This window comes from Paraburkholderia sp. MM5477-R1, from assembly GCF_050436385.1.
Taxonomy (GTDB): domain Bacteria; phylum Pseudomonadota; class Gammaproteobacteria; order Burkholderiales; family Burkholderiaceae; genus Paraburkholderia; species Paraburkholderia tuberum.
The window spans coordinates 225,113-282,783 of the sequence record NZ_JBNDMC010000003.1 but is presented as its reverse complement, the minus strand read 5'-3'; the positions used below and the strand labels follow the sequence as shown (position 1 = coordinate 282,783).

Sequence of the window (57,671 nt, the reverse complement as noted above, 5' to 3'; positions counted from 1 at the left end):
GCAATGCTGGCGGCACTCTTCGTCGCGGGCAGCTACGGGCTGACGATGCTGTTCGGCCTGATGCCGCTCTACCCTGGTGTATCGTGGCAAAGCCATCTCGGCGGTGCGCTGGGTGGCATCCTTGCCGCGCGCGCGACGGCGCCGAGCCGTGCACGACTCTTATGACGCAGCAATCTCGGTCGCATTCACACATTGAGCGCAGCCATCTTGCTTTTCGTGCATCTAGCTCAAAATATTGCCCGTGTACCGCGCTACCAGATAACTGAACGTGAACCGCAAAATTCGCTCTCGAAAACACAGCCGCCCGGCTATGTCACCTTTACTGCGCGCGCTGACTTACAGCCACGCTTCGCTTGAGCCTGTGACGCAGGCGATGCTTCTGCGGTGCTACATTGCACTGGATGCTTTCCGACGGGGCCACGGCTCACGCGACCTGTTTTCAGCGCTTGGTCGAACCCTCCTGATTGCGGAAGAACTCGGACGGCTCGTTCATCGGGCAAGCACGGCGGGCGACATTGAATCGGCACAAGCCGCGCTCATGCGTATCAACGCCGGAGAGCACGCAGGCGGCGGGTGGCGAGTCTGCGATGCAGATTACCTGGCTTTATCCACCGCTCTTGCTGTATTCAGTGAACAACTCAACGCAGCCTCCCTCAGCGACATCGCGAAAGCTGAGGCTCGGATGCTCGCGGGTCTCCTTGGTTCGGAGCGGGCGACGCGACAGGTTAAAGAGCTGGCCTGAAGGCTTTTCATCGCCAGGCTTGCCGCCGTCGAATGCCGTCGCACCGTAGTGAGGCTTTCGGCCCGGACGAGAAGTGTCGTGCGTCATGCTCACGCGCGAGCTGGTCTTTCAGAAGGAAATGGCGGGCGCTCAACCAGAACCGGTTCACTCACAAAACGGCGCGCTATCCAATTGCTACGCCGACGTCGTGCGTCGCAAATAAAAACCGCCCCTCGGATTTTGGTCGCGAGGGGCGCTATCACGTCAGAACACTTTCGCTTACAGTGCGGCGTCCTTCAGCTTCTTCAGCGGGCGCACCTTAAGCCGCACCGAAGCGGGCTTCGCCGCGAACCACTTGTCTTCACCCGTGAACGGGTCCTTGCCGAAGCGCTTTTTCTTGGCGGGTACGTCTTGCGCGACAACCTTCAGCAGGCCGGGGAGCGTGAACTCTTTCGCGCCCTTCTTGTGAATCGATGCGAGCACCGTTTCTTCAAGCGCAGCCATCAACGCCTTTGCCGCCTTGGGTTCGACGCCTGAGCGCTCTGCCAGATGAATCGTCAGCGATGCCTTCGTGAACGAGTCCTTGATAGGTTTCAGGGGAGCAGCCGCAGCAGACTTCTTCGCAACCGGTGCAGCAGCTTTCTTGCTGGCCGGTGCTGCCGCTTTCTTCGTAACCGGAGCGGCGGCTTTCTTGCTGACCGGAGCTGCCGCTTTCTTCGTGGCCGGAGCCGCAGTTTTCTTCGTGGTGGTGGTTGCCATGAGTTCCTCGCTTCTAGTCAAAGGTTGCCCAAGACCTTTGCCTTTGCACCGTCACCGACTAACGCAAAGGTACAAATCCTCGGGTTGGGCGCCAGCGTAACAACACCGGCATGAAGACGCAACGTCTGAGGCCTTAAACCAAGGGATTTTTGGCGTAGAAGTTAATAAAACGGTGACCTGTACTCTGCTTTAGGGACATTCGGCCAGTGAAATCCTACGGACCGTGGCTTCGAGTGGGACCTTAGTGATGGCCGAACCATCGAACTGACCTGCTCTCTGGCAGTCAGACGTCACCTGCGACGCGCTTTAGCTTGACGTTTCGACACGGCTTTTTATCCTTGAAATAGCGTGGCTCTGTTTGCCCGCCCGCCAACGCGGCAGACACGATGGAGACGGAAATGACGCCGACGGACGAAATCACGGTATAAACGTTCGGGCTGTCCGGCTTCCCATGCCCGTCCCACACGGTACTGCCAGCGCCGCCTTCGATTGCTCCGGCCGCTTCGCCACCGCAATAGACGCTGGTGCGCCGGACGACCTGATGCCCGACGTGATGAAGGTTGGTGGCGTAACCGGCTGGATGCGACTCGCTGCGATGGCGCAGGCGAACGGGCTAACCGAGCGCCGCTCGACCGTACCGATAGACTGGGTCCTATCGAGGGAGGATGAGCATGTGGCAGTTAATCGCGGGGGTGCTGCTGCTGGTGTTCGTGTCGTGCGACACCCTTGCAGCGCCGGTGGCCCCGGAAGAGGACGACACTAGCATCGGTCCGGCGAAGTGCGCGGAGTTCCAGCGCGACACCGTCGCCCAAAGCCTCCGCAGCGCCCAGTTCATCGACGAGCATGTCGAGATTGTCCCGCCGCAGGAGCAGAAGTACCTGGAGACGGGGAGCGCGGCGAGCACGCTTTCGGGCGCCAGTCGACACCGTTTTCTGTTCGTGATTCACCATCCTTTGTACAACGCGTGGCGCTTGCACAATTCGCTGCGGGAACTTATCCATTCGCTCCAGTCGATTGACGAACCTTCGCCGGGCGCGAACCGTGACACGCATCGGGTAAAGAAAGCAGCTTTTGCGCTCGTCTCAGTTGCGCGAACAGGTGTTCTGTTCGAGGCTTACTCGCGCGAGGACAGAGCGCGCCCGGCGCCGGTTATGGATGACGCGACTTTCCAGGTGGCCTCAGTCTCACTGGCTGAAATGGCGCCAGCCCTCGCTTGGTTCATCAGTTGCACCGCGGATGCCATGGAAAGCCGGAAGAAGTAACGAACCCAACGAGTCGGCCGTCCGACCCGTCGCGAGCCCGGGTCCCTATCTATAAGGAAAGCGAGTACACGGCGCTGGACGACGCAGTCGCCGAGCTGCGCAAACAGCCGCTCAGAGAGGAACTCCAGGTCTGTACGACGTACGACATTCAGACCGCCTGCAGCCGCCTGATAGGCGACGAAGTCGCAGCACTGAACTGGGCGCTGCGACTGTCGCAGACCAAGGCACTTCAGCACGCTGAAGACGGGTACCGCCAGCCCCGACATTTAAACGGCCCTACCTACAGCTTCTAAAAAAGAGTCTTCTGGTTATTAAACGAGCCCCTTTTCCTGCAAAGAATAAGGAAGCGAGCTCCTTGAGGAACAAGCGGAAGGCCTCCCCAACGCCGGAAGCCTCGCTCGTTCGCCAAGGCAGTGCCGCCGGCGTAGCGCTTCCGCAGCCGGTTGCGACGCAGGCCTCTTCGCCTACGGTCGCTTCTGCTGCTTCCAGTCCGAGCGACTCCCGCAGCACGACCGGCATGAGCGCGGTCTGATGACAGTGTTGCTTGTTGCGATTGGATGCGGCGCGCTCGTCAGACGCCGAAAAAAGAATGATGGCGCGCCGAGGAACCACTAAACAATGTTCGGTTATCTATTCGGCCATCCAGCTAGAAGTAGCGCAATGCATCTTGCGCATGGCATAGTGCCGGCATCTCAACGACGGAGGTGCGAATGACGCCCCTGGAATCCTTGCAAGCAAAAATCCAAAAACTGCAGAATCAAGCAGACGCACTCATCGCGAAGAAGTCGAGTGCTGTTATCGAGAAAATTCGCGAATTGATGTCAACGCACGGCCTGACAACTGCCGACATCGATGCGGATGCTGGTGGCAAGAAACGTGGACCGAAAGCCGCAGCTAAATCTGCGGTCGTCGCCAAGCCGTCCGCAGCGAAGTATCAGGACCCGAAGACAGGCGCTACATGGTCCGGACACGGACGCGCTCCGGGTTGGATTGCGAACGCGAAAGACCGCAGCAAATTCCTGATTGAGGGTAGTGCCGATGCAGTCGTCGCTGCAGGCGTGGCAAGTGCGAAGAAGGCCAAGACTGCGGGCAAGAAAGTCTCGTCGTCAGTCAGCGCCGCTGCTGGCACGGCTCAGCCGAAAGGTCCGCAGCCGGCTAAGTATCGCGACGCGAAGTCCGGTGCGACTTGGAGCGGGCGCGGTCCGGCTCCGGCGTGGCTAGCCGGTGCGAAAGACCGGGCAAAGTTTCTGATTGCTAGCGTTAGCGGAGTTGCAGATTCTGGCGCTGCGACCAAGCCGAAAGTCGTCGTCGCGAAGAAACCCGCGATAAAGGCGGCGGTAGCGAAGAAGGCACCGGCGAAGAAACTGGTTGGCGCCAAAAAGGTGGGCACGACGACGAATGTCGCGGCTGCGCCGGAAGCTGCGGCCGCTTAATCGACTGTGTAAGCGAGCACACAGAGCTCGCTTTTTTTGCGTCGGCACGCGCGATTGGCGTGGTTTACCTCGAACGGGTCCGCAATGCGTCCAGGCGGGCGGCGCATTTTGCGTTCGAACCACCACGCTTGTAGGCCTGTGCCGCCTTTGTGCTGTCGGGGACGACGTCGCCGGGAGCACTCGTACCCCAGCGTCCCTCCCAATACAAGCCCAAGTTATACGCGGCCGACCGGTGTCCAAGCTCCAAGGCCGTGGCATACAGGTCCTTGGCCATCTCAAGGTCGGCGTCCATGCCACGACCAAGCCTCGCGCTGTCCGCAAGAGCCGCTGCCGCCATGCCGCGAAGCGGGTCGGTCGCCATATCGTCCTTCAGGACATCGCCCAGAATGACGTGTCCGCCCTCGAAATCGGCAGGCCCACCTGTCTCCGTGACAAGAGACAGTGCAAGGGCGACCCGGAGCGACGGGTGCCGGTCAGGGCCAACCCGTTCAAGAAGGCGCCGGCCGAGATAGGGTGCGCCCGGCAACGGGCTTGTGAGCAGGCCATTCGCAATGGCCGCGATTGATTCAAGTGAAAGAAATCCAACCTTGTTCGCTGACACAACGTGCCGGAAGAACTTTTCTACATCGAGTGCCGGGTCGCTCTGGCGAAGTTGTGCCCACTCACGTTCAATTTGGCCCAACCAGCTGGAATCTACAGACATCAGATTTCGCGTCCTGTGGTGAGTGATGCGCACAATGATACCTCACCGCTACTGCTGTCCGATGCCCCAAGCCGGGCGGGGCTGTGTTCGCTATAGCTCAAGTCGGTGACTGCCGCTCTGCCGGAGCAAGGTTCTCATTGATTTTTCCGTCGCGGCTCTGCTGGCGTCCACTATGCTGAGGCGCCTAACGTTTCCGCAGGGACCTTTTTCGGAACTCACCCGCATCAACTCGATGCGCAATACTCGCACATGGTGGGTCCCCACCACTGGCGAAACCGTTTCACGCTACTGGGCAGAACGTCCAAGTAATTTTCGTCGACAGTCGTCGCAATCTATTTGGAGTGGAGAGGTGACCGATTCGCAAGACGAGAAGCTGGAGAAAGCCGTCGGCTGGCTGCGAGAGGCAGACGGTCTTCTAATCACTGCGGGCGCCGGTATGGGCGTCGACTCGGGCCTTCCTGATTTTCGCGGCCGGGAAGGTTTCTGGCGCGCCTATCCCGCGCTTCGGCATCGGGGCCTTTCTTTCGAAGACATGGCAAACCCAGGAGCTTTCGCGAGGCATCCGGAGCTCGCCTGGGGCTTCTACGGACACCGCCTGAAGCTGTACCGCGAGACCGTCCCGCACGAGGGCTTCGCGATTTTGCGCCGGTGGGCGGACCGCATGGTCCATGGCGCCTTCGTGTTCACGAGCAACGTGGACGGCCAGTTCCAGAAGGCCGGGTTCTCCGAAAGCCGGGTCCACGAATGCCATGGGTCGATTCACGCACTCCAATGCCTGGAGGTCTGCACGAGCGATACATGGTCGGCAGAGGAATTTCACCCGGTCGTAAATGAGAAGACGTCCCTTCTGGAAAGGCCAATGCCTCGTTGCCCGCACTGCGGCTCTCTCGCGCGTCCAAATATCTTGATGTTCGGAGACTGGTCGTGGGTTGATGTGCCGTATGAAAAGCAACGCGAGCGCCTGGCAGCCTGGATTTCATCGGTATCGAAGCTGGTGGTCGTTGAACTTGGTGCGGGAAAGGCACTGCCGACTGTACGACGGTTCAGCGAAAGAAACGCGCAGAACCGGCTCATCCGGATTAATCCTCGTGAGGCAAGCGCCGACCCGACGCACGGTGTTGGATTTGAGGGCGGAGCCGCCGAGACACTCAAGCTGCTCGACGCCCAGGTGTGAGTTGCGCACAAAGAGCATCCACCTGCGGCATGCATAGTGCGGCGTGAGGTATAGCTTACCGCCCGCGCCGACGTGTGGGTTTGTGGCGGCGCAAATCTTTGGTCTTGACCGAATCCTGTGCGATTTCGTGCGTGGCTGTCGTGACTTGTCCGAAAAGTGTGTAATTCACCCGCAAATCTGTCCGAAAACTGTGTGTTTCCGAGCCACGTCCGGCTGCCGCTATCCCGCCACAGCAGCGTCAATTTCAAGAAGGACGAGAATCCTTTTGTCCAGCCTCGGAGCGTGCCCGCAACGTCTCGTATAACTGCCCTGGTCCAAGCAGGATGTCCATTAACCCCTCACGCACCCGTTCAGAACCAAGTGCCTGCGTACTCATCGCGCTATGGGCGTCGAGCGCATCCAATGATGGCATCCATCACCGCGACCTTCAGGTCGGGCGAATTGGCAAACTGCGCCTTGCTGTTGCTCGCCGCATGCTGCAACATCCTCGGGTTCTAGAGCAGCTTGCCCTTGATGGCGCCGTTGACGTATACAAGCTGGTCGTCATCGGACAGTTCGCCCTCAAACAGGCCGTTGACCTTCTGGATAATTTCGTTCAGAAGCGCCTGCTGCCTTTCCTGCACCGAACCACTGCCTACCGCGTCCATCGGCGCGAGCTTATCGGCGTCGCCCTGATTCAGATTCAGTGCCTGCCGGCCTGTATTCTTCAGCGTGTGATGGGTCAGCACCACCTTCGACAAGTCGACCGTATCGCGCTCGAGGCCGAATTCCAGCAGCGGGAGGAGTCGCTTGTAGAAGATAAAGCGCTTCTCGATACCGGTATTGCCGTAGTTGAAAATCTGCGACAGGAAGGCGTAGAGGCGCACGAACGCGCCTATGTCATTCCTGAAAAGCACCAGCGCATCAAGCGTGTCTCTCGCGGCCTGCGCAGCCTTGTCGTCGTGCTGCGCTTCGGCTGCGGCCAATACCTGCTGGGCGGCCTTATAGCGGTTGAGCAGGCGGTCAGCCACGGGCGCGATGGCGGTGCTCAGCTGCGCCTGGGTCCCCTTCGGGTCCAGCTCGACCGATGCCACCCGGTCCACCTCGAAATCATCGTAGTGCCCGCTTGCGTCAAGCTTGGCACGCAGGTCGTAGACATGATGCGGGTCGGTGGTGGCCTCGAGCTCGGCGGTTTCATCATAGGTCTTGAACGCCTTGAGAATCTCGCCGGCGTCGTTGACGAAGTCGAGAATGTAGGTGGTGTCGTTCGCCAAAGCCCTCAAGACTGCCTAGTCTATAGGTTTTTGTTGCACGCATTTGGTGCGTGACTCGATTTCCGAAACGCAATTTTGTTCTCCAAGAGGTGCATGGTTACCGCTCGTGCTGACCTGAACCTTCAGAATTTTGATTGTGAGGCGCTTACAGAATAAGTGGCACGATTCCTGCTTTTCCTGTGCATAGGTCGGCCGCTATGGCTCGGCAGCACAGCAACTGCCGTGACTAGCCCGACCGCCGAGCGCTCGAATTTGAGTGCGAATAGAAAGAAGGTGCGCAGCGCGGGGCAGCGCATTGTAGTTCGCTTAGCAAAGGCAAGACATGAACGTGTTCGACGATTTGACAGACAACGAGTGGGCGCTGGTTGAGGCTTTGTTCGATGCTCAGCCCGCAACCACTGAACGACGCGGCCGGCCTCGCGCGGAAGCTCGCGCGGTTGCCAATGGCGTGTTGTGGGTTCTGGCGTCGGGAGAAGGTTGGACCAGGCTGCCGGGCCGCTATCCGTCGCCGCCGACCTGCCGCCGCCGCTTTGAAGAGTGGCAAGCCGACGGCACGCTTGCCGAAATAGTCAAACGGCTCGGTACGAGCGGTCGCAAAATTTCGCTGCGTGGCCGAATTGGCGCAACGGCTGCAAAGCCACCGGCACCGCCGCGCCCCGAGCGCATCCGCGGCGCGTTCTGGACCAATCCGGAATCCTGGCGTGTGCCGGCGGCAATGGCCTGACCGAGCTGTCGCCAACCCTATCGACGACCGCCCGGAAGGTGCTGCACCACGCACCATGGTCTATGCACTCCGTCGACCGGTTTGCAGATGTCCGATACGGCAGTCGAGAATGCGGGCCGCCTGCATTGGTGCTTCTGCACCAAGCGTCAAGTCTCGCCCGTCATCGCATCTACCGGGCGCACCACGGAAAATGTTTGACTGCCCTAAAGACGACAGCCCTTTCTCGCGCATCTGTTTGAGGACGTCGAAGGAGCCCGACAGTTTTCCCGCCTGGCGCTCAGCGCCGGCGTTGTCATCGTCATCAGCGTTAGCGTTAGCGTCGCAACGATGGGGCGCAGGCGGCAGAAGCGGCCTGGTCGGGGTTACAGACGGAGCGCTTTATGCCGGGCGACTCGGGCGGAAGCGAACCTCTTTAACCAGGGCCAATGACGAAACGCCTTCATCAGCGCATTCGATGAGGGAATGCACTTACGCGCAGCGCACGTGCATTACGCGCGCGAGGTTCTCGCGCGACTCTCTTCCGCATTGGCAAGCGACCGTGGCGCCGGCTCCCCTGTGTTTGGCATCACCCGTAGAGATTGCGCGCTTGAATAGCAGCTGGCGGCCAGACAGGGACTCCAGGACGGCAGCGTTTGGGGTGACCGCTTGACACCGAAAGGCCCTTGATTCGGGGCGTAGTAATCTGATGTGAAGTTGAGGATGAGATGCTTGCAATGAAAGGACGTCCCGGGTTTTTTGCCGAAGGACGGCTGCTGACCTTCACCCTGATGTCACAAGGTCGGGACATCGCGTGCGCGGTAACTCGCGATGCGCTGGAGCGACATCTCCTATTGCGGCGGGAGTCGGATGACACGACTTTGGTCGCAGCCTTCGAGCGCGGACTCAGACGAATACTGGAGGTAGCGGACAGAAAGAGTCGGGCATTGCGGGGCGCTCGCGTTCTGGTGACAGCCGCGGACCTGGGTGCAACCTAAAAAAGGTAAGCGGCCTGAGCGACGCTTCGTCGGGAGGCGTATCCACTTCAAACGTGACGTCCACCTTTTCGAACTTCGGCTCGAGCCCTTCAAGGCGCAACCGGAATCCTTCGATGTAGACGACCTCATTCAGCCCCTTGAGCGCTTGTGTCACCTTCACTTTGTCTCCGCCGTATTCCTCCGGCGATGCGAGCCGTTTCAGGATGGCTGCTAGCTCCTCTCTTGAACATTGCTTCAGGCAGTCCAGCACCCACCAAACTCGCGTACTACCGTCGTGGACAAACCGCGGCAAGCCAGCTCTGGCGAAGAACGCCGTAAGCTGCGACGACGTTCGATATTGAGGATAGTCGTCACCGTTGCCACAAATGAAATTCGCGACTTTCTCCAGGGTGTTTTCATCCATTTTTTTTTGCACCTACGTTTGGTCAATCCGCAGGCGTCTGGTCGATTTGTCGCTGAAAGCATACATCATCTACTGCTCCAGATTAACGAAGTCGGTAGTCACGTCCTCGCACAGAGAACGGCGCGACGGTGCTCGCGCCGCGCCTGTTGAGCAGATAGTCGATGAAGATTTTCCCCACCCGATTGCGGAGGCCGGAGACAGCCGAAAAACGCTCCGGTACGACCCGCGACATGTGCTGCACGACCGCCTGCGAAAATGCTTTGACCTCGTTGCAGCCCTGCCGGCGCGTCAGCGGCACGACAGAATGGAATCCCTCGCCGCCGCTGGTCTTCGGAAAGGAGCCAGATTGAATGCTGGGTCGGTACGTGTCGTTGGTGGGCCAGGGAAGCTGTCTCGCCGTGCATCGTCGTACATGACTGAGGCCTTGTATGGCGCGCCGCTGTATGCAACGCAAAGCACAAGCTGACGTTGCACGCGTTGCCGGGACCAAGCCTTGCTGCGCCTCCGATTCCTGCCCTGTGGCGTGTCGTTCGGGTTCCTTCAAGTGGCTCCACGGACCACTCGCCACGTTACCCACATGGAGGTTGCAATGAGCAGTCTTTCCGGCGAACAGGCGGTTGCTTCGCAGAGAGCCAGCTTCGAAACCCTGTCCGATGCCTGGACCCAGGCATTCGGCTGCATCGAAAAGCTGACCGAGCTGAACCTGCGGGCGGCTAAATCGACGCTCTCCGAAAATCAGGCAGTCATCAGCACGGCGTTGTCAACCAAAGACCCGCTGGAGCTGTTCGCATTGCAGGCAAAGCGGGCGCAAGCCGTCATGGAAGAAGCACAGTCGTACTGGCGGCATTTGTACAACATCATGTTCAACGCCCAGGCCGAACTGGCCAGGAGCGCTGAGGCGCAATTCAAGCGGCAACAGCGGAATACCCAAGCGCTTGTCGACACGGTCGCAAACAATGCACCGGCGGGAAGCGAAGCCGCTGTGAGTGCGTTGCAATCAGCTGTTACGGCGGCCAGTGAGGCGACGAGCGCAACGACTGAAACCAGCAAGAAGGCCGCCGAAGAAGGACGCGAAATTGCCGGAAACAACGGTGAGGCAGCAGCTTCCGCCTCAAACAGGGCGACCAGACAGGCCGTTGAACAAGCCAAAGCTGCCACAAAAAAATAGGTATTGGTTGACATGTAAATGCTGGAAACGGTTTGACTCTCGTGCCTTCAACCTCGCTATTACATCGGAATAGTCGCGACGAGCGGCGCAGGCACCTCGTTTGGGTGTGAGGGTCCCGAGCCCGTTGGCGGCTTCAGTCGAACGGTATGCGAGTGGATGCAAGCGCATCGTGAGCGCCCCTTGGCAAGGCAATGCGCAGGCGTCAGTTGACGGATGCCTGTCGCCCAGGCGTGTGGCTTTGGAATGCTTGAGCCGTATGCATGGAAACTTGCACGTGCGGTTCTGGGGAGGCCGTAGCGGCGACGCTGCGACCTTGCAGGCCGTGGTATCCACGTTGGACTGAGGTGACTTCGTGCGCCAGCTTTCGGAAGTCTTCAAGAAAGGTGGCGCTGCGCTCGCAGCGGGCGGCAAACCTGGGCTGTCTCCGCCCGGCGCCGACGGCATATGACGAACGAGGCGTTGGCGCCATTCCACCAACTAGACAGTGAACCTCCCGGACTTGCTGACCTTGATTTCAGGGCGTTTCTGTGGCTGGGTATCACCGGTTCCCGGCGCGCTACGCCGCCGGTACCGCGCGACGACATGCCTTCTCGCCGCCTTGGGTGCCATTGCTATTTATTCCGGCTCTCGTCCTCGTCAACTTCTTCGCCATCCTCCGACTCAATCTGCGTGGTTCGGCCCGTTTGTTCCGACCGAGCGATGTCACGATGGCATCCGGTATCTTCGGCATTGATAGTCTGAGCTTGTCAGACCGATTACTCATCGATGCGCCGTTGCATGAGGCTGGTGGAAGCTAACGAGAGGCGATTGAGGCACGCGTCGCTAGCCTTAACTTCCGCGCCGCGACCGGTGCTTGCCCGTGTGTTTCTTCCAGATGTTGTTCGAACAGAGCCTTTAACTCTGGACTCGTAGCGGCACGCGCCAGTTTAGGGAGCGCTTTCGTCGACTGCATTTCGGCGCTGTAGACGTAAGACAGCGAGTGGATGAGCAGGTCTTTCACAGTCCCTGCGGTCATGTGCGCTCACAAGAGGGTAGAAAAGGGAGTAGAAAGTGCGGGTGCGACAGACACCGCCCCCATAAACACCGCAATTGAAGCGGCCGAATAGTCGACGCTACTAACGCGCAACGCCTAGTCCCGACAGCCGTGCAGGCGCACAAGAATATTTCGAGCCCAAGCTTCTTCCGGGAACGCACCGTGCGGGAGAAGGAGGCAGTCTCGCTCCCATGCGCGGTGCCTTCGCCGCTCCTCGCCAGCGTTCTGAGACCTCAGTTGTGAGAGCGGTACGTGCTCCTTTCAAAGCCCGGCAAGAACGGAACATCGTCGATAACGCTCGGGCAACGGGATTCGGAAGTTGCGAGAGCGGCGGCATTGTCTACCCGTCGTCTTCCCTATATGGAGCAAAATGCGGTACTCCTCGATGGAGGCAGGAATGGCTTTCCATTGGCGGCATATCGAAGTGACCAGTCACGGCGATTGGGCCTTACTGTGACTGTGCAGTCGAAGCAGTTCGAGCAGGCGCGGGGCCGCGACTGGCTTTCTGAGAAATGCCGCCACCTGCAGGTGGGCCGGTGGTGTCGCCACCGCTGAGTTTAAAAGGACAGGAATAGTTGCGAAGTCCGGCTCGGCCGCGAGTGCACCTATGAGGGTGGGCCCGTCCATCACCGGCATCATGAAATCCGAAACCACGATGTCAGGGCGCCTTCGGCGTGCTGCCTGCAGTGCCTCATCCCCGTTCAACGCAGTCATTACCTCGTAACCTTCTCCGCAAATCAACGTTTCAAGCGCCTGAAGCAGGCTCATGTCGTCATCGACCAGTAACACCATCACCATGACCCGCCCCCGAAGCGGTGGTCTTTCACTTCGTCTGTTTGCCGGCAACAGCTATTCCGCTGCTCGCACGCGTTGAAAGCAGTCCGTTGGACGGGAGCGTTCTCGCGGCAGCTGACGCCGCCGACAGCACAGTCTGCGCTTCCGTCTTCATCAGGTGCGCATGCTTGCCCGGTGGGAGCAGCCTGACTCGCGCGCCTTACCGCGACAAGCGATGGCCGACATTCCGACGCTGACTTTCCGGCTGCGAGCATTTTTTGTTCAAACGCCCCTAGCAGAAACTCTGGGACCGCGTCGCTTAGCGCCTGCGACAGACGGTCGAGCGTCTGTTTTCTTCCGTCGTCGAGAGCGGCTGTCAACAGCGCCGCGAGTTCCTCCGTCAGTGCGATGGCAATGGGCGCGAGCTGTGTTTTGAGGTCTTCGCGTAGAGTCGGAATTCCCGATGGGGTGATGCTCCTCAATGCAGACTTGCGCTTTGCGGCCATTGGTGGCTCACCAAGGTCTTTCGGTAGCGTGCATCCGCGCGGTGCGTCAGTGCCGGAAGCCGTTGAAATGTCAACGACCTGCACAACAGAGTTTCACGGTACGTGGCTAGAGGTCGAATAATCCCTGACTTGCGGCTACTGGATGCATATTGCGGAGAGGTCGACGGTACGGCGATAGATGTTCCTGTCAAGCCACGGCACGAACGTGTACTCCGCATACGCGTTACTGCCGATATATATCCAGTTGTGCAAAACAGCTGACACGATGAATCCTTGAAGACGTTAAAAAAACGAACGGGTCGGGCCACCCCAAAAGGCGATGTTGTGGTCGGGCCGAACCGCGAGCTTTGCACTGTCATAACGGCAACGCTGTCTCGATGAGAGAAGAGTAGGTTTTGCCGAACGGAAAATCTACTATGCGGTCGGATATGTCGATACCGCGTTGGCGTTACCTGGTTATACGGGCGTATAACTTCGCTTAGGAGTTTTAACGAGCGGTGCCGAACCGTGCATAGTCCAGTCCCGCCTTGACCCTGAAGGCGATGTTGTCGCCGCGGTTAAGGACTCGGGGTCTGGTATTCGCGAGGAAAAGCTTCCGCGACCTTCGAACCGTTCTTCACGACTTGCATTTCCGGCAGGGTGATGGGTCTGTGATTTCCAGTTCAATTCATGCAGCCCATGGTGGGCAAATCTGGGCCCCCAGTTGTTCTTAAGGCGGCGCAACATTCTCATTCAGCCTTTCGCCCGCCCTGACACAGGAGGTGGATGCGAAGGCGGATGTAAGCGCTGCGCGCGGTTTGCGTCTAGAAGGATGCGAAGCGCCACAACGGCTCACATTGATACTGCGTATCTGTTGGGAGCTGTCCGTAGGAGCATCGCATGTGGCCAGCATGCTGTATCCGGTGTCGGCAGGCATGTATCGAGGAGCTCAAGGAAAATTTTCTGGCAAGACATGGAAGCACCGACCTAAAACGTTTTCTCCTGGCAATTAGCAGTAAAACTCGATGCACGTGCAAACAGTGAGGGCGCCGTTGCGGTTCGACATTACGCAAAGTATGGAGCAGCTCCAGAAGCTCCCGTCTGCTCTGCACTCGCGCTCGCGACAAGAGGACACTGCGTACAGCATCACGCTAATCGCGGCCGCCGCAATTTCATCTACCTGGACCCTGCTTCTGCGGCGAAAGGTCAGAAAGCTTTTCGCCCCGTGCCTGTGACGCCTCCCGGATGGATGCGGCAATTTCCGCACCGAATAAGAAAACGACGGCAGAGAAATATAGCCACATCATCAGCACGGCAAGAGAGCCTGCCGCACCGAACGAGTTTGCGGTGCCGGCATGGGCGAGATAAAACGCGAAGAGATGCCTCCCAGCCGTAAAAAGCACCGATGCAGTCACACCGCCGATAAGCGCATGACGAAAATGCACCTTTGCATCCGGCAGCCACTTGATAAGGGCAGCAAACCCAATCGCGAGTATCACCAGCCCGAAGACTGATTCACCTACCGCCGCGAGCACAACCAAACTGGAGTCACCAAAAATCGCATGGCCGGCAAACTGTATGGCCGCGTCCAAGACAAGGGACACGACCAGCAGGAAACCCAGTCCCATGACCATCCCGAAGGAAATCAGACGCGCGCGCAGCAGGAGCGCTAGTCCGGCGATACCTTTAGGCGACTCTGCGCCAAACACGACATCCAGAGCGGTGTTGAGCGACGAAAACGTCGCCGAAGCACCGACAGCCACAAGGACAATAGACAGTGCAGCGGCGATGCCACTTCCGCTTGCCCTATGTGCGTGTTCGACGAGAGATTGCATTGCGCTCGCAGCATCGTTGCCAAGAACGCCCTTGACCTGGTCAAAGAGCCGCCCTTTGGCTGCGTCCGGCCCGAAGAACCATCCGGCGACGGCAAGTACGATGAGGAGGGTTGGGGCAAGCGAAAAGGCGGAAAAGAAGCCGATGCTCGCGGCCATCATTGACGAACGGTCATCCAAGAATTTGCTGATGGCGGTCCGCGCGATGGCCATCACGGTTAGCTTGCGCTGGACGGCTTGATTTTTTACCTGACGCAACATACGGGAACCTCACGCGCTAAACTGCCGGGAAGCCTGAAAAAGAGAGCCTGGCTAACTGGCTGCTCCGGCTCGCGCAGCCAGTCAGCGGTTTGTGCATATCACTCTCTCTATCGCGCTAGCAGCATCCCGATAATGATGCCGCCGAGCGCTGCAAAGGCAATGGACATCCATGGACTCTCGTGCGCAAATTCGTCGGTCGAGGCGGAGACGGTCCGGTATCCGCTTGACACGGCTGCTTGCGCGCTGGTGAACGCACTCTTGGCCACCTCGAGCGCGGGTTTGGAGATGTCGGCCGCAGTTCCAGACTCTGTACCCCCGAAGCGCGCTGCCGGGGCTGAAGTACCGGCGACACGTGGTTGCGCGAGCGCGACTGGCCGGTCCAGCGGCTCAGCCTCCGTGCGCGCGGTTGGAGACGGCGCATTACCAATGCGCCGAGCTTGATGTGTCCGCTGCGACGTCTCGCGGCGGTGCGAATTCGTTCGGCGTGTTTGGGTTGCTTCCATTTGCGCTCATGACGGTCTCCCTTTGTTGCCTGTCAAAAGCCTCGGGCGAACGCTGCCCACTTCGGCCAGCGGTCCAGGTGTCGAACACGACTGGCGCGTCATGTGCCCCGTAGACCGCTGCGGCAGTTTCCGGGGCGTCGACACATGTTCTCGCCTGTATGCGATTACCGCGGATTAAGCTCGTCCTCGTCGGCTTCTTCGCCGTCCTCTGACTCAATCCGGGTTGTGCCACCCGTCGAGGGCGGGTCACTGGCGGGGAAGCTGTCTTCGACCGCCTTGTCAACATCCTCCTCGGACTTTTCACTTGCGGGGTTCTCCTGCTTCGGGCTGGTGGCCATATGAGTCTCCGGCTGGGTGGAATGATTTGATACAGCAAGGTGTATTCCGCGAATCAGGATGACCGCAATTTTCTCGACAGTTTTCGTCTGAGGTCTGCTTGTCTGGACGAGCACATGGTGCGAGCGTACATCGGCAAATCAGGAAGAAGAGGACGAGCGGTATGACCAGATGAAGCTGGTCATGGAGTAAGCCGCCACGGGCGGCTCACGGTTGTATGGGCGCCTTTGAGGCGCTCACAATCTCAAGCGACCGGCTTTGCCGGTGGTATTTGACTACCGCGCCCATCGCGGGCGGAGTGGCGACGATTTACGCCGCCACTGATGAGTACCCTCACTCTTTCGGCTCTGCCTCTTCGTATCCCGAACCCAGGTCGGCACCGGTGGTTGGGTCAGAACTTGTGTCCGAAGCTGTCCGTGCAGCCATCGCGCTCAGCACTTTCGCGTCCGCGCCGGAGATGTTGACGGAAGCCAACCCATCGCCCCCATCGACGGCAGGTTCGGGCGTCTCAACAAATTCCCAACCGGGGCCGTCGTTCCAGGGACCGCGTGGCGCATCATCGCCCTGCGACAGGTTGTAATAGACGTTCGTAAATTCGGGCACGCCAGGACGCTTGCCTTGCGGGAAGTTTGGTTGAATTGAATGCAGGGCTTTCTCGAAGGACTTCTGGTGAGCAATCTCCCGCGTCATCAGGAAGCCAAGCGCTTCGGAAATGCTCGGGTCGTCGGTCACGTTCATCAGTCGCTCGTAGACAATCTTTGCGCGCGCCTCCGCCGCTATATTTGAACGCAGGTCTGCCGTCGGCTCACCGATAGTGTCGATGTACGCCGCGCTCCACGGAACCCCGGCTGAATTCGTAAGCGCCGGGCCGCCTCCGTACAGCAGCGCTGTCGTGTGCGAATCATTTCCTCCGCCTGTGAGCGAACGGTAGAGTTCGGCCTCCGACTCCACAGCTTCTGCGAGTTGTCCCTTCGCGCCTTTATTGAGCATTGCCACGATAGAGCCGATGATTTCCAGGTGGCTCAGCTCCTCGGTTGCAATGTCAAACAGCAAATCCTTCCGACCGGGGTCATCCTCTCCGACCGCCTGTGTGAAGTATCTGCAGGCTGCCGCCAGCTCACCTTGGGGTCCGCCGAATTGTTCCAGCAGGAGGTTGGCGAGGCCGGAATTCGGCGCTGAGACGCGGACCGTATATTGAAGCCGCTTGTTGTGCACAAACATGTCATTTCTCCATAGGACGCTGGGTAACGGACTACCGGATGGCCGGACCTGCCGTCACAGCGATGCGCACGTTACTCCGGCTGGTTATGTGACTCCCGGACAGCGACATGCTGCAATCCTGAATGCCGCACCCTGCTGGGCGCCCGGGTCTCAGAACTGGGTTGCTCTGGCGAATGTGCAGCGAGGCTACACGGTGGAAAGAACATTGCGCTGAACACGGCGCATGCAGCGTTCCTGACCGGTGAAGTGCGGCAATCGCGCCGAGTCTTCGTCACACGGCGTTCGAATTCCCACGCGGTGCAACCCTCCTGGCCCTGGTAGGGACACGTCTCTACCGCCGCTCATCGCGAAGACATTCAGGCGCTCGTGCGGCGATTGTTGCAACGAGAAGTTTGCAAGACGGCGAGCGCCCGAGACGTCTGGGAATTGTCTCGCCGCACGCTAGGCGCGGGTGTTCCGTCGGGTCAGGCACGTTGCCGAGCGGGAATGGTGATTGCGCCGGTGCGCTCACACCGCGCTTTCTTGCAGAGGCGGTTCCCAACCGACAAAGGAGTAGACATGCCTACGAAGACGTTGAAGGATTTGTTCATTCATTCGCTGTCCGACATTTACAGTGCCGAAAAGCAGATGACAAAGTCGCTTCCCAGGATGGCACGTGCAGCGACGAACCCGGGACTTCGCTCGGCCTTCGAGACGCACCTGGAAGAAACGCAAGGCCAGATTGAAAGAATTGACCAGGTAGTGGAAGCCAGCGGAATCAAACTCAAGCGTATCAAGTGCGTCGCAATGGAAGGTCTGGTCGAAGAAGGCCAGGAGCAGATTGACGAAATCGAGAAAGGCCCGGTACTTGATACTGCTCTCATCGCAGCGGCGCAGAAAGTCGAGCACTACGAAATTGCAGCATACGGCTCGTTGATAGCACTGGCCAAACAGCTTGGGGAAAATGCTGCTGTCACACTTCTCGGCGAAACCCTGAAAGAGGAAAGGGCGACGGACGACAAGCTTTCTCTGCTTGCCGAAGAGAAGGTGGCGGCAGAGGCCCTGGGGAAGTAGGCCGCCCGACGCTTGCCAGCGGCGGGCGGGCGCCGCTGGCACTCCGGGTCGGGGACCAAGCTACTCAAAAAAACAAGTGACGCGGATGCATTCTGCCGACACCGCCGACGGTGTTAGCGATAACCGGAAATCAGCGATTTGCGACACGTGCCACTGCAACCGGCGCGTCGTTGCCGGTCCGCCAGTGTCGCGACACCGAAGGCCAATTTGACCGCCGCCTGTGACGATTATCGGGCGCGCTATTTTTTTTGGAAGACACACCACTTGCGCAGCCTTGAGCCACTTAACCAAGAGAATGGAGGTTCAAATGGACGAGTCTCATCAAACCACCAACCCCGGCTCCGCCGGTTTATCTCAACCGGGCAATAGCTCGACACCGAAGTCCGACGACAATGACCAAGAACAGCAAACGGTGCCCGGGCTCTGGCCGACCTGAAGGACAAGATTGCTGGTGCACCGCAGGTGGTCAAGACGAAGTACCGTGTCGTCTCTGAATCGACCGACGCTTACGTTCATGAAGCTCCGTGGAAAGCGGTCACGGTGGCACTCATCGGCGGACTCATCATCGGAATGCTTGCTCGCCGCTAACGCCGGATTTAACTCTATAGGAAAAGAAACATGGACCCGGTCTCGCATGGAATCATTTTCTGGCTGATTATCGGCGGCATCGCTGGCGCCTTGGCGGTCGCATCGTCGACGGCGGCGGCTTCGGCATCGTGGTCGACATCATCGTGGGGATTGTCGGAGCATTCATAGGAGGTTGGCTTGGTGGGGCGCTGGGTCTGCACTTGGGAAGCGGCATAAGCGGCTCACTGATTACGGCGCTGATTGGCGCGGTCATCCTGCTCGCTGTCCTGCGACTTGTCGGCCGAGGTCGGGCGCGGCAACTCTAAAGCTTTCAATATTTTATACGCTGAGCGTACCGCTACTGACGGCAAGTAGGTGGAACCCGGGTCAGTCGGGTAGCCGACCGAGCACTGACAAAGAGCGAAGAAGATGCGGCGGACCGCAGCTTCATCGCCGACTCAACCGAAGCGCGTTACGTTTCAGTTTCGGAACGCCCTGGTGTCGGTCCTGGCCCTTCCCGCCCCGCGCCCGGGATGTGCCGTCAGCCTACGGGAGAACTGGTGGTAACCATCGGCTGAGGCTACGCTCGACGAAAAGACTTTCCGACCTAAAGTAGTGCGCCGGATGGCCGAGCTCACCACACAATGCGCGCGCCTGGTCGCTGGAGCTAAGCACCTACGCCACCGCGGTAAGTCGCGGTGACGTAGGCTCTCGAGCGACAGACTGGCTGTCCGCATGGCGCGGCTTGCCCATTGGTGTTTTTCAGTGCTCACTCGGCCTGATGGTAGGGTCGCTTTCCACCACTTCTTGGGTCGCGGACCAGTACGGCTGCCGGTTGTAGTAGCTGTACGTTGACTCTCCCCATTTAGCGTCTGCCATGGCGGGCCAGTGGTCCTTGTCGAAGCCCGGGTCGTCCTTGAGGCGCTGGGCCGTGATGTCGACGAAGAAACACTTCTGGTCCGTATCGAGCGTCAGCGCACTCCATGGGATGGCATGCAGGTTAGACCCCATCCCAAGGAACCCGCCTTCAGACAGCACTGCATAGGCGATGCGTCCGTTGCGGACATCAAGCATGATGTCTGAAATCTTTCCCACGTGTTCGCCGTCTGAAGACATCACCTTGGTCCCGTCGAGCGTCGCGGCAGCCATGACGTCTGGTCCCGGCCCGTCGCCGATACCACCGCCGACGATGTCGGCTCCCCCTTGAGGGCCACGTTGCGGGTTAATTGAGCCCATCATTCACCTCCTTAACAAATGGTGCTCCTGGGACGCGCAAGCCGCGTGCCCACGCTGGCGGGACGAAAACATGACTTCGGCAGGCCAGACCAGGCGGGCGGAGGCGTGGCATGTGCGCCTTGAAATCAGGTATAAATTTACGCGGGTGGCACAGGCAAAGCGACAATCATCATTAGGTGGAAACGGAGGTTCTGATGTGCTATTCGGCTCAGATTCTGGCGGACTACCGGCGGTTCGTAAAAATGTTCGGCGCTGTCATCAGCGTTCGGGAGTTTGCTCAGCTCGCCGTCAGCATGAACATGTTGCGGATGCAACGAAATGCGACAGAAGTCTCCATGTGCCGATACCCCTGATTGTCGGCCGTCAATCCGCTGTGATAAAACCGAAATGGCTCGAGTCAGCCTTCCAGCTGACCGGCATCCAACACAACACGTCTTTTTGAAAGGTTCAGCAAAATGGCAACAGGTACAGTCAAGTGGTTCAACGACGCGAAGGGGTTCGGATTCATTACGCCAGATGATGGCGGAGAAGACCTGTTCGCACATTTCTCTGAAGTCCAGGGAAGCGGCTTCAAATCGCTGCAAGAGAACCAGAAGGTGAGCTTCGAAGTGAAACAAGGCCCGAAGGGCAAGCAAGCATCGAACATTCAGCCGCTGTAGGCGAGGGTAGTCGAATGGTTTGAACCGGATGGCCCGCTCATGCGGGCCATCTGGTTTTCAACAGCATCTGCCGCTTCCGGGCATCGATAACAGACATCGCAAGATGTCACCGCCTGGCGGCCAGGCGCTAACGTGCACGAACTTTCTGGAACGGTCGTTGCGCCGTCGTGTCTTATTCCTACAGCGGCGCACAGAGGAGGCAGCCATGCGGACCCACTCGCGTTGCCCGTATCGCGGATACGGCATTCTGGTGCAGATAGCGGAAGTCCTTCACGTGCTCGAGCCTTACGAGCGTGCTGTCGCCACAATGCGCCCTTACCTCTCGAGCACGGCGACCCGGGGGCGCCAACGCCTCTTCAGCGAGCTCCTTCTCCCACGTCGAACTTCTCGCCAACCACGCTTTCCTGAGCCCGCATGTTGCACGCCGGCGTTGGGCCGCACGTTGTTTTTCCGTCCAACGCATGAAAGGGCCGGCAATTTCCTGATGGCTTACAACACCGTGAAGTCGGTGGCCCGTTTTTTCATCCAGCCTGAAATATCTACCAGAATCCCCTTCCGGTTTGACTTGAAAGAGCTGTCCCCCCTTTGACCATCAATTTGTAGAAGTCGAAGAGTGTTCCGTCGTTAAGCCACATCGTTGCCTTATCGTCCATGTCGTAAAGGAGCTTCAGCGTGGTTCGCCACACTTTGAACGATACCGCGTCAGCAGTCGCTAGCGTTTCCAAAATCTTCAGGTGATTGAGTGAGGACTCGACGCAGAGTGTCTGTAACGGAGCGAGCACGGCCTTTGCAGCCTCGTCGGGCAGCTCCGGGACACTTTCAAGCGTTCTAAGGGCTGCTTGCCGAGAATCAAGGCGGCGAAGCCAACGTGCGTGTTCGGGCCACTTTATCGACAATGCCGTCCAATGGGCCAACTCTTCCGCGAAGACGGAAAGGGTTCTAGGCTCTGATTTATCGATGGAGCGTTCGTGCCATAAGTACCAGTGGAACCTTAGCAAATTCGTAAAGCGTTTGAGCTCTCGGGGGTTGCCCTGAAAGAGGTAGGAGAGACTCTCTGAGAGTTGGACGAATTCTCGGACATCCCTGATGTCACGCTGGCGAGGTTGCCCCTCCTGCTGCTCCTCCTCATTGGAAGAAATGCCTGTTTGGTCTTCGTCCGGCCTTCCCCACAGCCTATGCAGAAGTGACTTTTCCCTGCCACCTACGAGGGGCGGGACAATGAAAGGAAGTTGCACAAATTTATCCATGAAGCGCCAACCGATTGGAATCCGAGCGTCGTTCGGAGCGTTAGCAGTCAAGTCCTTATGCGCCACTTGAAGTGCGGCTGCGACCATCTCTGCATCCATTCCAACGACGAAATAGCAATCGGGAAAGTCACCGGCAATAATGAGATTGACGGCCTCGAGGACTGCGGCAACCTTAGTGGGTGAGCAGCGGTCCAGGTCATCAATGAAGATAACTAGGCCCTCGTTCTCCGGCAGTGCACGAAACACCCGCCGCAGGTCGCTTTCAGCTTGGTGCACAAAGCCTAGCTCAGTATCGTACGAGGGCGCGCGAACAATGCTCTTGAACATTTCCCCTGCTGCTTCTTTCTTGAATTCAAAGGTTGCAGCAATCCACTTTGAGATGACACCCAGTACGACCGCGAGCAGCGAGGATGCGCCAAGAGTTGTAGGGGGTGCGCTGCTCAACCCATAATGCAAGCCGGCTGCGGAACTCGTGAACACAACGGCAGCTGCCAGGATGGACCCGCCTAGGCCTGCGCTGGAGAGCAGGGCCCTGTTAATGAACAGCTCGTGGAGCGATTGGCGGATACGGGCGCTGTCGACCCTGCTCAGGTTCAGCCGCAACCAGAATAATTCTCGTTTCCAGCGAGGCAGCCGAGTTGGAACCTGCTGAAGTATGGCATCGACCAAACCTGCCCAGACCTGATTGGTGCTCTCATATTTCCACGCATTAAACCAGACAGTCGTCCTTCCGCGTGTTCCGTCACCCCGGGCGTCAATTTCCGGCAGCTCGGGCTCGCTCTTTCCGGTTAACTGGCCCTCCAGCTCGAACTCGAGGTCCTTCACAGAAAGTTTTCTGTTCAGGTGCTCGTCGGCCGGCTCTCGATTGCGTTTATCTTTCGGGTCCAGCTCGTCTTCAATCATGAGCATCATGGAGGTTTTTCCGCCTCCCCACGGGGCCTGGATACTAATTGTGAGCGGAGGTTTGGATTCGTCATCGAGAAGAAACTGTGCGATGGCCTTCGCATATACGCGAAAACCCAGAAGGTCGACGTCGGTTGGCCTGTCGGTCGAGAGACGCGGTGTCACCTGCGCCGGGTCCCGCGTGTCCAAGGCGGTGTCATCTTTCCCGGGACCGGTGGACTCGGCCGCCGAGTCTTCCGATTCTCCAGCAAGGCCCGTAGTCAGGCTCTCCCCGGAGCGTCTCTTTCTGGAGAGCGGTCTGTCGGACCGTGTCGCTGCGGACGCCCCCTCCTCGGCGCTGTCGCGTTTCACGTTCCCGTCGAACTGCCGGACTCGGAAACTCGTTGGCGCGTGTTCAAAAGGTGGGTTTGCAGGGGCAAAGGTTGAGGACGCACTGCTCAGCGCATTCGGGTCGTTCGAACCAGAAGGCTCCCCCTTTAGAGGCGGAACCGGCCCGGCCGTATTTTTGAACCCGTATTCGGTCTCAGGACCCGGGTCCGGTTTGTTCAGTTCCATGTGTGAGGCTCCCGCACGCAGTTGCGCGTGAAGCCAATATAGGCTACCGGCCTGATGGCGCAAAGGTTGCGGGCGGCGCAGCACGTGAGGTCCTAAACTGGAGCCATGCGCGCCATTCCAGACCGGACACGTTCGCCACTGTCCCACTACCGGGAGAAAACGTGACTTCCTAGTACGCCAGAGCCCGCGCCATCGGCTGGAGACCTATCAACAGACGACCAGCGGCTGATTTTTGTTGTACAAAAGCACTGGTCCCGGTCGGCTGCATTATGACTTTCGACTCGAGCTCGACGGCGTCTTGCTGTCTTGGGCCGTACCAAAGGGGCCCAGCTGCGACCCCAAGGAAAAAAGGATAGCGATTTACGTCGAAGAACACCCGGTTGAGTATGCGAGCTTTGAAGGCACTATCCCGCCGAATTAGTAGGTGCCGGCACCGTTCTGGTGCGGGACCGTGGGACCCAGGCCCGGTCGGCGACCCGCGCGAGGAATGAAAGCCGGCAAGCTTGTTTTCAGACTTCACGGCGAAAAACTCGCCGGAACGTGGGAGCTGGTCCGAATTGCAAAGCTGGAGGACAGACAGGACCAGTGGATGGGCCACTCGACAAGTACCGACTGTCAGTGGCGCTGGGTGTCGATTCCAGCCATCGTCAACGTAGCGTCAATCATCTTCAGCTCCTGGCCGGAATGGAGCGCCCACTCCTCGCAGTCACACCGCACGGTCATGCCGTTCTGCTTTCGCGCGTACGCAGACGCTTCCCTCTCTCGTGATGTTCCAAACGAGAATCGTACCTGGCTGTGCAGCGAGGGCATCTCTGACCGTGCGTGGCACTGAAGTCTGACCCTCCGCCTGTAGTTGGGACTCCGCCGTAAGCTCTTCCATGTCACCCGTCCGGGCTATTGTTCCGGGACCCATAGTTGAATGCAGACTTTTTTCGGCAACGTTGAGCCCGTCAGTATCGGAGATTCGGGTTGCCTTTCGCATCCAACTCGGTAGCAGGCGCCCCTCGTTAACATAACGAGCTTGTACACGTCGCAGCCAGACGCTGAGGAGAAGGCCGATTAGAGGCAACACTATGATTGGAGGGTTCCTCCAGACCAAAGAGAGCAGTGCCATGGAGCTAAAGTCGAATCTGGTGTACGGGGGAGTTGAGGCGGGAAGTTGAAGGCGGTGGAGGTTTCAGCTGAGAATCTGATTGTCGAAGTCGGAAACCAGCAAACAACAAACCATCCACCATGAGCAAGGATACGGAAAAAGCAGTTGTCGGTCTATTGGGCGCCGGCCTGGGGCTGGACGATTTGGTTCGTCAAGGGGCACGGCAAGTGATTCAACAAGCGATTGAAGCGGAGCTGGCAGAGCTGATGGAGCGGTTCGCGAACGTCAAGACCATGCATGGACAGCGCGCGGTGGTCCGCAACGGCTACTTGCCGGAACGCGATGTGTTGACGGCGGCCGGGCCGATTCAGGTGAAGGTACCGAAGGTGCGTGATCGATCAGGATTCGGCGTGAAGTTCAACTCGACGATCGTGCCGCCGTACGTGAGGAAGTCGCCCCGCGTAAGCGCAGCCCTGCCGTGGCTGTATCTGAAGGGTATTTCGACGGGCGACATGGGCGAAGCGTTAAAGGTGCTCGTGGGCGATGACGCCAAGGGCTTGTCGGCCAACGTGGTGAGTCGGCTGAAGGCGCAATGGGCTGAAGATCATGCGGCCTGGAGCAAGCGGGACTTGTCGGAATCACACTATGTGTACTGGTGGGTGGACGGCATTCACACCGGGCTGCGCAGCGAGAACTCGGACGGTCAATGCTTGCTCGTGATCATCGGCGTGAGGCCGGATGGGAGCAAAGAGCGCGTGGCGATCGGCGATGGGTATCGCGAGACGAAAGCATCGTGGCTGGAACTGTTGCTCGACCTGAAAAAGCGCGGTCTGAAGGCGGGTCCACGGCTGGCGGTCGGCGACGGCGCGATGGGCTTCTGGGCGGCGCTGGAGGAAGTGTTTCCGACAACGCGTGGTCAGCGCTGTTGGTTTCACAAGATGGGCAACGTGCTCAACGCGCTGCCCAAGTCGCAGCAGGCGCGCGCGAAGGCCGACATGCAATCGATCTGGATGGCCGCGACGCGTGCCGAAGCCCATGCCGCGTTCGATCGTTTCGTGTCGATCTATGCGGCCAAATATCCGAAGGCGGCGGAGACGCTGAAGAAGGACCGAGAGAGCTTGCTGGCCTTCTACGAGTTCCCCGCCGAACATTGGCAGCATCTGCGTACCACCAACGCGATTGAATCGACGTTCGCGACGGTGCGCCACCGTACGACACGTACGCGTAACTGCGTGTCGCGACCTACCTTCCTCGGCCTGGCATTCAAGCTGATTGAGGAAGCCGAGAAAACTTGGCGCCGTATCAACGGCCCGGAAAAGATCAAGCTGTTGCTCGAGGGTGTGGCCTTCAAGGACGGCGAACCGGTGCAAGACGATCGACCGGTTCAGCAGAAACTCGCCGCTTGAAATCGACCGCCATCAAAATGTTCATACACCACTCTTGACGTTAGCTCAGTGCCATGTCCGCCTCCCGTACCGTGTCAAGCGCCGCCAGGACGCCCAGAAAACCATGGTAAGGCAGAACCTCGAACCTCGCATGCGCCGACTCGGACGAAACATAAATAAAAACGAGCGCAGCATAGTGTCGCGCTTACTCGAGGTTTCAAGTTGCCAGCGCCTCGAATTGTCCCCCGTCAAAACTGCCTTTCCTCGTGTTCGAAACGACATCTGCTTAGCTTCACTTCACGTCACGGCGTGCCCCTGATGCTAACAGGATTGAAGCACACGCCGATGCGCATTGCGCATAAGACAATGGCAAGCCTGTTTCGCAGGAAGGCTGTCCGCCACCCAAAAAAAAGCCCGCCTAAATTGGCGGGCTAAACCATGCCTGGGGAAGACATGGAGGAGACTCGGATAAACATAAACCGTGCTGACGAGGCGCATCCCACGAACTAAATCTACAGGCAGTCTGTACTTCGTGCCATCGCACAAAGGTATAGCGGTCCTCACCCACGAGTTTTGGAAGTCATACAAAGGTTTAACGGAGCCGCGGCAAGACGTGGCAACCCAGCCCCGGGTGAAAGGAGCTTGGAGACATGCGAATGACCAAGTAACGCCGAATATATCTATTCGGCCATCCAGCTATAAGTAGCGCACTGCATCTCGCGCATGGCATAGTGCGGGCTTCTCAACCACGGAGGCGGGAATGACCACCCTGGAATCCTTGCAAGCAAAAATCCAGAAACTCCAGGCGCAAGCAGACGTGCTCGCTGCGAAAACGTCGAGCGCTGTTATCGAAAAGATTCGCGAGTTGATGTCAACGCACGGCCTGACGACTGCTGACCTTGACGCGCATGTTGGCGACAAGAAACGCGGACCGAAAGCCGCAGCTAAATCTGCGGTCATCGCCAAGCCGTCCGCAGCGAAATATCAGGACCCGAAGACAGGGGCTATATGGTCCGGACACGGACGCGCTCCGGGTTGGATTGCGAACGCGAAAGACCGCAGCAAATTCCTGATTGAGGGTAGTGCCGATGCAGTCGTCGCTGCGGGAGTGGCAAGTGCGAAGAAGGCCAAGACTGCGGGCAAGAAGGTCTCGTCGTCAGTCAGCGCCGCTGCTGGCACGGGTCGGCCGAAAGGTCCGCAGCCGGCTAAGTATCGCGACGCGAAGTCTGGTGCGACTTGGAGCGGGCGCGGTCGGGCTCCGACGTGGCTGTCTGGCGCTAAAGACAGGGCGAAGTTTCTGATTGATGGTGCGGGTGCCGACGCTGCGAAACCTGTGACGAGCAAGCCGAAGGCAGGTTTCAAGACGCCTGCCGCGAAGAAGGTTGTTGGCAAGAAAATTTCGGCAGAGAAGATGGTAGTCGTTCCCAAGAAGGCCGTCGCGACCAAGTCTCCTGCTGCCAGCAAAAAGGTTGCAGCGAAGAAGGCAGTTGCCTCGCCGACGAAGCGTCCGGGCGTGACGAAGGTGGCTGCCAAGAAGACTGTTGCGGTCAAAGCGGTTGCTGCGAATGGCGATTCTAGCGCCGTGCCGAAAGCTTCGGTTGAATTGAGCGCGTAACCGAGCGCTTGGCGCGTGATGCCAGAGGGACCTGCTTATCCAGCTGGTATCAGGTCGCCCCGTAGTTGAAGACTCGCGTGACCGAGACTTACGGCTTACCTTTCAGGGTGAATGGAGCCAGGAGCGACTGCACGTCAATCTGCTGTCCCTGCAGCAAGAGCAGCCTCGCGTGAAGCACCGTGTTTTCAAGAACCAGTTTCGCGGTGCTCAGCAGGTATAGCGCGTGGATGTCAGACACCGACATACCGGCTTCGACCTGGTGATGACGCTCAACGAGAGAGGTCATAACGAGGCGTCGGAGTTCCTGCTCTCCAACCGGAAGGTCCGCGTAGTCAATCGGGTCATCGGCTTCGACTTCTCGCAGCATGTCAACAAGCGTTTCTGTGCTCACTTCCATGTGTCGGCTCCACGTTGTCGGTTAGGACCAGCATAGGCAAACTGCGTCATTCAGCGCTCTCAGACTACCGGTTCTGACCGCGGTAGTCCAGCCTGAAAGGTTCCGAAAAATCTCCGTCGTCATTAGCCGCCTCCGGCTTGCTTGTCGAGGCTCCTGCATACCTGTGGAACACTCGCCTGTGGTCGTGACAATGGCGGTGATAGACATCGAGACTATGACCACCGCGCGTCAGCACCTGAAACACGTTTTTACCCCGCGAGCTCGCATAGTCGCTGACGCGATGTACGCCCCGATAGCTAGGTAGGACAACCGAGCTGCGTAGCCTGGTCGCTCAAGTCCCGTGGCTGCGAAGTCCCAGGCCTGTTCCGCATGCAGGTCGCTCTTTTGGGCTGGTCCGTGCTCGGTGGGTCTCGCGACGAACGCCGTCTTCAGTCCGCACCGACGTGCGGCTGCCAGGTCGCCCGTTGTGAGCTGCGACCATGCAAACTGCTCCGGCGTCAAGGCCAAGGATTTCGACCGTCTCGGCGTAGACTTGTGGCGAAGGTTTTGTAAGCTCGAACGACTTCTGCGCCGAGAATCGCGTCCCAAGGGAGCGTGGCCGGTCGAACAGTAGAACTTTGATTTCTGAGCTATTGGCCACGTCGTGAACCTCCTCACCCAGTGCGATTAGGGAGTCTAACCCGAGTCCGGAGGATTCGAACGAGCGCGAAGCATTCGTGAAATTACTTGCAGAGGAGTGGCCGGAGGACTATCCGGCCGGGGCGACGGAGTGGCTGCTGGTCGGAGAAACAATCGCTCTGATTGGACGCACGGACATCGAACCAACGGCGCAACCGAAGGTGCGCACTTAAACTCTGCAAAGGAATTACCCCGGAAATTCAACAAGGAGACGGAAGGAACCTATGGAACGCTCGACTTTCGTCACGGCCATTCGGCAATTGTCCGCGGCAGCCGAAATTGCAGCCAAAGCTGGACCACAGGATTTCAGGTTCGACGCGTTCCAGCTACTCGCGTTCTTTCGTCGATACGACGATTCAGGTCTCAGTCATAAGGCGGGCTCAACGTCCAATGACGAGCTATTCGTGCGTACCGCAGAGGCTGCGCTCACGATGGCGGGGCGAAACGAGTTTGCCGCATCTCTCGCACTTCTTGAGCAAGCCCGCTCGCTGCTGTCGTCGACATAGAATCTGCAGCGCTGCTCTCCGCTGACCCGTCACCGGAACAGGGATGGTGGGCGGATGCGCAGCTTCACGCCGCGCACAAATCGGCGTTGGCGCGATACTCGCTTGCGTCGCCGTTGGACTGTTGCTCCACACCTGCATCGGACGAAGTCCGGAGACCGGCGTCGAAAAAGCCGGACCGGTCCGACGAAGACTTGATACTCTTCCGATTTATCTATCACCGATGACAGGGTATTCACATGACATTGTTCGAGATTGCCGGCGACAGCCTGCAACCTATCCCACTGGACACATTTGGAAATCTGGGACTGCGTGAGCGCACTGACATTCAGCGTGCGGTGCGGGCGCACATTGAGGCAATCACGCCGGGCGTGAGGACGAAGGTTCTCGCTGAGGAATTTGGAGAGTGGGCAGGCGCCAATCGCAGAATCGACCTGCTCTGCGTGGATGAAGACGCGAATCTGGTGGTTGTCGAGTTGAAACGTGACGACGGTGCACACATGGACCTGCAGGCGCTGCGCTATGCCGCGATGATTTCGACAATGCGGTTTGACCAGGCGGTAACAGCACACCGAAAGTATTTGGCTGATAACGGCTCCAGCGAAGACCCGGAGCAGGCAATCCGTGAGTTCCTAGAAGTTGAGGATGGTCAAGTTGTATTCACGGACACCGTTCGAATTGTGCTGGCGTCCGCCAATTTTTCTCCCGAGCTGACGACAGCAGTACTCTGGCTGAACAAACAGGGGAAGATGGACATTCGGTGCGTTCAGATGCGTCCGCATGCCGTCGACTCGCGGGTCCTATTGGACGTCCAGCAGGTCATCCCACTTCCGGAAGCAGAGCAGTACCAGGTCGCAGTACGTGAGAAGTCGATTGAGCAGGAAAGGGTTCGTTCGACCACCCGCGACTCGACCCGATACGACATGTCCATAGGGGAAACCTTCTTCCCTAATCTGCCAAAGCGTCGGCTGATGCTCGCTCTTGTCGGGGAAGCAATCAGGCAAGGGTTGTCGCCAGAGCAAATTCGCGAAGCAATCCCTTGGAGAAGAAGAGACCTTTTCATTTCAGCACCGGGCAAGGCAGATGAGAGCGCATTCCAGACGCTTTACCCGGGAAAGAAGCTTCGGTACTTCTTCGCCCCAGACGAGATGTTTTTACTCGACGGGACGACCTTCGTCCTGTCGCGGGCCTGGGCCGACCGAACGCTCGAAGCGGCGGAGAAGGTCCGGCAACTTTTGAACAATACCGACGAAGTCACATGGGAACCGACAACAGAAGTAGCAGATGAAGAGACGTACCAAGGCTACACTATCAGGCGGCGCGAAAGCAACGCCATTGAAATTGAGCGCGACGGGCAACAGGTTTATCCCGTCATAGCGACGCTCCGAGAGCTCGCGTTGCAGTTGAGTGTCGCGACGGTGAATGACGCGGGAAATCCGCTGAATACCCGGCAGCTTGGTGCTCGGGTCATCACAGCAATCCAGTCGCTCTGACTGGTCACGTCTCGTCATCGTGAAACACCGTTGCAGCTACGGCCGCAGTACCTCAGACGACTGCCCGTCACGACCGCATCTTCGGCCATCGGCTTATTGACCAGCGCGAGCTTCTCACGTAACCGTCCAGTTGTGCCAAGGCCTCGTCCAACCGGTGGTGACTGGCCTTGCATTCGATGATGGCCATCGGCAGCCCGTTGACGAACAGCAGCAGGTCCGGGCGGAACACATCGTCGTCGGCGTTGCGGCCCACGTACTGGTCCACCACGTGAAAGTCATTGTGGGCCACCGTGCTGGCGTCAAAGAAGCGCACGCTGCGCGGGCTGCCCTCAGCATCCTTGACCTGGATGTCGCAGCGATGAACCACCTGCTCCCAGAATGCCTTGTTGGCCGGCAATAGCTCATCGTTGACTCGCTTGCACAGCTCGATGAGGGCAGCGTCTATACCGCCGGGCGCGTTTGCAAGCCATGGGTTCAGCGCCAGCAGACGAGGCCTGAGAATGTTCTCCAGCACTGGGGCTAGGTGACGGTGCTCGACCACTACTAGGTTACCCGGCAGGTGCGTGTAGCCCAGTTTGACCAACCACTCGATGGCAGGAACCTCGACGCCGGATTTTTCTGCGTTGCCCATGTCTGCTTCCTTATTGTTCTTATATGATGTTGTGCGCTCAGGCGGCCACTGGCTCGGCGTCTGCGAGCTTGACACGCCATTCGCCGGTCAAGAGTTTTTGCATCAGGCCGCGTTTCAGCGTTTGGTAGCGGGTTTGCCGGTTCAACAAGATGCCCACCTTCGATGCAATCGCAGACAAGATTTCGGCGATAGCTCCTCAACGTGAGCGGGTTTTGAACTGGCGCGAGTCAAATCTTCGTCGGTCATGACCGAACCCTGTGCGATTGTAGCCATCGACTGGGGGCGGTTTGTCCGAAAAGTGTATGAGTCGCACTCCAACCTGTCCGGAAACTGTGGGGTTCCCGCCCGCACACTGGCCGCCGCCGTCTTTGCTCCCTGGCTCCCCACTTCTCAAGACTTCTCGCGATGTTTGAGAATTCTCAGGTCTAGTGAGAATCCAGGATGCAAATAGTTGGCAATCTTTTTGTCCGCTTTCATCGGCGAATCACGGCGGCATTCTTGAGTCGGCGCCCGCTCTTTTGGGGAGCGCGTTACCACTGCTCGAGACACCTCGCGAGAGCGGGCCAGCAGCACGCCTGTCGACCAGCACGCCGCCACTGATTCGCGAGATTTTTTCGAAAATGCAGCGGTCGCTTCAAACCTCGCTGCGGCAATGGTGACAAGGCGTTCAGCGAACTGAACACTCCTCGCGTCATCCCGCAGTGGATTCAACCAAAAAGCGCACTCAAATGGTTTATTAAACTACCGACTCGTAGCTAGCATCCGGTTAATCACTGCATACATTGTTGTGTGCAGGCGACTTCAACTGTGATGCTCGGAGCGGATACCATGCGTGTCGTCGTATTGGGAAGTGGCGTTGTTGGTGTGACGAGCGCGTTTTACCTCGCACGCGCGGGGCATGCGGTCACCGTCATCGACCGCGAACAAGGGCCTGCGCTGGAAACGAGCTTCGCGAACGCAGGGCAGATTTCGCCTGGCTACGCAGCACCTTGGGCGGCTCCGGGTGTGCCGCTGAAAGCGGTGAAGTGGATGTTTCAGAAGCACGCCCCGCTCGCGATTCGTCCGGACGACGAGGACAAGCAATTCCAGCTTCAGTGGATGTGGCAGATGCTCCAGAACTGCAATGCGGAGCGCTATGCCATTAACAAGAATCGCATGGTCCGGCTCGCGGAATACAGCCGCGATTGCCTGAAGGCGCTGCGAGCAGAAACCGGCATCCAGTACGAAGGACGCACTGGCGGCACGTTGCAGGTTTTCCGTACGCAGCAGCAGTTCGAGGGTGCGGCGAAGGACATTGCCGTGCTTAAAGAAGCCAATGTCCCATACGAGTTGCTGACTCAGGGTGAGCTTGCTAGAGCCGAACCGGCTCTTGCCGCCACCTCACACAAGTTGACCGGCGGCTTGCGTTTACCGGGCGATGAGACCGGCGACTGCCAGTTGTTCACGACTCGGCTCGCGGCGTTAGCTGAGCAAGCTGGCGTCACGTTTCGGTACAACACGCAGGTCGAGGGCCTTGTCGTGGAGGGCGGTAAAGTTGTCGGCGTCCGCCATGGTGCCAAGCTCATTCACGCCGATGTGTTTGTCGTAGCGTTCGGCTCATATTCGACGAACTTCCTCTCAGACATCGTCAAGATTCCGGTTTATCCGCTCAAGGGCTACTCCATCACCGCCCCCATCATGGAAGAGCGATGCGCACCGGTCTCAACTGTCCTCGATGAAACGTACAAAATTGCTATCACCCGATTCGACAAGCGCATTCGTGTCGGTGGTATGGCAGAAATTGTGGGGTTCGACAAGCGTCTTCGCGAAGCTCGGCGCGAAACTTTGGAAATGTGTGTGAACGACCTTTTCCCGGGCGGCGGCGATACCTCGAAGGCTACATTCTGGACTGGGCTGCGACCCATGACGCCTGACGGCACACCGATTGTGGGCAGCACCGCGGTCCAGAACCTCTATCTGAATACGGGTCATGGCACGCTCGGCTGGACGATGTCGTGTGGTTCAGCGCAGCTGCTCGCGGATTTGGTTTCAGGGAAGCAGCCGGCAATTCGACACGATGACCTCAACGTTTCCCGCTACGCGAAGGACTCGCCCGCTCCGGCTGAATTCAACCTGAGCTGAGCGCGTCGCATGCGTCAGCAGTAGCAACCTGGCCGCACGTGCGTATAACGCGACGATTCGCCAGTTCGAGAATTAAGCGGCGGCGCTGGGAATGAGTAGCCGAACGGCCGCGACCAAGCGCTTGCAGTCGTTTTTCTTTTGACACTTCGAGGCACCGCTCGCTTGCGAGATGCCGAGCACGTTGTCCGCATCGCGCCGGGCCGGCGTTACTGGCTGTAGACTTTACTCACTCAGCAAAGATGTTGACGCACTGCGCCGTTCGGTTTCGACTACCCGTGGTTATCAATCCAGGCACGTGCCCAAGCCAGGCCGGCGTGTTGCGCTTCCTCTTCTGTGTCGAAGTAAGCGAGGATGCCTGAGGCTTCGACCAGTTTGCCGTTCACGGTTATTGTCCCACTTGCCGCATAACGCTCGGGCTGGAGCATTTCGTCTTGCTGCAGAATTGCGTGCCCCCAGATACTGTGGCCCTGATAGGACGGCGACTCCATCAGCGGGCGACGTCAGCCGATGCTGCGTGAGCCGTCACGCGAAGCACGTTGCCCTCGGGGGTTATCTGGCGCGGAATTTCCGACATGTCTGGTTCGCTCGCAGGAACGGCTTCTTGCAAGTTGCGCTGCTTTGCCATGAGATTGGGCGACGGTGTGAGGGCACGCCGCGCATGCACTTTCACCGAATGCGGAACCGCACGTCGATGAGATGCAACCTTCCGCGTAGCCCTGACGTATCTGGGCATGGTCGCACGTGCCTCTAACGGATTCCATAGCTCTGAGTATGTGCCAGTTGCGAACGCAGCGGGCGCGAGGGTGGCCATCAATAACGCCAGTCCAATTCTTTTCAAAATTTCTCCTTACCGGCTGTTCGTTTCAGCCAATCCTTGCAACCAACACCCTGTCCGACGCATTCGCCGTCACAACCGGGACAATATTGCCGGCCCGTATGTCAGCCTTGGCGCGCCAGACGTTTTCACTCACCGGACTTGCTGTCCCAACGGCGCGGCCATTTTCGCATGCGTAAAAGACAGGCTCACCAGCTTTTCCGCGCCTAATCACGCCAGCCAGAACGACGAAAAGCCCGCAGATGCGGGCTTCTTCTATCCTTCACTTCAAAAGTCCCTGTGTGTTTCTAGCCTCGACTCCCGATGAACGTGGGCCCCAACAAATCATCTCAACTCAGACTAGCCCAGTAAGCATTCGCATATCCTCGCCACTTTGTTGGTCGGCGGGCACCAAATCCCAAAGCCTCCCGACGATTTGTCGCAAGTCGTCCCAATCTTCTTGTGCAATTGCGCGCTTGCCGCTTTCTGCCAGTTGTGTCGCTTGAATCTGGTCGTTCATCGAGGGACGCTTCTCGTTTAGATGATTGAACATTCCTTTGAGAAAGTCGGGTGTACGCAGCAAAATCGCAAACCGAATGGCTCTGAGACTCGAAACCTCAGCCTGGATTTTCTCTGGATTGTTTGAGTTGATAAACGTCTGTTCGCGGCTAACAATGCCTTTGAATTGACTTCGCTCACGGTCATTCCCTGACTCATTGACCGATTGGGCACATTCCGTCTTGGCCTCATGATATTCTTTGCGCGCCAATTCAATGCGTTTACCCGACGTGAGTTCGTACAATTCGCGAGCAAGCCGTCGTTTTTGGTCCTCCAGCTGGTATTTCTTATCCGTGACATCATCGACAGTGAGGTCGGCGACTTCTCCCATGAGGTTTTGCACGCCGGTGAGAACTTTCTCCAGACGCGTCGCAACCTCGCGTTGGCCGTTATCGCTCGCATCCTCGATTTCCGCTTGCAGCTTGCTTTCCAGCTGCAGAGTTTCAGTTGCTAACATGGACGTCGAAACGTTTCTGTTTTCCGGGTTGAACACCTGCGAAAACTCTTGGTCAGTGCCGTTGAGGTAGGCGCTCACGGTGAGGTCGCGAGATTCCGTCATGGAAATCTTCAGGTCCACCTCGGTGCCTTTCAGCAGGTCGCGCGTGATTTGCTTACCGGTGATAAGCAACGTGCCAAGTGGCTTGTTTGTTGACGAATGCCGGTTTGAGGGACCTTCAACTACCGTGATGCGTAGCTCGTCCGCCGAACCCCTCACTATGGTGCGCCCCATCTCCTGCGTCCGCTTCGTCTGCGACGGAAGAACCACGTTCTTGTTGAAGAGCGACACGAGCCGGGTGTCCTTTGCCGATACATCGTCGATAACCAAGCAGATGTCCTCGGGGAGCATCTGTCCGGCAACGCTGTAGCGGCCCTGAGCAATCTGAATAGTGTCCACGTCAACGGGAACAGGGGCACCCTGCGCGTCGAAAATCTTGAAAGTGAATAGGTTGTAGGCCCCTTCTCGCAGCGGTAAGTCCTCAAGGACTCGGGCACCAAGCTGCTTCAATCCGCTGTCGAAAGAACCATCGTCAGACACGATGCGATAGTGCATACCAGCGGTGTCGCCTTCGACCTTGGCGGTGAAAGGCTCTTCAATTTCCTGTGACGTCTTATTGTAGGAAACTCGAATCTTCACCGGCGAGTTCGACGCCTTCGGCCGGTCCTCATGAGTCTTGGCTTTCTCCTTTGTGCCTGCGAAGTAAGCCGCGCCTACAGCAATCGCGTTGGTAGGGTCGATGTTCGTGTTAACGCCGATTCCGAGAACTTCCTGGACGCGCTTGCGCACATATGGGATATAGGTGGAACCGCCCACCATAAGGACGAATTTCAAATCACTCGGTTGCAACGAATTACGGGTCAGGATTCTTCGTACCATCTCGATGGTACCCTCGACCATGTCCTTGATGACGGATTCGAGGTCACTGCGCGTGACAGTGATAATTGTGTCAAGGGTGTTGCCATCGTCATCTTCGACGTGGATGGTGCCGAGGTCGATTTCTGTCGAAGTCTTCGCTGAAAGGTCTACCTTCGCTTCTTCCGCCTTCGTCAGCAAGATGTACCACAGTTGATTGTGACGGCCGCTTTGGCTTTTCAAATCCGCCAGCAGATTTGCAAACTTCCCCCGGCGATTGAGCTCGGGGACGACGAGCTTTTCGATGAGCAGGGCATCAAAGTCGGACCCGCCCAAATAATTATCGCCTTCGTGGTCCATCACTGTCAGTTCGCCTTCGACGATACGAACGAGCGCCGCGTCAAAGGTGCCTCCGCCTAGGTCGTATACGAGCCACTGACTGTTTTTAAGGTCAATATTTTTTTCCTTGTTAGCGTATGCGAGGCTCGCCGCGATTGGTTCTTGCAACAATACTACGTTCTTGAAACCCGCAAGTACTCCCGCCTCTTTCGTTGCATTGCTTTGCAGTGTGTCGAAGGAAGCTGGGATGGTGATGACAGCCGAGTCAAGCTCCTCGCCCGTCTGGACGAAGGTTTTCAGCTCTTTAAGAATGTATGCTGAAAGCTCGACGGGTGTCTTCGAGGTACCCAAGGACTTGATTTGGAAGCTTTCAGAGGTGCCCATTTTGCGCTTGAAGCGGCTGACGACGCTTTTTGGGTCGCGTTGCAAATAGGCCCTGGCCTGCTCGCCGATAAGAATGCGGTCATTGCGAAAGCCGGCGATGGAGGGCAATGTCTCCTTGAACCCGCTTGGGTTCTTGAATACTTCAACGTGCCCTTTTTCAAATTTTGTAATGAGGGAGTTGGACGTTCCTAGGTCGATGCCAAAATTGATGGTATTGCTCATTGCAATTCCCCCTGTACCTTGGACTTGACGACGACAATGCCCTTTTGGACGACACGTGAATAGTCCTTGTCGCCGATGCGGACGATGGGTTTAATCACCTCAGTCACCACCAGTTCGTCGGTGCCTTCACCCGAGATAGACGCTTCCAGGTCGACGCGTGTTTCGCTAAACGGCTGCCCCATGGGGTCTTCGTAAAACACGTTGGCGTCGGCGAACGTCTCCTTGATGCGCTCAACATTGCGTTGAATGCTTGCCGGGTCACCGTGCAACGCAAGCTTCCGCTCAATTTCGTATAGGTGATTGAGCGTGCTCAGGACGAACTTAGGCAATTCGGAATGTATAGGATGAGCCATGATTTAGAGGCCTTTGTTTTTGGCGAGCAGGTGAAGGACGATTGCGTTATCGGTTGAATCAAGCGGCAGGGTTGCCGTAGCTTTGCTATTTGTTGTGTCGCGTAGGACGACATCACCGTTATGAATTTGGGAGAGCAAGTTGGTCCATGGGCAAATTAATTTTTTCTGCGAGAACCACCCGTTGACTTCAAATACAACACCCGATTCCAGGACTTCAAGTTTCCCGACATGAATGGGCGTTCCGATTTTGAGGCGTCGCTTAAAGTTTGCTGCGACGCTGTCAATCAGGTAATGCAGGGTCGCGTCGACTAGCGAGCCCCAGAGCTTCTGTTGTTCTTCGATAGCTTGTGAAGACCACGAAACATCGATTTCGGTGCCGAATCCATCGTTGAAGGCGATGCGAAAGCGCACTGTCCGAGGCGCGTTGTTGGTAAGAACCATGCCCCATCGCAGGGCAACAATGTCGGCTGCAGCTATCATCTTGCCACCATAGGTCACGCCGGCTTTCGTGATGTCTAGCGCATTCTTGCCGAAGGTCAGGTGCGCCTCATTTTTCTTCTCTTCTGCAATTTTTTGGTCTAAGACTTTTTCGTCTTCACCCAACTGGTGTGCCAGCGTCGGTGATTTGGACGCAAACACTCGGCTCAGGCTGCTGATGGCCTTAGCCATCGCAGCATCACCTTCCCTGTTGTAGACGTTCACCGATAGGTCGCGTAGCAAGGCGCAAATGGTTGCATGATTTTCGTAGAACTCGGAAGGAAGATGCTTGGCAATCGAATGGAGGTTTCCCTTTGCGAGCGAGCTCTCAATTTCAGACAGAGAGACTTTGTGGCGTTCGGAACCATCGGCGAGTTTACGCAAAGGCTCACAAAGGCGGTCGACAGCGCGGCGGGCGCCTTCAAAGCAGCGCTCGTCGTCTTCCGGCAACACCCAGCGGCGTCCGTCGAACAGACATTCGACAACTCCCGCATCGCCGCGCTCAATGGCTTTGGTGAGAACGGCATCGTACTGACGAGCAAAGCTCGGACTGACGATTTCAAGCACCGGCCCCTCGACCATGTGCGGCAATACAACCTCGTCGAGAGGGTTCTCTACTGCGAGAAAATGGCTCAGGTGCCCCCGCATGAGAAATTCGCAAAGTGACTTATTTTCGAGCACCGTCTGATGCACGTCCCATTGAACTGCATCATTGAGTGGTTCGACGATGGCCATTGCGCTGGACTTGTCGATGTTGAGACCCGGCATCCATTCGACTTTGCCATCCTCCAAGTCAATCTCTCGAAATAGGGTTTGCTTGGCCTTTTGCAGGGCCTTGGGATTTTCATAAAGCTCAAGCGCATTGTCTACGTTCAATAATGCAAAGGGGTTGATGTAGTGCTTGTACCAATCGGTCTGCTTGAGGTATGGCTGCCCTTGCGCAAGCACCTGAGCGCGCAGAGCGAGCAAACTAGGCAACAAGGTCTCGATTCTGTTTTGTGTGGCCGCGTCTGCGCTGTCCATCTTTAATGCGATACGGTATGCGTCAATGGCATCAGCGTCTCTGCCGAGTATCTTGCATACCAGCCCGAGATTGTAGTAGGCAGCAGAGTTCGCATACTGTTTGGTGTAGCCTTCGTAGGCATTGGCGGCTTCCAGAAACTCCCGGTGCTCATTGAGGAGAAAGGCTAAAGCGAAATGCTCCTCGGCACGGAGCGTATCCAGGCGCTGCAGCGCGCGCAGCACGTCGAGCCGTTTTTGGCTGTCGGTTTTGCCTTCCCGTTCGGTGAGAGCGATATTCAGCAGCCTGAGGCTGCGGACATGCTCTGCGTCCGCGTTAAGGGCGGACTCAAAGTAACTGATTGCCTTGTCGAGACGGGCGACCTTCTTGTGCGCGAGGCCGAGCTCGCACCAGCCCTCTGCAAAGTGTGGCGCGAGTTCGGTGACCTTTTCAAATGCGCGGATGGCTTGGACAAGGTCGTTTTTCGCGCTCAAAGTTAAGGCAAGCTGCCACCACGCGTTGGCGTCGTCGGGGGCAAGGTCGATGGCTTTCTTTGCCGCGAGCAGCGCCTCATCCAAGTGTCCCTCTGCTCGGAGCGCCACCGCCTTCTGGGTATATTCTTTTACATCGTTTGTCGTCGACATTGCTGCACTCAGTCTTTGTTTGGACGCACGGCTATCGCGCCGTTATCGCAGGACGTTGAAATGTTTGACCCGAGGGAAAGTCAAATAATTGACCTCCAACTAAGGGGTCCGCGCCGTCTTGAGCATTGAGGACGAGCGGAGCTAAGGCGTGCGAGTACCGTGGCGCAGATGCGCCAGCGGATGTCTTTTGCATATGTTCCTCCCCGAAGCAACTAGTCTGTACATTTCGTCTCTGGCCGCAAGCCTCTTCGCGACCACACTTGGCATTTTATACATTCAACCTAGCCAAACTCGCCGTCATATTACGGGCATATCGGAGATTCGGTAAAGCTACCAAGGCGCTCTGCCAAATATCTCTTTGCACAATTGCCAACTGTAGACGCGGAATGGACGTCCCATTCGGTCGAAATGGACAACTCCTGGCACCCAATTCGGGGAATCGTGACGCCGAACCAGTAACTGGGAGTGTGGCCAGATAGCCTCGTCCCGAATGATGTCAACCTGCGCCGAAGCCCGCGCGAGCTCATGCAAGGCACATTCCCCTCCGAAGTTATCCGGCGGGGAATGGCCGACATCTTGGCCTCGTTCGCTGCAACGACTTCTTGCATGTGGTGTTGCTTTGCGATGAGCATGATTGCAGGTGCCGGCCCGCGGCGTGCCTGACGGACCGCACAAAACGCGATGTTGATGCTTTTGCATGCGACCGCAATCGTTTGCGGTTGCCTCAATTTCTTATTCCGGGGCTGCTTCGACGAAATTAACGCGTTTTAGACTGAGGTATCTGCGGATGAACTCTCGCAGTTTTTTCGATATACGCCATCGCTAGTTGCTGCGCCAATATGAGATTATGCGACGGGGCGCGACCTCCGCCGGAATGGTATGACTCGATTCCGTAAAAAGCGTATTCTGGGTGCCTGTTCGGCGTATAGACCACGGCGGGTCGGCGGCAGAATCAAACTGAGAGAAGACGTACAAGCGGAAGGCTTTGGGGGTCAGATGGACGAGACTATTGTTGAGCCGGCAGACACGCCGGAGGAGCGGCGTTGCGTTCAGATTAAGGCCACGCTCGCTGGCAAAATAAATCTGGCCGATTTCCAGAATGCCATTCCGGTTGTCCATGAGCTCACGCTTGCCAACGAGACGGCCGATGACGTCAAGGAGTTGAGGCTTACCGCATCCTCAGAGCCGTCATTTTTCAAGCCGAAGACATGGCATCTGGACCACGTCGCTGCTGGAAAAGATGTGCGTATCAGTGACCTCGACCTGTTGCTGGATGGGGCGCTTCTCGGCCGATTGACCGAGGCGGAAAAGGCGCTCATCACTTTCAAGCTTACGTCGGGGCTGGCAGAGCCTCTCGAGCTTGCGTCATTTGAATCAACCGTCGAGTTGTTACCACGCAACCAATGGGGCGGCCTATCGGCTCTCCCCGATATGGTTGCGGCATTCGTACAGCCGAACGAACAGGCCGTAGAACGGGTCTTGAAGAAGGCCGCGGACGTCCTGCACAAAGCTGGCAAGTCGGGTGCCATTAACGGGTATCAGGAAGGGGCACGGCGAGCCTGGGAATTGGCGTCCGCTATCTGGAATGCCATTGGCTCGATGGGCATCGACTATGCGGTGCCGCCGGCAAGCTTCGAACAGTCTGGGCAGAAGGTGCGTAGCCCTAGCCAGATTGCCGACTCGGGCCTTGGAACGTGTCTCGACCTCGCTTTGTTTGTGTGTGCCGCGCTCGAACAGGCCGGTCTCAACGCTGTGCTTATTTTCACGGATGGACACGCATTCCCAGGCGTCTGGCTGAAGGCCGAAGAATTCTCAACCTCAGTTATCGACGATGTCACGGCGCTTCGCAAACGCGTGAAGCTGAAGGAGATGGTGCTGTTTGAGTCGACAATGCTCACGCAACGCCCCCATCCGGCCTTCAGCTTTGCTATCGCGAATGGCGAGGAGCAGATTTCAGAAGAGGCGGGCCAAAAGTTTCGCCTGGCCATAGACATCCGGCGGGCGCGATTGCAGCGCATCAAGCCACTTGCCAGCGAACAGGCGATTGCGCGTGGAACGGTCGGAACGGAAGGAACGAACCTGGAGGGAGGGTTTGAGGACGCTCCGGAACTGCCTGAGGAACTGGAGGGTCCTGCGGACGACAAGGCTGTCGAACGCCCGGAAGACCGGCTTACCCGTTGGCAACGGAAGCTCCTTGACCTGTCACTCCGAAACAACCTACTGAGTTTCAAAGCAGGCAAGAAATCGCTGAAGCTTGATGCGCCAGACCCCGGACATCTCGAGGACGTTCTGGCGGAGGGCCACGCCGTCAAGTTGCTCATGCGCCCCGACCTGATGGATGGCAACGACCCTCGCAGCCAGGCTATCCACGAAGCGCGTGAGCGGGAAAACATCCGTCGTTCCCACGCGCTTGATGCGTTGAAGCGGAAAGAGGTTTTCGTCGGACTTTCGCAAGACGAGATGGACACTCGTCTGGTCGAGCTCTTCCGGACTTCACGTACAAACTTGCAGGAGGGTGGCTCCAACACCTTGTACTTGGCGCTGGGCTTCCTTTCATGGACGCGCGACGCGAAGGACGATAAGAAGTACCGCGCGCCGCTCATTCTTGTCCCTGTATCGCTTGAACGACGTAGCGCTCGCTCCGGATTCAGCCTCACTCTGCACGATGACGAACCGCGCTTCAATCCGACGCTTATCGAGATGCTGCGTCAGGATTTCGAACTGGAGTTGGGCATCCAGGATACGGAACTGCCGAAGGATGATTCGGGTCTGGATGTCGCGGGAATCTGGAAGACTGTCTCCAGCGCCGTCAAGGACATCAAGGGATGGGAGGTGGTTGAAGACGTCGTCCTTGCAACCTTCTCGTTCGCGAAGTATTTGATGTGGAAGGACTTGACTGAGCGAACCGAGCAACTCAAGCAGAATGCGGTGGTGCGCCACCTCATTGAAACGCCGCGCGATTCCTATGAGAGCACGATTGAGTTTCCGGACGCCAGAAAACTCGACGTAGAGCTTCCGGTGAAGAGCACCTTCTGTCCGTTGCCGGCCGACTCGTCGCAGCTTTCGGCAGTGATGGCAGGAAGCAAGGGTAAGGACTTCGTCCTGATTGGGCCTCCGGGAACCGGGAAGAGCCAGACCATCTCGAATCTCATTGCTCAGTGTCTGGCAGAGCGAAAGCGCGTGCTCTTCGTCTCAGAGAAGATGGCTGCGCTTGATGTCGTATATCGACGCCTCACTGACGTAGGCTTTGGCAACTTCTGCCTTGAATTGCATTCCAGCAAAGCGCGTAAGACGGAAGTGCTCGAACAGCTACGTACCTCGTGGGATTCAGCTGCGGCACTTGAACCCGACGAATGGCACGCGGAAGCCACTCGTCTGGAGGGATTGCGGAGCCAGCTGAATGCGTATGTCGAACGTCTGCATCTTCGATACCCAAATGGGCTAAGCGTATATGAGGCAATCGGACGCGTTGTCGCCGGGAATGACTTGCCGGTCCTGCAGCTCTCCTGGCCGTCTGCCAGGGTTCACGATTCGGTCGCGATGCGAACGCTGCGCGAGATGGCTGAGCTATTGGATGTCCACGCAAAAGTGATGGGAGAGGGACAGTTGACCTCCAGCCCGCTCGCTCACGTTGTTCAAACGGAATGGTCCCCGCTGTGGCAGGCTGCGCTCCTCGATTCGGCCCGGGCTATTGGCCCGACTGTCGCCCACTTTGATGCGGCAACGGAGCAGTTGCGTGCAGCCGTCGGTTTGCCGCCGCTTCTTCTCGACTCGCGTGTTAGGGAAGGGCTGCGTCTGCTGTCTGCGACGTTGCCGTCTGCGTCTGGGCACGACTGGCAATTTGTTCTGCGTCCGGATGCAAAAACAATCGCAGATAACCTGCGCGTCGCGAAAGCACTGGTCGAGCGCCATCGTGAACTGCATGCGTCGCTCTCGGCGCCCCTGGGCAACCAGGTGCTGGAGGACGCGCGGCAAGGTATCGTTCAGCTCACTCGCTATCACGAACTCCATTCGCAGCTTTCCCAGCCGTGGAATGAGTCATTGAGGTCACGCCTCTCCACTGGCATTGAACTCTTGCGAAAGCGACAGGACGTGGTCGACCAATTGTCGCTTAAATACAAAGAAGGTATTTCGACGGCAACGGTTCAGCAGCTTCAGTTCGATTGGCGGGAACTGCAGGATTCATCCTGGCCGATGAGCATGATGCGCCGCCGCTCGCTTACGAAAAAACTTGTGGAACTGTCGACAGGCGGAGGCGAGCCGGATATTGGCGGCGACATTGAACGCCTCAAGCAGATTGATGCACTTGAGGATGAAATCAAAGCGCTCGACGACCTATCGCTGCCGACGTCGAACGCATGGCTGGGACTAAAAACGGAGCTCGACGTCGCGCGAGCTTCGCTTGGTTTCCAGGCCGCCCTCGAACAGGCTCGCGTACGCGCGGCTTGGGAGGATGTTGGACTTGACCCGGTTAGCCGGGGTCAGTGTGGCGAGACGGCGCGTGAAGACCTCGCGCGCATCAGAGAACTTCGTCAGATTGACCAGATAATCAATCGGCTGTCCGGACTCGAACAAGAGACGGACGCCGTTTGGGTTGGATATAAAACAGACTTGGCTGTCGCGAGGACATACGTCGTCTTTCAGAGTGCGCTGGCAGCGGCAGTGGCCAGCAGCTATTGGCAGGACGAGGGTTTCGGCGTTATCGAGCGCGGCAGCGCGGGTGTTGTCGCGTCGGCTGACCTCAAGAAGATGCGCGAACTGGTTGCCCTCGGTGGTCGTCTCAAGGAGTTCGACGACCTCCCCGCTAAGACCGGCGGACTCTGGAACGGTTTGCAGACGAAACTGGAGGGCATCGAACCTGCGCTCGGTTTCTTCGAGGCGCTGTCGGGCGCGCTCGCATTGATGGCAAGTACGCCTGAAGCGCTGGCGGCAGTAAAGAGCCCGATTGCTTTGCTGCTGGGCGATAGCAATGTTCTGCTTGAGCCGACGGGCGCGATTGCGGGTGCTGGGCGTATGTATGCCGAGGCACTGCAGGCGTTTAATCAGGCAGTGATGCAGTTCACGGTCGCGAGCGGCTTGCCCGGCTCTGATGTCGCGACGCTGGGTGCACTTCTCCCCGCGGCACTGGCCGCACGTGCAAGCGACGTCCTGGCTAGCTCGAATCGGTTGAACGCCTGGTGTGCGTGGCGCAAGACACGCGCGGCAGCTCTTGCATTGGGGCTTGCTCCCGTCGTCGCTGGCGTCGAACAAGGCGCAATCCAGCTCGGACGCGTGAAAGAAGCGTTCGAGACCGATTACTGTCGGTGGTGGTTGAACGCGGTCGTCGATGTCGACGACGTGTTGCGCACTTTTGTTTCCGCAGAGCACGAGAAACGCATCCGGGATTTCCGGGAGCTTGACGAACGGTTCATCGGCCTGACGCAAGCCTGGGTGCGTGCGCAGCTTTCGGCGGGGCATCCCTCACCTGACCGTGTCTCACGAGGCTCTGAATGGGGCCTGCTGCGATACGAAATGCAAAAGAAGGCTCGTCATCTGCCTCTTCGCGAGTTGATGTCTCAGGCTTCGAGCGCGGTGATGCGCCTGACGCCGTGCCTTCTGATGAGCCCGCTGTCAATTGCACAATATCTGCCAGCCGAGACGGCGAACTTTGATGTCGTCATCTTCGACGAGGCATCACAGATTCCAGTGTGGGACGCCATTGGCGCAATGGCACGTGCGAAACAAGTCATCATGGTTGGCGACCCCAAACAGCTGCCGCCGACAAGTTTCTTTGACCGCGCGGAATCGGACATTGACGACACGGACGTCGAGACCGAGCTCGAAAGCATTCTCGAGGAGTGCATTGGTGCCAACCTGCCGACGATGAAGCTCTCGTGGCACTATCGTAGCCACCATGAAAGCCTCATTGCCTTTTCGAATCATCGTTACTATGACGGGGATTTGGTGACATTCCCGAGTCCGGTCACGAACGACCGTGCCGTCAGCTTCAATCATGTTGCGAATGGCCAATACGAGCGCGGCGGGGCGCGAACAAACAAGCCAGAAGCGAAAGCGCTCGTAGCTGACCTGGTCGGCAAAATGAAAGCGCCTGGCTTCCGTGACAGTGGGTTGACCATCGGCGTTGTGACGTTTAACTCTGAACAGCAATCGCTCATTGAAGACTTGCTCGACGATGAGCGTCGCAAAGACCCATCTATTGAGCATTTCTTCGTGGAAACGCAGCTTGAACCAGTGTTCGTCAAGAATCTGGAGAGCGTGCAGGGCGATGAGCGGGACATCATGTACTTCTCAACGACCTACGGCCCGGGAGTCGACGGCACCATGCCGATGAACTTCGGCCCCATGAACCAGCAGGGCGGCGAGCGCCGGTTGAACGTCGCGATTACCCGTGCGAGGCAGGAGCTGCGCGTCTTCGGTAGCTTCCGTCCGGAACAGATGGACCTGGCGAGAACTCAGGCCCTCGGCGTACGTGACTTGAAGCACTTCCTGGAGTTCGCGGACCGCGGTGCACGCGCTCTTGGTGAGGCTGTCGCTGGTAGCCTCGGGGACTTCGAGAGTCCGTTTGAGAAAGCAGTATCGAACGCGCTCACCGAGAGGGGCTGGACTTTGCATCCGCAGGTTGGCGTGTCGGCGTTCCGGATTGACCTCGGTGTAGTCGACCCAGACGCACCAGGGCGATACCTCGCCGGTGTTGAGTGTGATGGTGCGACCTATCATCGCTCGGCAACAGCCCGCGACCGCGACAAATTGCGTGAACAGGTCTTGCGCGGGCTCGGCTGGGACATCCTACGTATCTGGTCGACCGACTGGTGGATTGATATGCAGGGAACGGTCGAAAAGATTCATCGCCAGCTCGAGGCATTGCTCGTCGAACAGCGAGCAAAGCGAATTCAGCCGGAGCAAGAGGCGACTGTCCTTGCAGAGCAGGTCACTGCGGACATCATGGCAATGCCGGACGAACAGGTAGGTCATTCGGCGGAGGCCGTGACCCATCCCTCGACCGATGTCGATGCCGCAATGGATGCAACAGCACTTCCTGTCACCTACGCTCGTAACGCCGCCGTTGCAGATTCAAGCGACGCAATCGAGGGACGTTTCACTGAGGTCGATTTGACGCTGGAGGGTTACGCGGTCGATGCCAACGCCTTCTTCGACGTCGTCTACAACCCAACGCTTTTGCGATTGATTGAGCATGTCGTGCGAGTGGAAGGACCGGTTCGGGATGAAGTTTTAGCGCGTCGTATCGCGCGGGCTCATGGCTGGGTTCGGACGGGCGCAAAAATCCAGGACCGGGTGGTACGGCTGGCGTCGCAGCACTGCAGCGGTGACGCAGAGGATGTGGGTACGTTCTTCCGTGCTAAAGGTGACTCTGCTGATAAGCAGATTCGATTCCGACGACCTGTCGATGGCACAGCACGGTCGGTCGATGAAATTTCGCTTGCTGAACTTCGGGCGCTCGCGTTCGAGATGATGCGGGTAGGGCACAACGAGGAGTCTGGCGTAGCAGCAATGGCCCGTGAAGTTGGTCTTCGAAAACTCAACGCGGGTAGCAGAACGCGCCTGGAGATGGCCTGGCTAGATGCGACGAAGGCCAACTCTCCGAACGCTGACGCTTGAGACTGAAACGGCCCGACGGTCGGCACGACAAGTGTCCGGCCGTCGGGACAACCGGCAGTATTTTGCCTTGTCGGACAGGTGGAATTAGTTCGCTGGACGAGGTGTTCGGGGGATGACATGGGTTGGGGCTTCAGGAAAAGCATAAAAATTGCGCACGGTATTCGCATCAATCTCAGCAAGAGCGGAATCAGCACGTCTCTTGGTGGAAAGAACTCCACGTACAACACCCGTGGCCGTATCACTACAAGTATTCCGGGAACCGGAATCAGATATACGACAAGTTTGAAGGGCAGGAAATCGAGCCGTCGGAACAGTCACGGCACGTCTGCGAGCATCGGTACCGGATATATGAATACTGAGAACTTATCAAAAAGAGAGCAGGCCACACAGGAATTCGTCTACAAAGTGCAGTCACGCACAACGAATGCGCTGCGCCAGTATTTTATCTCGCACGGTGTTTATGTCGAAGATGATGACATCGGCGATGCGGTCACGCTTGAAGAGCATCAACCATTTCTCAATACGCTCGCGCACGACCTGGCGCTCACGACGAAGGCTATCAAGTTAGCCGTAGATATTGGTACGGTTTCGCTTGCAGAGAAAGAAAAGGCGATGCTCGCGGTCTACGAGATGGAGCACAAGTGTGCGGCGGCGCATGGACCTCGGGGTGAATTGCAGGCAGCTGCGAGCGCTTTGCTGGCCAGAGTGCAGGCTTGCCCAAGTGCTCCTGGATTTGTTGGTCCTCTGTTTGCGGCGCTGCTGGGTTGCTTCCTCATGGCCGTTCTTGGCGTGCCCTGGGGCTCGCATTAACAGGGTTGGCGCTTGCCTACGGTGGGTACAAGACATTCAGCTTCATGCGCAAGAAAGCGTTTTCCTCCGAAGCCATCAGGGAGGCGAACGAGTGGTTTGAGTCCAAACTGACAATGGAGGTGACGCCGCGGCCAGCCATCCATTCAGCAAATGACCATGTTGCCTTCAAGGCGGCGGCGTCCGCAGCAGTCACTGCGGTGGCGGTCGTCTACACCATCATCGTGTATCCGCACCACACCGCGTCTCATGACGAAGGCGAGCAGGTGGCGCTTCAATCCGATACAACCAACCCGGCCGCCGCAGGTTCGAATGGCGTGGTGCCGGCTGCTGCCACTGTCACGGCACCGAATGCGGCTCGTCCGGTCCAGGACTTCAGCTGGCTTGTTGGTAAGTATCCCTCTGATGTCGTGAATGACAAACGATTCCGTTCCGCATTCAATGGCATCTCGCGAGCAGATTGGAGAAAAATCGTGGAACGGCTCGCCGTAACTAACTCAACCGGCATCCAATCAAAAGATGGCTACCTCGTCGCGCAAGGTTGCAAGGAACATGAGTGCAGTAGCGAACAGGCCGCTTTCGCCATCAATGAAACGACCGGCAAAGGGATTGTGGTCGTCAAGCAAACCTTAAATGGCTCGGACACCGCATCGATAAAGGCCTACCAATGGTCTGAATTGCCTCTTCATGTAACACCCCTATCAAGTTGGGCGCAGGAGAATGGACCAAACCCTGTTGAGGGCAAGTCGGCAGCGACGAATACAGTGCAATCGACTCCGGCGGATTCGTTTCAGCAGACAAGCTTTGATTGCTCGAAGGCTCGTTCCGACGCGGAGCACATTATATGTAACGACGCCGAATTGGCCTCAGATGACGTTCAGTTGGCAGCCATCTATGCAAAGGCAAACGCCGCAGCAGACGACCCGACTGCATTCAAGGCGCGGACCCGGACCCAATGGAACTACCGCGAGCAGCAATGCCATGACCGCGAATGCCTCGTACGGTGGTATACCGACCAGATAATTGCGCTTGCGACAATTGCTGAAACCGGTAAGGTAGCTCAGTAGGGTAGCGCAGTTGTGTTTGTTGCTGTTGAGCACTAGCAAACCGTTAGCGGCTGCAAGATGTAATCCAACAGAAAAGACTCGACGAAGTAAGGTGTATTGTGACGATTACGCGAATTCAAAAGCTGCAAGGCTATCGAATATTTCGGGACTTCACGTGGGATGGCTTGCCGGACTTCGGGCGCTACAACCTAATTTACGGTTGGAACGGTGCCGGAAAGACGTCGCTGTCGTCCCTGCTTCGCTCCATGCAGCGGCGACAACCTCTGGAGACTGGGGCTGTGGAACTGGTGATAGACGGGAACGTCGTGACAGGCACTGACTTTGCGAACGGGAGTACGCCTGCGATACGGGTGTTCAACCGAGACTTTGTTGACCGCAACGTTTTCGAGACACCGGACTTGGCGCTCCCTCCCGTGTTCTACCTGGGCGAGGACAGTGCGGAAAAGCAAAAGGAAATAATCTCGCTTCGAGAGGAGCAGGACGCACTAAATAAGGTTCTGACGGAACTTGGCGCCGAAAAGGAAGCGAAGATTTCGTTGCAGAACACGCTCTGCACGAATCAGGCGCGGAGCATTCGAAATCTTTTGATGGGTGACGTCCGTTATAACAACTATGAGGCACCGCGGTTCAAAGAGCTGATGCGGACGTTTTTTTCCACTACTGTGCTGCATGAAGCATTGACGAGTGAACAGCGCGCTGAGGCGGAGAATTTAATCGCCGGAAAAGCTTTGCCCAAGCTCAGAGTGCCGGAATTTGGTCAAGCGGACCTCTCAAGTCTCAACGGCAGATTGGCCGCCGAGCTCAAGACGACTGTCGTTGCAAGCACAATTCAGGAACTTGTCGACAAGCCGGAGGTCGCCGCGTGGGTTGAACGCGGCCTGCATCTTCATTCGGGCGGTCAGACGCATTGTCACTTTTGTGAGCAAGAACTGCGGCCGACGCGACTAGCAAATTTGTCTGCCCACTTCAACGACCACTTCAACGCACAGCAAAGCCGATTGAAGTTGCTTTCGTCCGAGGTCGAATCGATGCGAAAAGCCACGAGGCAACGCCAGATTCCTGAGCGCTCTGCTATTTACCCACATCTTTTCGAGCAATACGACGTCGCATTAAAGAAATTGGAGCAGCATTCGCTCTATGTGGAGACTTATCTCGATGGACTCACGCGTGCGATTGAAGCAAAGAAGGCGCAGCCATTTTCAGAGCTGAACTTGTCGGATTATCTGTCCATAAGCAGCGCGGAAAGTACAAAAGGCTTCTGGGCATTTCTCGGGCTTATAGTTGATGGACTCAACATGGTAGGCGCCAGCTCTGGGGGGGTCGCGATGCAGACCATCTGCGACCTAGTCAAGAGGCATAATGAGCACTCAGAGAATTTTGAAAAGGCGGCTTCGGAAGCGCGTAAAAAGCTGGAGCTTGACGAGGGTTTGAAAGCTTTCTCGCAGTGGGCGGGTCACCAAGTTCGTGTGAAGGAGCTGGCGGACCGCATCAAATTGCTGCAAGATAGGCTTAGCCCGCTAGACGGGCAAATTGCGCAGTTGCAGCGGGTAATCCGCCAGCATCATCAGCCTGCGAAAGAGTTGACGCGAGAGCTTGCCGCGTACCTTGGTCGCGACGAACTGCGCTTTGAGCCACGGGAGAATGGCTACACCATCATGCGAGGAAAAGTAGCAGCGATGCATCTGAGCGAGGGCGAACGCATGGCCATCGCCTTTATGTACTTTCTCAAGACGCTAGAGGATTCCGACTTTAGGCTCAAAGATGGCATCGTTGTGATTGATGACCCTGTGTCGAGCCTGGACGCAAACTCTCTCTTCAGTGCATTCGGCTATATGAAAGAGCGAACCAAGAATGCGAAGCAGCTGTTTGTCTTAACTCACAATTTTGGCTTTTTCAGGCAGGTGAAGAATTGGTTCAATTTTGCTGGCAAATTGAAGAAGGGCGTCTACAAACCTGAGGCGTCTACTATCTGTCACTTCTACATGCTTGCGATGAAAGTGGAGGCGGGGCAGCGCAGTGCTTGGCTGCGGACGTTGGACCCGTTGCTTCACGAGTATGAGTCGGAATATCACTACCTATTCAGGCTCGTGAAAGACGGCGCCGCGATGGCTCAGCCGAATAGTTTGGCGGAAGTCTACGGTTTGCCCAACGTTGCCCGTCGTCTTCTTGAATCGTTCTTATCGTTCCGAGTGCCAGGGCAAGCTGGAGACCTCAAGCGACAAATGGAAGAACTCGACGGCAGCCCGGCGACTATTTCTCGAATCATTCGATTCCTTCACACCCACTCGCACATGGAACAAATCTCCGAGCCAGAGCACGACCTTTCAGTTCTTTCTGAGGCCCCAGGAGTTCTCGCGGACCTGCTCACGCTCATAAAGCGCAACGATGAGAAGCACTATAATGCGATGATGGCATTGGCGTAGTTACGGAGTCGGCCGACGGGCGTCGCTGCCCTGGTTTGGCAAGTGACGGCAATAGCGACTCAATTTTTTGCAGTAACGCCACGGATGTCTGTGAGCGGCTGAGCAGGATTTAGCAGGTTGTGCTGAACCTGTTGCAAGAACCCGTTCAGATACGAATAGCTGAACTGGAAGGACTATTGCTCCGAGTTGCGTATTTACATGCTAGGCGCGAGCCGTCGTCCTCAAGACCTCAAGCTGGGCAACGGCGAATTGCTTCGAGATTGAGAAAAAGCTCAAGCATCATCGCGCAGACTAGTACGTCGATAGTCGCATAACCAGCGACGTCGGCCTCAAAGCTCCGTTCGCGGTCGACAAAGCACAGGCTATTGCCAACAGCCGAGTCACGGCGGGTAGATATGTTTCGGGGCGACTTGTTCGTCTAGGCTTGTTTCGTTGCTGCGCACGGTATCCTGTGAACTAGGACAGTCCGATAACATCGTGCCGATACACTGTTGATGTAGCAGCTGCGCGACAAATACTCGCACCCATGCGCCCAATTCGGCTTTGGTCCCCAAGTAACTGCGAGGGCGCAGGCTGCCGTTAGTAGGATGCGTGCGATTCGACGCTTTATCTCCTATGCTGTTCTCAGCGGCGTTAGCGCGACGCAGTTTTTCACGCTTATGAAGAGGAGGCAGCGATGGCGACTGGCGACATGGATGGAGAAGGTTCAATTCCGGGGCCATGCTTGTCTGAAGCGGAGGTCAGGCGGTTTCTGGCAGCGTTCGCAATCCAAATGTGTCTATTTCCTGGCTGGCGCAGCGCTGAAGCGCTTCCCTCGATAGGCAGAAAATCGCGAAGCGATTCAGGCATACAGACTTCCGAACCACGATGCTCTAAGAAAATGACCCGGGTCTATGTCCCACTGGGAAGCTAACAACTTGCTTATCGTACAAGCATGCTCTGCGGGGTGTCCTTGGCGCAAATAGTCTGGATGACCCGCCGTCGCCATACAGTCGCGTTTATCAAGACCAGGGCCAGGGTAGACGCCTTGGCTGCACATCTCAGCGCGTTGCGCGAGCAGCTGGGAGACTCAATTCGAGCACCGGGGGCAGCCTGACCACCTAGGTGCAGCCGCCTGACGATTCTTCTCGAATGCGCGACAATGCTGCTTTGCGGCGTGGCGCCGCGGCAGGAAAATCGTTGGGGGCAAGGTGAGCAGCAAGGTTGAGATACTGGTTGTCGATTCGCTTTCAGATGTGCCTGCAGAAGAGTGGAACGCGCTCACTGTGGGCAATCCCTTCGTGGCGCACGAATATCTGTCAGCAATGCACATTACGAAATGTGCATCCAAGTCGACAGGATGGCAGCCGACCTACCTCCTGATGCGACGCGGAGGCGAACTCGTCGGCGCCATGCCGCTGTATCTGAAATCCCATAGCCGCGGCGAATACGTCTTTGACCACGTCTGGGCAGACGCATTCGCGCGGCATGGCATCCAGTATTACCCCAAGCTCCTGTCTGCAGTGCCATTCACGCCCGTTACAGGCCCACGACTGATGGCGCCGACGCATGCAGACAGAGTGTTGCTCGCACGGGGCGCAATAGAGTTTGCGAAACAGCTCGATGTGTCGTCAATTCACGTACTGTTCTCACACGAAGATGACCTTGAGGCCCTGACCGACGCCGGCTTCATGCTGCGGGAAGGCGTCCAGTTCCACTGGGAAAATTTTGGATACAAGAGCTTCGACGAGTTTCTCTCGAAGATGTCGCATGACAAACGCAAGAAGGTCAAGCAAGACCGGCGTAAGGTCCACGACGCCGGCGTGACCTTCCGATGGCTACGTGGTCAGGAGATTGGCCAGGACGACCTCGATTTCTTCTACGAGTGCTACGAGAACACCTATCGCGAGCACTGGAACCCGCCGTACCTGACGCGCAAGTTTTTCGGGCTTGTCCATCGGACGATGCCTGATGCACTCATGCTCGTTATTGCTGAGGCAGATGGGCAGCGGCTAGCGGTAGCGCTAAACGTCGTGAACGGCGATACTATGTATGGCCGCTATTGGGGCACCAAAGAGTTCGTTTCGGGCCTTCATTTTGAAACCTGCTACATGCAGGGTATCGAGTATGGCATTGCCAAAGGGTTGAAGAGCTTCGAGGGCGGCGCTCAAGGTGTGCATAAGATGTCGCGCGGCCTGATGCCCACGCCAACGTGGTCTGCTCACTGGATTGCTGACCATCGATTTGCGCACGCTATCAGCGAGTTTCTCGACCAGGAGACGGCGGCGATGGACGAGCACATTGATGAGCTCGAGGCCCATACGCCGTTCAAAATGAAAACGTGAAGGCACGTCTCTCAGCGCCGAACTGGAGCCGCGGCTGCATAGCAGGGGATGATGCCGAGGAGTTCCTCAGCGCTTCGTCGACGGTTTTGGGCGCTCAAGCTCAGACAACTTGGCGCGGAGCGCTGCAATTTCATTGCGACAGGCCTCAAGCTGGTCCCGCTGCTCAGACTCGACCGTGTACCCGCTCGTCATTGCATTTGCTTCGACGTAGAACTGGTACGCTGTCTTGGAGTTCTGGCCGAGACGCTGCGCTATAGCATCGACAACGTCTTCTCGCTGCATCGAGAGTCCTCGCTTCTTCCTGAACTCTATTTCCTCCCGGGCGATACGTGTGCCCGTCTTCCTTCGCACGCCATGCGCTCCTGCGCCCTTCCCAGCGCCGACCTTCTTAAACCGCTTTGCGATTCGGTCCGATAGTGAGTGGTCGTTAAGCGGAAGCCCCGTTGTTGGATTCAAGAAAATGCGTCCTTCAAGAAGTTTCCGATTGACCCCGGTTTCCTTAATTATTTCCTCTCGGTCAATTTCGATGTAGTTTGCGATGTCATAGGCAATTGCCCACGACAACGAGAAGGATTTGCTATAGCCGTTTTTCTGGTCAGGTGGCGCTACATCGTAGGCCGTGGCATGCCTCGCTTCGGCTTTAGCCAGTTCCTTCCTCGCGAACTGATGAATTTGAAGACTTGCCACACTGCCGACTCGCCACGCCGTGTCCGAGATGATACGAACGATAAGCATGATTTGGCGGTGGTCGGCAGCGTCTCCGGCTCCTTCAAGATAGTCTTCCAGCGCGGCAATGTCGTCATCAGTTGCTCGATACTGGACCCTTCCAAGGCGACTCGCTCGGCCCGTTCGCGTGTAAATCCTCGGGTACTTCTTCAGCTCCTTTTCGTCGGAATCCAGGCCGGACAGTCCCACTACCGGCAACGTCGAAGTGATGCCACAGCCGACTGGTCCTATTGTCCCCGACGGGATACTGCCTTGCCCTTGTGCCCACGCAAGAAGCTCGTAGACCTCCTTCAATCGAACGTTCGTAGTGTCTTGTGCGACCAACTGGTTTCCCCGATACTGAGGGCGTTTCATCGTCCGCTTCCAGCACCAATCTCGAAATCCTAGAAGATGCTTGTCGTTCATCTCAGCAATTGGAAGCTGCTTTTCCGACAGGTAAATATATAGCTCGCGCGCTGCACTGACAGCATTGTTCCTACGCGTTCGCATAGCGGTTTCCGAAACGTGCTCCGATTCTCCCTTGCGGATAACCATCCCGCAATAGTCGGTGGGCAACTCAAGAAGGGAGTAGGTGCTGCCTCGAAAAACCGGAAATCGACGGTCGTTTCCATCCTCAATCCGGAAGACGTAAACCCGCTGAGCTTTGTGAACCGAAGCTTTCATGTGGACGTCTCCGAAACCTTCTGCAGAAGGTGTTGTAGAAGAGGGTCGACGCAGTACCACGCGTCTCTTCCTTCGCGCTTCAAACTAGCATCGACATCACCGACGAGCACCACCGTATGCGACGCAACACCGGATGCAGCACGAATCACCTCTGCATTGCAATCGGTGCCCTCGATGCAAACGACTATAACGGTTTGCCAAGTTCCGAGGGCCGCCGCCGGGAGTTCGAGTGCGTACGCCAATGTGAGCTCAAACGCATCTGACGCCGTTAGAGGAACGAGGTCTCCGTTCGCTCGCGCGACTTGAGCGACGACGAACTCAGGAATCGAGTTGGTCACACGAACGTAGGGCGTTTGCTCCACGTCATGCAAGCTCATGCTTTCGCCTGGCCAGCGGCATTTCGCGATGTCTGCTTGCTTCCACGTGACGGGGCATTTTGCATATGCCCTTCCGCCGCGACCAAGGGTCGTCGAACTCATCGGAAGGTTATCGAACTGAAGTTCGTCAGCCCTTTCCGACGCCAGCGTGACATTCAACGAATGACAAATTGCCGCGTTGGTCGCAATCAGGACTGTGGCTCCGTCACACGCATTCTCGCGATAGAGCGCTAGCGCTTCTTTCAGTGTTTCTTTCATCCCGGTGAGCTGAACCTTCCGTATTTCCAACCCCTCTCTAGGGCTTGATGGACGTAGAGATTCGCCACCGCCGCTTGACCCAATTGGACCCAATGTCATTCGTTGAAATTGTCCTGAGTACCATAGCGCGTGAAACGGCGCCGGCCGACTGGGTCGGCTAACCATATCGGCCGCTCCGGCAAGTATCAGGCAAGTGTCTATTGGGAGCCTATGGATAAGCTTGTTAAGGGTTAGGATGTCCAGGGCATGGGCGTCGTGAACCACCACCGTGTGGCTGGACTTGTGGACTTGTGCTGGCCCCGCAAGCATCTCTTGCAAGCTCAGCTGAAGAGCGGGCCGGGGCTCTGTAAGCGAGAAAGCGATGTGAAGAGCGTCTGCAAACACTTCATGGAGCCGACCGCGTGCAGCGGCAGCGGTACGCCCTCCATGGTCAATCAAACAAACTGAAAATGCTGTCCGGCGGGGGGTGTCCACGGTAGTGAGCGCGTCATTGCGCGCCTGCGCCGAACCCCTGGCGGCAAACAGGCGCGACAAAAATGCGTGGGTGACCTTTGTAAGCGCATCCGAAGCGACAAAGCGCTGGCGTCGGTATGTTAGACACGAAATTCTTCCCGACGCGACGGCCGAGTCAATTGTGGTTTGGACGAGAGCAGGGTCTCGGAGCTTGTTTGCCAGCCGGTGCTCGTAGTCCTTAAGCTGCACCGCGCGCAATATTGCGTGGGTGCCTTGTGTAAAGACAGAATCCGATGCAGAGAGCAGTCGACGCGGCTCGTTGGGCGGCTTTGAACTTTGGACGGAGTTGTCGATGGTTGACCAATGAATCGCCGGGTGGAAATCATACGGAGTTGTCAATCTCAATCCACGAAACACCGCGATGACTTCGGGCAGCGTCGAGCGCTCATGTCCAGAAAGGGCGACTGGCTCAAGTGCACGAGTTATTCTGATGTCATCGAGATAGCTGTGCCACGCGGCAATGCCAGCGATTGCTGCGGATGCGCTGATGCCAGCGGAGTGCAAGCTTTGGACGTCGTCATGGGAAAAAATATCGCTAAGCTTCGCGTCAAATTTCCTCCAGAGCTTCTTGGCGCCACGCATTCCGATTTTCGCAAATGAGGGGTGCTTCCCCAGTAGCATTACCAGTTCTATGCCGCTTGGTTCCCGACACACTCCAGTTTTGGCCTTCAGCTGGGCTCCATAGAGCGGATGGTTTTCGAGCGTGCCGGAAATTTCCCAGGTCTCACCGACCACCGGCGCCCGAAGCATAACGTTGAAGTTTGCAACGACGCGGATACGCTTTGCCGGGAGGAGCGTCAGTACGAAAATCGCACCGCCTCCGAGGCCGTATGACAGGACTCGTGTGACAGTTCCCCTTAAACGACGCAGGCTTGGGGCTTTGGTCATCGCTGTTCAAGGTCTCGATATGGGCTCGGCACGGAGTGAGGCGCCGTTGTCTTCAAGGTACTGCAGGAGCTTCATGGCTGTATCTTGCTCCGCCAAAGCACTTCTGAGGGCTCGGCATTCGTCTTGCAGTTCCGCCGTCAGAGACGTCTTCGAAGCGCGCTTCCTGTTCGGCTGTTTGCGCCACTCTTCGAGTTCATCGTCAAGTGTCTTGAACAAATTGAAGAGTTCGTCGTTCGTTCCGACCGTTGACGTTGGGATTTTGAGCATCTCACAGATAGTCTTACGTGACGCTTTTCCGAACTGGTTGACAGGGACTTGGCTAATTTTGGTCTGAGACTTCCATTTCCTCAAGCGGGCCGCGTTTTCAAGTTTTTTCTCGATGGATGATGCGTTGGCGCTCATTCTTTCTCTCCATCTTCGACGCGCGGGGTGTCCGAACCTATTCGTTTTCCGAGCGAGACCACATTGGGTCGCCGAGTCCGAGCCTCCCTGATTCGATTGTTCAATTTCTGGAGTTCTTCCTCATAGTGTTTTTTCTGTCGAACTTGTAGAGCTCGCGTTTCTTCGAGCTCCTCGTTTGCAATCCGCGCTTGTTCGCGGTATTTCAGAATTTCTCGTTCCAAGACGTCGATGAAAATCTGCTTCTGCGCGCCGTCTGATTGCGCGTCGGCGATGGCTTGCTTAGACCTCGTCTTGCCAAGCTGAGTCGAA

45 protein-coding genes and 6 pseudogenes (2 of these 51 running past the window's edge) are annotated in these 57,671 nt (G+C 57.4%); 25 read left to right on the top strand and 26 right to left on the bottom strand.

Going from position 1 to position 57,671, the window contains the following annotated elements:
- Together OKW35_RS04595 and OKW35_RS04590 are read left to right on the top strand one after the other, a co-directional pair.
- Positions 1-165 carry the end of a rhomboid family intramembrane serine protease gene (locus tag OKW35_RS04595; RefSeq protein ID WP_429551340.1) on the top strand. The gene continues 456 nt to the left of window position 1, outside the view, so the window shows 165 of its 621 coding nt (coding positions 457-621); its start codon lies beyond the left edge, outside the window; its stop codon occupies positions 163-165.
- 103 nt (positions 166-268) lie between these two features.
- Positions 269-742, top strand: coding sequence for a hypothetical protein (locus tag OKW35_RS04590; protein WP_429551339.1), 474 nt, complete (start codon positions 269-271; stop codon positions 740-742).
- 258 nt (positions 743-1,000) lie between these two features.
- Here the strand turns inward: OKW35_RS04590 and OKW35_RS04585 are convergent, their stop codons facing one another.
- Positions 1,001-1,480: an HU family DNA-binding protein gene (locus OKW35_RS04585; RefSeq protein ID WP_429551338.1), complete on the bottom strand. Its 480-nt coding sequence runs from the start codon at positions 1,478-1,480 to the stop codon at positions 1,001-1,003.
- A 451-nt stretch (positions 1,481-1,931) separates the two neighbouring features.
- Between OKW35_RS04585 and OKW35_RS04580 the strand changes: the two genes are divergently transcribed.
- The 3 genes from OKW35_RS04580 (at position 1,932) to OKW35_RS04570 (ending at position 4,175) form a co-directional block, all read left to right on the top strand.
- The gene (locus tag OKW35_RS04580; protein ID WP_429551337.1) at positions 1,932-2,243 is read left to right on the top strand and encodes an enolase C-terminal domain-like protein; all 312 of its coding nucleotides are present in this window, start codon (positions 1,932-1,934) and stop codon (positions 2,241-2,243) included.
- Positions 2,146-2,742 (top strand): hypothetical protein, encoded by a 597-nt coding sequence (locus OKW35_RS04575; protein ID WP_429551846.1) that lies wholly within the window; start codon positions 2,146-2,148, stop codon positions 2,740-2,742. The genes OKW35_RS04580 and OKW35_RS04575 overlap by 98 nt, the downstream gene beginning before the upstream one ends.
- A gap of 710 nt (positions 2,743-3,452) precedes the next feature.
- On the top strand, positions 3,453-4,175 hold the full coding sequence (locus OKW35_RS04570; RefSeq protein ID WP_429551336.1) for an H-NS family nucleoid-associated regulatory protein: 723 nt from the start codon (positions 3,453-3,455) through the stop codon (positions 4,173-4,175).
- Between the two features lie 64 nt (positions 4,176-4,239).
- Here OKW35_RS04570 and OKW35_RS04565 read toward each other — a convergent pair whose 3' ends face one another.
- On the bottom strand, positions 4,240-4,878 hold the full coding sequence (locus OKW35_RS04565) for a sel1 repeat family protein (RefSeq protein ID WP_429551335.1): 639 nt from the start codon (positions 4,876-4,878) through the stop codon (positions 4,240-4,242).
- Between the two features lie 436 nt (positions 4,879-5,314).
- On the opposite strand from OKW35_RS04565, the gene OKW35_RS04560 reads away from it, so the two are divergent.
- Positions 5,315-6,052, top strand: a complete 738-nt coding sequence (locus tag OKW35_RS04560; RefSeq protein WP_429551826.1) for an SIR2 family NAD-dependent protein deacylase — start codon at positions 5,315-5,317, stop codon at positions 6,050-6,052.
- 244 nt (positions 6,053-6,296) lie between these two features.
- Here the strand turns inward: OKW35_RS04560 and OKW35_RS04555 are convergent.
- Positions 6,297-7,296, bottom strand: a pseudogene (locus tag OKW35_RS04555) (type I restriction endonuclease subunit R); the annotation flags it as partial.
- Between the two features lie 331 nt (positions 7,297-7,627).
- On the opposite strand from OKW35_RS04555, the gene OKW35_RS04550 reads away from it, so the two are divergent.
- On the top strand, positions 7,628-8,029 hold the full coding sequence (locus OKW35_RS04550) for a transposase (RefSeq protein ID WP_429361878.1): 402 nt from the start codon (positions 7,628-7,630) through the stop codon (positions 8,027-8,029).
- A 704-nt stretch (positions 8,030-8,733) separates the two neighbouring features.
- Positions 8,734-9,003 (top strand): DUF1488 family protein, encoded by a 270-nt coding sequence (locus OKW35_RS04545; protein WP_429551334.1) that lies wholly within the window; start codon positions 8,734-8,736, stop codon positions 9,001-9,003.
- Here the strand turns inward: OKW35_RS04545 and OKW35_RS04540 are convergent.
- Together OKW35_RS04540 and OKW35_RS04535 are read right to left on the bottom strand one after the other, a co-directional pair.
- Positions 8,912-9,406: a hypothetical protein gene (locus OKW35_RS04540; RefSeq protein ID WP_429551845.1), complete on the bottom strand. Its 495-nt coding sequence runs from the start codon at positions 9,404-9,406 to the stop codon at positions 8,912-8,914. The genes OKW35_RS04545 and OKW35_RS04540 overlap by 92 nt on opposite strands.
- 100 nt (positions 9,407-9,506) lie before the next feature.
- Positions 9,507-9,746, bottom strand: a pseudogene (locus OKW35_RS04535) (DNA ligase D); the annotation flags it as partial.
- A gap of 249 nt (positions 9,747-9,995) precedes the next feature.
- Here OKW35_RS04535 and phaP point away from each other — a divergent pair.
- Complete coding sequence (gene phaP, locus OKW35_RS04530; protein ID WP_429551333.1) at positions 9,996-10,574, top strand: TIGR01841 family phasin; 579 nt, start codon at positions 9,996-9,998, stop codon at positions 10,572-10,574.
- 853 nt (positions 10,575-11,427) lie between these two features.
- Here the strand turns inward: phaP and OKW35_RS04525 are convergent.
- From OKW35_RS04525 to OKW35_RS04495, 7 genes and pseudogenes are all read right to left on the bottom strand, one after another.
- Positions 11,428-11,589: pseudogene (locus OKW35_RS04525) on the bottom strand (ferritin-like domain-containing protein); the annotation flags it as partial.
- A 450-nt stretch (positions 11,590-12,039) separates the two neighbouring features.
- The gene (locus OKW35_RS04520) at positions 12,040-12,405 is read right to left on the bottom strand and encodes a response regulator (RefSeq protein WP_429361931.1); all 366 of its coding nucleotides are present in this window, start codon (positions 12,403-12,405) and stop codon (positions 12,040-12,042) included.
- Positions 12,406-13,022: 617 nt separating this feature from the next.
- A complete protein-coding gene (locus OKW35_RS04515; RefSeq protein ID WP_281394095.1) occupies positions 13,023-13,151 on the bottom strand; it encodes a hypothetical protein in 129 nt (42 codons plus the stop codon).
- Positions 13,152-14,038: 887 nt separating this feature from the next.
- The gene (locus OKW35_RS04510) at positions 14,039-14,911 is read right to left on the bottom strand and encodes a YihY/virulence factor BrkB family protein (RefSeq protein ID WP_429551825.1); all 873 of its coding nucleotides are present in this window, start codon (positions 14,909-14,911) and stop codon (positions 14,039-14,041) included.
- A 155-nt stretch (positions 14,912-15,066) separates the two neighbouring features.
- Positions 15,067-15,462, bottom strand: coding sequence for a glycine zipper domain-containing protein (locus tag OKW35_RS04505; protein ID WP_429551332.1), 396 nt, complete (start codon positions 15,460-15,462; stop codon positions 15,067-15,069).
- A 164-nt stretch (positions 15,463-15,626) separates the two neighbouring features.
- Positions 15,627-15,800, bottom strand: coding sequence for a hypothetical protein (locus OKW35_RS04500; RefSeq protein ID WP_429551331.1), 174 nt, complete (start codon positions 15,798-15,800; stop codon positions 15,627-15,629).
- 331 nt (positions 15,801-16,131) lie between these two features.
- Positions 16,132-17,019: a manganese catalase family protein gene (locus tag OKW35_RS04495; RefSeq protein ID WP_429551330.1), complete on the bottom strand. Its 888-nt coding sequence runs from the start codon at positions 17,017-17,019 to the stop codon at positions 16,132-16,134.
- A gap of 558 nt (positions 17,020-17,577) precedes the next feature.
- On the opposite strand from OKW35_RS04495, the gene OKW35_RS04490 reads away from it, so the two are divergent.
- From OKW35_RS04490 to OKW35_RS04475, 4 genes and pseudogenes are all read left to right on the top strand, one after another.
- Positions 17,578-18,072, top strand: a complete 495-nt coding sequence (locus OKW35_RS04490; RefSeq protein WP_429551329.1) for a ferritin-like domain-containing protein — start codon at positions 17,578-17,580, stop codon at positions 18,070-18,072.
- Positions 18,073-18,379: 307 nt separating this feature from the next.
- Positions 18,380-18,508, top strand: coding sequence for a hypothetical protein (locus OKW35_RS04485; protein ID WP_429551328.1), 129 nt, complete (start codon positions 18,380-18,382; stop codon positions 18,506-18,508).
- Positions 18,509-18,534: 26 nt separating this feature from the next.
- Positions 18,535-18,660, top strand: a complete 126-nt coding sequence (locus OKW35_RS04480; protein WP_429551327.1) for a glycine zipper domain-containing protein — start codon at positions 18,535-18,537, stop codon at positions 18,658-18,660.
- A gap of 30 nt (positions 18,661-18,690) precedes the next feature.
- A pseudogene (locus tag OKW35_RS04475) lies at positions 18,691-18,965 on the top strand (GlsB/YeaQ/YmgE family stress response membrane protein).
- Positions 18,966-19,401: 436 nt separating this feature from the next.
- Here the strand turns inward: OKW35_RS04475 and OKW35_RS04470 are convergent.
- Positions 19,402-19,875 (bottom strand): PRC-barrel domain-containing protein, encoded by a 474-nt coding sequence (locus OKW35_RS04470; RefSeq protein ID WP_429551824.1) that lies wholly within the window; start codon positions 19,873-19,875, stop codon positions 19,402-19,404.
- Positions 19,876-20,330: 455 nt separating this feature from the next.
- On the opposite strand from OKW35_RS04470, the gene OKW35_RS04465 reads away from it, so the two are divergent.
- Entirely contained in the window at positions 20,331-20,534 is a 204-nt protein-coding gene (locus OKW35_RS04465) for a cold-shock protein (protein ID WP_018419045.1), read from the top strand.
- A 539-nt stretch (positions 20,535-21,073) separates the two neighbouring features.
- Here OKW35_RS04465 and OKW35_RS04460 read toward each other — a convergent pair.
- On the bottom strand, positions 21,074-23,239 hold the full coding sequence (locus OKW35_RS04460; protein ID WP_429551326.1) for a KAP family P-loop NTPase fold protein: 2,166 nt from the start codon (positions 23,237-23,239) through the stop codon (positions 21,074-21,076).
- A 225-nt stretch (positions 23,240-23,464) separates the two neighbouring features.
- Between OKW35_RS04460 and OKW35_RS04455 the strand changes: the two are divergent.
- The 3 genes and pseudogenes from OKW35_RS04455 to OKW35_RS04445 all read left to right on the top strand — a co-directional run.
- Positions 23,465-23,831, top strand: a pseudogene (locus OKW35_RS04455) (DNA polymerase ligase N-terminal domain-containing protein); the annotation flags it as partial.
- A gap of 641 nt (positions 23,832-24,472) precedes the next feature.
- Positions 24,473-25,738 (top strand): IS256 family transposase, encoded by a 1,266-nt coding sequence (locus OKW35_RS04450; protein WP_090812446.1) that lies wholly within the window; start codon positions 24,473-24,475, stop codon positions 25,736-25,738.
- A gap of 739 nt (positions 25,739-26,477) precedes the next feature.
- Complete coding sequence (locus OKW35_RS04445; RefSeq protein ID WP_429551325.1) at positions 26,478-27,332, top strand: H-NS family nucleoid-associated regulatory protein; 855 nt, start codon at positions 26,478-26,480, stop codon at positions 27,330-27,332.
- 88 nt (positions 27,333-27,420) lie between these two features.
- On the opposite strand, the gene OKW35_RS04440 is transcribed toward OKW35_RS04445, so the two are convergent.
- Positions 27,421-27,729, bottom strand: a complete 309-nt coding sequence (locus OKW35_RS04440; RefSeq protein ID WP_187635649.1) for a hypothetical protein — start codon at positions 27,727-27,729, stop codon at positions 27,421-27,423.
- Between the two features lie 296 nt (positions 27,730-28,025).
- Positions 28,026-28,328, bottom strand: a pseudogene (locus OKW35_RS04435) (HAD hydrolase-like protein); the annotation flags it as partial.
- A gap of 303 nt (positions 28,329-28,631) precedes the next feature.
- Here OKW35_RS04435 and OKW35_RS04430 point away from each other — a divergent pair.
- Together OKW35_RS04430 and OKW35_RS04425 are read left to right on the top strand one after the other, a co-directional pair.
- On the top strand, positions 28,632-28,913 hold the full coding sequence (locus OKW35_RS04430) for a hypothetical protein (RefSeq protein WP_429551324.1): 282 nt from the start codon (positions 28,632-28,634) through the stop codon (positions 28,911-28,913).
- Between the two features lie 236 nt (positions 28,914-29,149).
- Positions 29,150-30,403, top strand: a complete 1,254-nt coding sequence (locus OKW35_RS04425) for a hypothetical protein (RefSeq protein ID WP_429551323.1) — start codon at positions 29,150-29,152, stop codon at positions 30,401-30,403.
- 67 nt (positions 30,404-30,470) lie between these two features.
- Here OKW35_RS04425 and OKW35_RS04420 read toward each other — a convergent pair whose 3' ends face one another.
- Positions 30,471-31,034 carry a type I restriction endonuclease gene (locus OKW35_RS04420; protein WP_429551322.1) on the bottom strand — a complete coding sequence of 188 codons (564 nt, stop codon included), beginning with the start codon at positions 31,032-31,034 and terminating at the stop codon, positions 30,471-30,473.
- A 37-nt stretch (positions 31,035-31,071) separates the two neighbouring features.
- A complete protein-coding gene (locus OKW35_RS04415; protein ID WP_429551321.1) occupies positions 31,072-31,212 on the bottom strand; it encodes a hypothetical protein in 141 nt (46 codons plus the stop codon).
- 650 nt (positions 31,213-31,862) lie between these two features.
- Between OKW35_RS04415 and OKW35_RS04410 the strand changes: the two genes are divergently transcribed.
- Positions 31,863-33,155 (top strand): D-amino acid dehydrogenase, encoded by a 1,293-nt coding sequence (locus OKW35_RS04410; RefSeq protein WP_429551320.1) that lies wholly within the window; start codon positions 31,863-31,865, stop codon positions 33,153-33,155.
- A 269-nt stretch (positions 33,156-33,424) separates the two neighbouring features.
- On the opposite strand, the gene OKW35_RS04405 is transcribed toward OKW35_RS04410, so the two are convergent.
- The 4 genes from OKW35_RS04405 to OKW35_RS04390 form a co-directional block, all read right to left on the bottom strand.
- Positions 33,425-33,643, bottom strand: a complete 219-nt coding sequence (locus OKW35_RS04405; protein ID WP_429551319.1) for a hypothetical protein — start codon at positions 33,641-33,643, stop codon at positions 33,425-33,427.
- 681 nt (positions 33,644-34,324) lie between these two features.
- Positions 34,325-36,823 (bottom strand): Hsp70 family protein, encoded by a 2,499-nt coding sequence (locus OKW35_RS04400; RefSeq protein WP_429551318.1) that lies wholly within the window; start codon positions 36,821-36,823, stop codon positions 34,325-34,327.
- Entirely contained in the window at positions 36,820-37,176 is a 357-nt protein-coding gene (locus OKW35_RS04395) for a hypothetical protein (protein ID WP_429551317.1), read from the bottom strand. Before OKW35_RS04395 ends, OKW35_RS04400 begins: the two co-directional genes overlap by 4 nt.
- A gap of 3 nt (positions 37,177-37,179) precedes the next feature.
- Positions 37,180-39,297, bottom strand: a complete 2,118-nt coding sequence (locus tag OKW35_RS04390) for a tetratricopeptide repeat protein (protein ID WP_429551316.1) — start codon at positions 39,295-39,297, stop codon at positions 37,180-37,182.
- A gap of 996 nt (positions 39,298-40,293) precedes the next feature.
- On the opposite strand from OKW35_RS04390, the gene OKW35_RS04385 reads away from it, so the two are divergent.
- The 5 genes from OKW35_RS04385 to OKW35_RS04365 all read left to right on the top strand — a co-directional run bounded on the left by OKW35_RS04385 (position 40,294) and on the right by OKW35_RS04365 (position 53,535).
- Positions 40,294-46,914 (top strand): DUF3320 domain-containing protein, encoded by a 6,621-nt coding sequence (locus OKW35_RS04385; RefSeq protein WP_429551823.1) that lies wholly within the window; start codon positions 40,294-40,296, stop codon positions 46,912-46,914.
- Between the two features lie 117 nt (positions 46,915-47,031).
- Positions 47,032-47,724 carry a DUF4236 domain-containing protein gene (locus OKW35_RS04380; protein WP_429551315.1) on the top strand — a complete coding sequence of 231 codons (693 nt, stop codon included), beginning with the start codon at positions 47,032-47,034 and terminating at the stop codon, positions 47,722-47,724.
- A 44-nt stretch (positions 47,725-47,768) separates the two neighbouring features.
- Positions 47,769-48,788 carry a hypothetical protein gene (locus OKW35_RS04375; protein ID WP_429551314.1) on the top strand — a complete coding sequence of 340 codons (1,020 nt, stop codon included), beginning with the start codon at positions 47,769-47,771 and terminating at the stop codon, positions 48,786-48,788.
- 98 nt (positions 48,789-48,886) lie between these two features.
- Entirely contained in the window at positions 48,887-51,211 is a 2,325-nt protein-coding gene (locus tag OKW35_RS04370; protein ID WP_429551313.1) for an ATP-binding protein, read from the top strand.
- A 1,190-nt stretch (positions 51,212-52,401) separates the two neighbouring features.
- The gene (locus OKW35_RS04365; RefSeq protein ID WP_429551312.1) at positions 52,402-53,535 is read left to right on the top strand and encodes a GNAT family N-acetyltransferase; all 1,134 of its coding nucleotides are present in this window, start codon (positions 52,402-52,404) and stop codon (positions 53,533-53,535) included.
- Positions 53,536-53,601: 66 nt separating this feature from the next.
- Here OKW35_RS04365 and OKW35_RS04360 read toward each other — a convergent pair whose 3' ends face one another.
- The 4 genes in view from OKW35_RS04360 to OKW35_RS04345 are tightly spaced (at most 6 nt apart) and all read right to left on the bottom strand, a layout consistent with a single transcriptional unit that may run on beyond the window.
- Positions 53,602-54,924, bottom strand: a complete 1,323-nt coding sequence (locus tag OKW35_RS04360) for a hypothetical protein (RefSeq protein ID WP_429551311.1) — start codon at positions 54,922-54,924, stop codon at positions 53,602-53,604.
- The gene (locus OKW35_RS04355) at positions 54,921-56,960 is read right to left on the bottom strand and encodes a hypothetical protein (protein ID WP_429551310.1); all 2,040 of its coding nucleotides are present in this window, start codon (positions 56,958-56,960) and stop codon (positions 54,921-54,923) included. The genes OKW35_RS04360 and OKW35_RS04355 overlap by 4 nt, the downstream gene beginning before the upstream one ends.
- A gap of 6 nt (positions 56,961-56,966) precedes the next feature.
- Entirely contained in the window at positions 56,967-57,362 is a 396-nt protein-coding gene (locus OKW35_RS04350; RefSeq protein WP_429551309.1) for a hypothetical protein, read from the bottom strand.
- Positions 57,359-57,671 carry the final stretch of a hypothetical protein gene (locus OKW35_RS04345; protein ID WP_429551308.1) on the bottom strand. 350 nt of this gene lie beyond the right edge of the window, so the window shows 313 of its 663 coding nt (coding positions 351-663); the start codon falls outside the window, past its right edge; its stop codon occupies positions 57,359-57,361. The genes OKW35_RS04350 and OKW35_RS04345 overlap by 4 nt, the downstream gene beginning before the upstream one ends.

Coding starts and splice junctions, on each gene's coding strand:
- OKW35_RS04585 (WP_429551338.1), bottom strand. CDS start 1,480: ATGGCAACCACCACCACGAAGAAAACTGCGGCTCCGGCCACGAAGAAA.
- OKW35_RS04580 (WP_429551337.1), top strand. CDS start 1,932: ATGCCCGTCCCACACGGTACTGCCAGCGCCGCCTTCGATTGCTCCGGC.
- OKW35_RS04575 (WP_429551846.1), top strand. CDS start 2,146: ATGAGCATGTGGCAGTTAATCGCGGGGGTGCTGCTGCTGGTGTTCGTG.
- OKW35_RS04570 (WP_429551336.1), top strand. CDS start 3,453: ATGACGCCCCTGGAATCCTTGCAAGCAAAAATCCAAAAACTGCAGAAT.
- OKW35_RS04565 (WP_429551335.1), bottom strand. CDS start 4,878: ATGTCTGTAGATTCCAGCTGGTTGGGCCAAATTGAACGTGAGTGGGCA.
- OKW35_RS04560 (WP_429551826.1), top strand. CDS start 5,315: ATGGGCGTCGACTCGGGCCTTCCTGATTTTCGCGGCCGGGAAGGTTTC.
- OKW35_RS04550 (WP_429361878.1), top strand. CDS start 7,628: ATGAACGTGTTCGACGATTTGACAGACAACGAGTGGGCGCTGGTTGAG.
- OKW35_RS04545 (WP_429551334.1), top strand. CDS start 8,734: ATGCTTGCAATGAAAGGACGTCCCGGGTTTTTTGCCGAAGGACGGCTG.
- OKW35_RS04540 (WP_429551845.1), bottom strand. CDS start 9,406: ATGGATGAAAACACCCTGGAGAAAGTCGCGAATTTCATTTGTGGCAAC.
- phaP (WP_429551333.1), top strand. CDS start 9,996: ATGAGCAGTCTTTCCGGCGAACAGGCGGTTGCTTCGCAGAGAGCCAGC.
- OKW35_RS04520 (WP_429361931.1), bottom strand. CDS start 12,405: ATGGTGATGGTGTTACTGGTCGATGACGACATGAGCCTGCTTCAGGCG.
- OKW35_RS04510 (WP_429551825.1), bottom strand. CDS start 14,911: ATGGCCATCGCGCGGACCGCCATCAGCAAATTCTTGGATGACCGTTCG.
- OKW35_RS04505 (WP_429551332.1), bottom strand. CDS start 15,462: ATGGAAGCAACCCAAACACGCCGAACGAATTCGCACCGCCGCGAGACG.
- OKW35_RS04500 (WP_429551331.1), bottom strand. CDS start 15,800: ATGGCCACCAGCCCGAAGCAGGAGAACCCCGCAAGTGAAAAGTCCGAG.
- OKW35_RS04495 (WP_429551330.1), bottom strand. CDS start 17,019: ATGTTTGTGCACAACAAGCGGCTTCAATATACGGTCCGCGTCTCAGCG.
- OKW35_RS04490 (WP_429551329.1), top strand. CDS start 17,578: ATGCCTACGAAGACGTTGAAGGATTTGTTCATTCATTCGCTGTCCGAC.
- OKW35_RS04485 (WP_429551328.1), top strand. CDS start 18,380: ATGGACGAGTCTCATCAAACCACCAACCCCGGCTCCGCCGGTTTATCT.
- OKW35_RS04470 (WP_429551824.1), bottom strand. CDS start 19,875: ATGGGCTCAATTAACCCGCAACGTGGCCCTCAAGGGGGAGCCGACATC.
- OKW35_RS04465 (WP_018419045.1), top strand. CDS start 20,331: ATGGCAACAGGTACAGTCAAGTGGTTCAACGACGCGAAGGGGTTCGGA.
- OKW35_RS04460 (WP_429551326.1), bottom strand. CDS start 23,239: ATGGAACTGAACAAACCGGACCCGGGTCCTGAGACCGAATACGGGTTC.
- OKW35_RS04450 (WP_090812446.1), top strand. CDS start 24,473: ATGAGCAAGGATACGGAAAAAGCAGTTGTCGGTCTATTGGGCGCCGGC.
- OKW35_RS04445 (WP_429551325.1), top strand. CDS start 26,478: ATGACCACCCTGGAATCCTTGCAAGCAAAAATCCAGAAACTCCAGGCG.
- OKW35_RS04440 (WP_187635649.1), bottom strand. CDS start 27,729: ATGGAAGTGAGCACAGAAACGCTTGTTGACATGCTGCGAGAAGTCGAA.
- OKW35_RS04430 (WP_429551324.1), top strand. CDS start 28,632: ATGGAACGCTCGACTTTCGTCACGGCCATTCGGCAATTGTCCGCGGCA.
- OKW35_RS04425 (WP_429551323.1), top strand. CDS start 29,150: ATGACATTGTTCGAGATTGCCGGCGACAGCCTGCAACCTATCCCACTG.
- OKW35_RS04420 (WP_429551322.1), bottom strand. CDS start 31,034: ATGGGCAACGCAGAAAAATCCGGCGTCGAGGTTCCTGCCATCGAGTGG.
- OKW35_RS04410 (WP_429551320.1), top strand. CDS start 31,863: ATGCGTGTCGTCGTATTGGGAAGTGGCGTTGTTGGTGTGACGAGCGCG.
- OKW35_RS04405 (WP_429551319.1), bottom strand. CDS start 33,643: ATGGAGTCGCCGTCCTATCAGGGCCACAGTATCTGGGGGCACGCAATT.
- OKW35_RS04400 (WP_429551318.1), bottom strand. CDS start 36,823: ATGAGCAATACCATCAATTTTGGCATCGACCTAGGAACGTCCAACTCC.
- OKW35_RS04395 (WP_429551317.1), bottom strand. CDS start 37,176: ATGGCTCATCCTATACATTCCGAATTGCCTAAGTTCGTCCTGAGCACG.
- OKW35_RS04390 (WP_429551316.1), bottom strand. CDS start 39,297: ATGTCGACGACAAACGATGTAAAAGAATATACCCAGAAGGCGGTGGCG.
- OKW35_RS04385 (WP_429551823.1), top strand. CDS start 40,294: ATGGACGAGACTATTGTTGAGCCGGCAGACACGCCGGAGGAGCGGCGT.
- OKW35_RS04380 (WP_429551315.1), top strand. CDS start 47,032: ATGGGTTGGGGCTTCAGGAAAAGCATAAAAATTGCGCACGGTATTCGC.
- OKW35_RS04375 (WP_429551314.1), top strand. CDS start 47,769: ATGCGCAAGAAAGCGTTTTCCTCCGAAGCCATCAGGGAGGCGAACGAG.
- OKW35_RS04360 (WP_429551311.1), bottom strand. CDS start 54,924: ATGAAAGCTTCGGTTCACAAAGCTCAGCGGGTTTACGTCTTCCGGATT.
- OKW35_RS04355 (WP_429551310.1), bottom strand. CDS start 56,960: ATGACCAAAGCCCCAAGCCTGCGTCGTTTAAGGGGAACTGTCACACGA.
- OKW35_RS04350 (WP_429551309.1), bottom strand. CDS start 57,362: ATGAGCGCCAACGCATCATCCATCGAGAAAAAACTTGAAAACGCGGCC.